Source organism: Pontivivens nitratireducens, from assembly GCF_011290545.1.
GTDB classification, from domain to species: Bacteria; Pseudomonadota; Alphaproteobacteria; order Rhodobacterales; family Rhodobacteraceae; genus Pontivivens; species Pontivivens nitratireducens.
Map to the genome: position 1 here is coordinate 511,507 of NZ_CP049811.1, position 57,478 is coordinate 568,984.

Annotated in this window: 53 protein-coding genes and 4 pseudogenes (2 of these 57 running past the window's edge); 23 read left to right on the plus strand and 34 right to left on the minus strand. The window is 61.2% G+C overall.

Annotated elements, in window-relative coordinates; translation table 11 throughout:
* Positions 1–576 carry the 5' portion of a LysR family transcriptional regulator gene (locus tag G8E03_RS02465; RefSeq protein ID WP_205793193.1) on the minus strand. Its footprint begins 417 nt before the window's first position, so only the first 576 of its 993 coding nucleotides appear in the window; its start codon is at positions 574–576; the stop codon falls past the left edge of the window.
* A gap of 184 nt (positions 577–760) precedes the next feature.
* On the opposite strand from G8E03_RS02465, the gene G8E03_RS02470 reads away from it, so the two are divergent.
* The 3 genes from G8E03_RS02470 (at position 761) to G8E03_RS02480 (ending at position 4,034) form a co-directional block, all read left to right on the plus strand.
* On the plus strand, positions 761–1,075 hold the full coding sequence (locus G8E03_RS02470) for a hypothetical protein (RefSeq protein WP_166188314.1): 315 nt from the start codon (positions 761–763) through the stop codon (positions 1,073–1,075).
* Positions 1,076–1,371: 296 nt separating this feature from the next.
* A complete protein-coding gene (locus G8E03_RS02475) occupies positions 1,372–1,833 on the plus strand; it encodes a (2Fe-2S)-binding protein (protein ID WP_166188316.1) in 462 nt (153 codons plus the stop codon).
* An 11-nt stretch (positions 1,834–1,844) separates the two neighbouring features.
* Positions 1,845–4,034 (plus strand): xanthine dehydrogenase family protein molybdopterin-binding subunit, encoded by a 2,190-nt coding sequence (locus tag G8E03_RS02480; protein WP_166188319.1) that lies wholly within the window; start codon positions 1,845–1,847, stop codon positions 4,032–4,034.
* Positions 4,035–4,129: 95 nt separating this feature from the next.
* On the opposite strand, the gene G8E03_RS02485 is transcribed toward G8E03_RS02480, so the two are convergent.
* The 5 genes from G8E03_RS02485 to G8E03_RS02505 are packed head-to-tail and all read right to left on the minus strand — an operon-like array spanning position 4,130 to position 8,214.
* On the minus strand, positions 4,130–5,443 hold the full coding sequence (locus G8E03_RS02485) for a cytochrome c (RefSeq protein WP_166188321.1): 1,314 nt from the start codon (positions 5,441–5,443) through the stop codon (positions 4,130–4,132).
* A 55-nt stretch (positions 5,444–5,498) separates the two neighbouring features.
* Positions 5,499–6,269, minus strand: a complete 771-nt coding sequence (gene soxA, locus G8E03_RS02490) for a sulfur oxidation c-type cytochrome SoxA (protein ID WP_166188323.1) — start codon at positions 6,267–6,269, stop codon at positions 5,499–5,501.
* A 1-nt stretch (position 6,270) separates the two neighbouring features.
* Positions 6,271–6,684: a sulfur oxidation c-type cytochrome SoxX gene (gene soxX / locus G8E03_RS02495; RefSeq protein WP_166188325.1), complete on the minus strand. Its 414-nt coding sequence runs from the start codon at positions 6,682–6,684 to the stop codon at positions 6,271–6,273.
* Between the two features lie 19 nt (positions 6,685–6,703).
* Positions 6,704–7,978, minus strand: coding sequence for an NAD(P)/FAD-dependent oxidoreductase (locus G8E03_RS02500; protein ID WP_166188328.1), 1,275 nt, complete (start codon positions 7,976–7,978; stop codon positions 6,704–6,706).
* The gene (locus G8E03_RS02505) at positions 7,978–8,214 is read right to left on the minus strand and encodes a c-type cytochrome (protein ID WP_166188330.1); all 237 of its coding nucleotides are present in this window, start codon (positions 8,212–8,214) and stop codon (positions 7,978–7,980) included. Before G8E03_RS02505 ends, G8E03_RS02500 begins: the two co-directional genes overlap by 1 nt.
* A 229-nt stretch (positions 8,215–8,443) precedes the next feature.
* Between G8E03_RS02505 and G8E03_RS02510 the strand changes: the two genes are divergently transcribed.
* From G8E03_RS02510 to G8E03_RS17640, 5 genes and pseudogenes are all read left to right on the plus strand, one after another.
* On the plus strand, positions 8,444–9,265 hold the full coding sequence (locus tag G8E03_RS02510) for a thiosulfate oxidation carrier protein SoxY (RefSeq protein ID WP_166188332.1): 822 nt from the start codon (positions 8,444–8,446) through the stop codon (positions 9,263–9,265).
* Positions 9,258–9,842, plus strand: a complete 585-nt coding sequence (locus tag G8E03_RS02515) for a pentapeptide repeat-containing protein (RefSeq protein ID WP_205793195.1) — start codon at positions 9,258–9,260, stop codon at positions 9,840–9,842. Before G8E03_RS02510 ends, G8E03_RS02515 begins: the two co-directional genes overlap by 8 nt.
* Before the next feature lies 1 nt (position 9,843).
* Positions 9,844–11,991 carry a NosR/NirI family protein gene (locus tag G8E03_RS02520; protein WP_166188336.1) on the plus strand — a complete coding sequence of 716 codons (2,148 nt, stop codon included), beginning with the start codon at positions 9,844–9,846 and terminating at the stop codon, positions 11,989–11,991.
* 23 nt (positions 11,992–12,014) lie between these two features.
* Entirely contained in the window at positions 12,015–12,947 is a 933-nt protein-coding gene (locus tag G8E03_RS02525; protein ID WP_205793197.1) for an FAD:protein FMN transferase, read from the plus strand.
* A 128-nt stretch (positions 12,948–13,075) separates the two neighbouring features.
* Positions 13,076–13,194: pseudogene (locus tag G8E03_RS17640) on the plus strand (transposase); the annotation flags it as partial.
* Between the two features lie 57 nt (positions 13,195–13,251).
* On the opposite strand, the pseudogene G8E03_RS17665 reads toward G8E03_RS17640, so the two are convergent.
* Positions 13,252–13,822, minus strand: a pseudogene (locus G8E03_RS17665) (IS6 family transposase).
* A 193-nt stretch (positions 13,823–14,015) separates the two neighbouring features.
* Here G8E03_RS17665 and G8E03_RS02540 point away from each other — a divergent pair.
* From G8E03_RS02540 to G8E03_RS02575, 8 genes are all read left to right on the plus strand, one after another.
* Positions 14,016–15,182, plus strand: coding sequence for an AI-2E family transporter (locus G8E03_RS02540; RefSeq protein ID WP_166188341.1), 1,167 nt, complete (start codon positions 14,016–14,018; stop codon positions 15,180–15,182).
* Between the two features lie 137 nt (positions 15,183–15,319).
* The gene (locus G8E03_RS02545; RefSeq protein WP_166188343.1) at positions 15,320–15,997 is read left to right on the plus strand and encodes an RHS repeat protein; all 678 of its coding nucleotides are present in this window, start codon (positions 15,320–15,322) and stop codon (positions 15,995–15,997) included.
* Positions 15,998–16,179: 182 nt separating this feature from the next.
* A complete protein-coding gene (locus G8E03_RS17405; protein ID WP_240910394.1) occupies positions 16,180–16,458 on the plus strand; it encodes a type II secretion system protein GspG in 279 nt (92 codons plus the stop codon).
* Between the two features lie 52 nt (positions 16,459–16,510).
* Positions 16,511–16,894: a hypothetical protein gene (locus G8E03_RS02555; protein WP_166188347.1), complete on the plus strand. Its 384-nt coding sequence runs from the start codon at positions 16,511–16,513 to the stop codon at positions 16,892–16,894.
* Positions 16,895–17,058: 164 nt separating this feature from the next.
* On the plus strand, positions 17,059–18,165 hold the full coding sequence (locus G8E03_RS02560; protein ID WP_166188349.1) for a CobW family GTP-binding protein: 1,107 nt from the start codon (positions 17,059–17,061) through the stop codon (positions 18,163–18,165).
* Positions 18,162–19,373, plus strand: a complete 1,212-nt coding sequence (locus G8E03_RS02565) for a GTP-binding protein (protein WP_166188352.1) — start codon at positions 18,162–18,164, stop codon at positions 19,371–19,373. Before G8E03_RS02560 ends, G8E03_RS02565 begins: the two co-directional genes overlap by 4 nt.
* A complete protein-coding gene (locus G8E03_RS02570; RefSeq protein WP_166188354.1) occupies positions 19,370–19,636 on the plus strand; it encodes a DUF6525 family protein in 267 nt (88 codons plus the stop codon). The genes G8E03_RS02565 and G8E03_RS02570 overlap by 4 nt, the downstream gene beginning before the upstream one ends.
* Positions 19,637–19,657: 21 nt before the next feature.
* Positions 19,658–20,866, plus strand: a complete 1,209-nt coding sequence (locus G8E03_RS02575) for a metallochaperone AztD (RefSeq protein ID WP_240910395.1) — start codon at positions 19,658–19,660, stop codon at positions 20,864–20,866.
* Between the two features lie 83 nt (positions 20,867–20,949).
* Here G8E03_RS02575 and G8E03_RS02580 read toward each other — a convergent pair whose 3' ends face one another.
* Both G8E03_RS02580 and G8E03_RS02585 read right to left on the minus strand, forming a co-directional pair.
* Positions 20,950–24,033 carry an efflux RND transporter permease subunit gene (locus tag G8E03_RS02580; protein ID WP_166188357.1) on the minus strand — a complete coding sequence of 1,028 codons (3,084 nt, stop codon included), beginning with the start codon at positions 24,031–24,033 and terminating at the stop codon, positions 20,950–20,952.
* Positions 24,030–25,154: an efflux RND transporter periplasmic adaptor subunit gene (locus tag G8E03_RS02585; protein WP_166188359.1), complete on the minus strand. Its 1,125-nt coding sequence runs from the start codon at positions 25,152–25,154 to the stop codon at positions 24,030–24,032. Before G8E03_RS02585 ends, G8E03_RS02580 begins: the two co-directional genes overlap by 4 nt.
* Between G8E03_RS02585 and G8E03_RS02590 the strand changes: the two genes are divergently transcribed.
* The 4 genes from G8E03_RS02590 to G8E03_RS02605 all read left to right on the plus strand — a co-directional run bounded on the left by G8E03_RS02590 (position 25,149) and on the right by G8E03_RS02605 (position 29,604).
* Positions 25,149–25,562, plus strand: coding sequence for a hypothetical protein (locus tag G8E03_RS02590; RefSeq protein WP_166188361.1), 414 nt, complete (start codon positions 25,149–25,151; stop codon positions 25,560–25,562). The genes G8E03_RS02585 and G8E03_RS02590 overlap by 6 nt on opposite strands.
* Positions 25,563–25,579: 17 nt before the next feature.
* Positions 25,580–27,205 carry an alpha-glucosidase gene (locus G8E03_RS02595; protein WP_166188364.1) on the plus strand — a complete coding sequence of 542 codons (1,626 nt, stop codon included), beginning with the start codon at positions 25,580–25,582 and terminating at the stop codon, positions 27,203–27,205.
* Positions 27,202–28,893, plus strand: coding sequence for an alpha-amylase family glycosyl hydrolase (locus G8E03_RS02600; RefSeq protein ID WP_166188366.1), 1,692 nt, complete (start codon positions 27,202–27,204; stop codon positions 28,891–28,893). Before G8E03_RS02595 ends, G8E03_RS02600 begins: the two co-directional genes overlap by 4 nt.
* 375 nt (positions 28,894–29,268) lie before the next feature.
* Complete coding sequence (locus G8E03_RS02605; RefSeq protein WP_240910396.1) at positions 29,269–29,604, plus strand: ABATE domain-containing protein; 336 nt, start codon at positions 29,269–29,271, stop codon at positions 29,602–29,604.
* Between the two features lie 57 nt (positions 29,605–29,661).
* On the opposite strand, the pseudogene G8E03_RS02610 reads toward G8E03_RS02605, so the two are convergent.
* Positions 29,662–30,279, minus strand: a pseudogene (locus G8E03_RS02610) (IS6 family transposase); the annotation flags it as partial.
* A 62-nt stretch (positions 30,280–30,341) separates the two neighbouring features.
* Here G8E03_RS02610 and G8E03_RS02615 point away from each other — a divergent pair.
* Positions 30,342–30,691 (plus strand): annotated as a pseudogene (locus tag G8E03_RS02615) (acyl-CoA dehydrogenase family protein); the annotation flags it as partial.
* 136 nt (positions 30,692–30,827) lie between these two features.
* Here G8E03_RS02615 and G8E03_RS02620 read toward each other — a convergent pair.
* The 10 genes from G8E03_RS02620 to G8E03_RS02665 form a co-directional block, all read right to left on the minus strand.
* The gene (locus G8E03_RS02620) at positions 30,828–32,024 is read right to left on the minus strand and encodes a phenylacetate--CoA ligase family protein (protein ID WP_240910399.1); all 1,197 of its coding nucleotides are present in this window, start codon (positions 32,022–32,024) and stop codon (positions 30,828–30,830) included.
* 27 nt (positions 32,025–32,051) lie between these two features.
* Positions 32,052–32,861 carry an enoyl-CoA hydratase/isomerase family protein gene (locus tag G8E03_RS02625; protein WP_166188371.1) on the minus strand — a complete coding sequence of 270 codons (810 nt, stop codon included), beginning with the start codon at positions 32,859–32,861 and terminating at the stop codon, positions 32,052–32,054.
* Positions 32,862–32,892: 31 nt separating this feature from the next.
* Complete coding sequence (locus G8E03_RS02630) at positions 32,893–34,044, minus strand: acyl-CoA dehydrogenase family protein (protein ID WP_166188373.1); 1,152 nt, start codon at positions 34,042–34,044, stop codon at positions 32,893–32,895.
* Positions 34,044–35,150 (minus strand): acyl-CoA dehydrogenase family protein, encoded by a 1,107-nt coding sequence (locus tag G8E03_RS02635; protein WP_240910400.1) that lies wholly within the window; start codon positions 35,148–35,150, stop codon positions 34,044–34,046. Before G8E03_RS02635 ends, G8E03_RS02630 begins: the two co-directional genes overlap by 1 nt.
* A 1-nt stretch (position 35,151) precedes the next feature.
* Positions 35,152–35,601, minus strand: coding sequence for a MaoC family dehydratase (locus G8E03_RS02640; RefSeq protein ID WP_166188378.1), 450 nt, complete (start codon positions 35,599–35,601; stop codon positions 35,152–35,154).
* A complete protein-coding gene (locus G8E03_RS02645; protein WP_166188380.1) occupies positions 35,598–36,317 on the minus strand; it encodes a transglutaminase-like domain-containing protein in 720 nt (239 codons plus the stop codon). Before G8E03_RS02645 ends, G8E03_RS02640 begins: the two co-directional genes overlap by 4 nt.
* A 62-nt stretch (positions 36,318–36,379) precedes the next feature.
* Positions 36,380–37,516, minus strand: coding sequence for a CaiB/BaiF CoA transferase family protein (locus G8E03_RS02650; protein ID WP_166188383.1), 1,137 nt, complete (start codon positions 37,514–37,516; stop codon positions 36,380–36,382).
* A 9-nt stretch (positions 37,517–37,525) separates the two neighbouring features.
* Positions 37,526–38,383: a MaoC/PaaZ C-terminal domain-containing protein gene (locus tag G8E03_RS02655; RefSeq protein WP_185804109.1), complete on the minus strand. Its 858-nt coding sequence runs from the start codon at positions 38,381–38,383 to the stop codon at positions 37,526–37,528.
* A 23-nt stretch (positions 38,384–38,406) separates the two neighbouring features.
* Entirely contained in the window at positions 38,407–39,558 is a 1,152-nt protein-coding gene (locus G8E03_RS02660; protein ID WP_166188385.1) for a thiolase, read from the minus strand.
* A gap of 2 nt (positions 39,559–39,560) precedes the next feature.
* Complete coding sequence (locus G8E03_RS02665; RefSeq protein ID WP_240910401.1) at positions 39,561–39,938, minus strand: Zn-ribbon domain-containing OB-fold protein; 378 nt, start codon at positions 39,936–39,938, stop codon at positions 39,561–39,563.
* Positions 39,939–40,042: 104 nt separating this feature from the next.
* Here G8E03_RS02665 and G8E03_RS02670 point away from each other — a divergent pair, with 104 nt between their 5' ends.
* Both G8E03_RS02670 and G8E03_RS02675 read left to right on the plus strand, forming a co-directional pair.
* On the plus strand, positions 40,043–41,206 hold the full coding sequence (locus G8E03_RS02670; RefSeq protein ID WP_166188389.1) for a CaiB/BaiF CoA transferase family protein: 1,164 nt from the start codon (positions 40,043–40,045) through the stop codon (positions 41,204–41,206).
* Complete coding sequence (locus G8E03_RS02675; protein ID WP_166188391.1) at positions 41,207–42,373, plus strand: CaiB/BaiF CoA transferase family protein; 1,167 nt, start codon at positions 41,207–41,209, stop codon at positions 42,371–42,373.
* 24 nt (positions 42,374–42,397) lie between these two features.
* On the opposite strand, the gene G8E03_RS02680 is transcribed toward G8E03_RS02675, so the two are convergent.
* The 14 genes from G8E03_RS02680 to G8E03_RS02745 form a co-directional block, all read right to left on the minus strand.
* On the minus strand, positions 42,398–43,555 hold the full coding sequence (locus tag G8E03_RS02680; protein WP_166188393.1) for an acyl-CoA dehydrogenase family protein: 1,158 nt from the start codon (positions 43,553–43,555) through the stop codon (positions 42,398–42,400).
* Positions 43,556–43,741: 186 nt separating this feature from the next.
* On the minus strand, positions 43,742–44,668 hold the full coding sequence (locus G8E03_RS02685) for an electron transfer flavoprotein subunit alpha/FixB family protein (RefSeq protein WP_166188395.1): 927 nt from the start codon (positions 44,666–44,668) through the stop codon (positions 43,742–43,744).
* Complete coding sequence (locus G8E03_RS02690) at positions 44,668–45,426, minus strand: electron transfer flavoprotein subunit beta/FixA family protein (protein ID WP_166188398.1); 759 nt, start codon at positions 45,424–45,426, stop codon at positions 44,668–44,670. The genes G8E03_RS02685 and G8E03_RS02690 overlap by 1 nt, the downstream gene beginning before the upstream one ends.
* Before the next feature lie 55 nt (positions 45,427–45,481).
* Positions 45,482–46,264 (minus strand): enoyl-CoA hydratase/isomerase family protein, encoded by a 783-nt coding sequence (locus tag G8E03_RS02695; protein ID WP_166188400.1) that lies wholly within the window; start codon positions 46,262–46,264, stop codon positions 45,482–45,484.
* Positions 46,265–46,275: 11 nt separating this feature from the next.
* Entirely contained in the window at positions 46,276–47,052 is a 777-nt protein-coding gene (locus G8E03_RS02700) for an enoyl-CoA hydratase/isomerase family protein (protein ID WP_166188402.1), read from the minus strand.
* A gap of 88 nt (positions 47,053–47,140) precedes the next feature.
* Positions 47,141–48,391 (minus strand): ABC transporter substrate-binding protein, encoded by a 1,251-nt coding sequence (locus G8E03_RS02705; protein ID WP_166188405.1) that lies wholly within the window; start codon positions 48,389–48,391, stop codon positions 47,141–47,143.
* A 269-nt stretch (positions 48,392–48,660) separates the two neighbouring features.
* Positions 48,661–49,473, minus strand: a complete 813-nt coding sequence (locus tag G8E03_RS02710) for an ABC transporter ATP-binding protein (protein WP_166188407.1) — start codon at positions 49,471–49,473, stop codon at positions 48,661–48,663.
* Positions 49,474–49,485: 12 nt separating this feature from the next.
* The gene (locus tag G8E03_RS02715) at positions 49,486–50,559 is read right to left on the minus strand and encodes a branched-chain amino acid ABC transporter permease (RefSeq protein ID WP_166188410.1); all 1,074 of its coding nucleotides are present in this window, start codon (positions 50,557–50,559) and stop codon (positions 49,486–49,488) included.
* A gap of 3 nt (positions 50,560–50,562) precedes the next feature.
* Positions 50,563–51,450, minus strand: a complete 888-nt coding sequence (locus G8E03_RS02720) for a branched-chain amino acid ABC transporter permease (protein ID WP_166188412.1) — start codon at positions 51,448–51,450, stop codon at positions 50,563–50,565.
* Positions 51,451–53,352: an AMP-dependent synthetase/ligase gene (locus G8E03_RS02725; RefSeq protein ID WP_240910402.1), complete on the minus strand. Its 1,902-nt coding sequence runs from the start codon at positions 53,350–53,352 to the stop codon at positions 51,451–51,453.
* A 10-nt stretch (positions 53,353–53,362) separates the two neighbouring features.
* Positions 53,363–54,169, minus strand: coding sequence for an ABC transporter ATP-binding protein (locus G8E03_RS02730; protein WP_166188416.1), 807 nt, complete (start codon positions 54,167–54,169; stop codon positions 53,363–53,365).
* A 37-nt stretch (positions 54,170–54,206) separates the two neighbouring features.
* Positions 54,207–55,061 (minus strand): SDR family oxidoreductase, encoded by an 855-nt coding sequence (locus G8E03_RS02735; RefSeq protein WP_166188418.1) that lies wholly within the window; start codon positions 55,059–55,061, stop codon positions 54,207–54,209.
* 130 nt (positions 55,062–55,191) lie between these two features.
* A complete protein-coding gene (locus tag G8E03_RS02740; RefSeq protein ID WP_166188420.1) occupies positions 55,192–56,346 on the minus strand; it encodes an acyl-CoA dehydrogenase family protein in 1,155 nt (384 codons plus the stop codon).
* Positions 56,347–56,354: 8 nt separating this feature from the next.
* Positions 56,355–57,478 carry the 3' portion of a CaiB/BaiF CoA transferase family protein gene (locus G8E03_RS02745; RefSeq protein ID WP_166188423.1) on the minus strand. Its footprint extends 91 nt past the window's final position, so 1,124 of the gene's 1,215 nt are visible here — the last part of the coding sequence; its start codon lies beyond the right edge, outside the window — the gene reads right to left on this strand; the stop codon is at positions 56,355–56,357.

Below are 57,478 nucleotides of genomic sequence, written 5' to 3' on the forward strand. Positions count from 1 at the left end.
TGCGGGCAAGGCGCCGGTGGCCAGAATACTCTCGATGATCTTGTCGGGAATGTCCGCAGGCAGGGTCCAGGCGATGGGATCTGTCCACAGATGCTCGATATGAAACGATGATCGGAACGGCTCAATGCTGCCAAGGCTCACGATACCGCAGTTGAGCTTGTGCGTGTTGATCATCTCGACAACGTCGCTTGACGTGGTGCCCCACACCATTTCGAAGCGCGCGATCTGTTCGATCTCGGAGGCACACCGCGCGGCGACTTCGGTAAACCGCCCGCGCAAGGACGGAGTGGTTCCGAAGCTCAACGTGAGATTCCTTTCGGCGAACAGGATCTTGTGCTGCTGTTCCGCCTTGTCGACGGAATTCAGGATCTGTGAAGCGTTCCTGAACCAGTATTCTCCGGCTGCGGTCAACTTCACATTGGACGACCGGCCGCGGACAATCAGCTGCGTTCCAAGGGTCTCCTCGAACTTGGCCAGTTGTTGTGACAGCGTCGGCTGGGACAGGCCAACCATGCGCGTGGCCTGGCTTATGGAGCCTGCCATGATGATCGCGTGGAGGATCTCAAGCTGTTTCAACGTGACTTTCAAGTATGGTCTCCGGCGTTCAGGCAATTGGCGCATTTCCGGCAAGGCTACGCCGCGGACCGGCGATGTAACAGGGGGCGGGTGAAAATCGTGCTCCGGCGACAGGCGGTGTCTGGTCTGCTAACCTCCTGTCAGCAAGCCCCGCGGCGGGGGCAGAAATTGAAGGAGACGGGTCATGAAATGGTATCAGGGAACAGGTCGCAGTCTGGCGGTCGCGATGGTCGGCATGGTCTGGGCCGGGGCTGCACCGGCTGACATCGTGACGGCGAATTGCACCGGGATGCTGGATCTCGACATCTACACGTTCGACACCACGCTGGACAGACAGGACATCGCAGGCATCGGCCTGGCGGATTTCACGATGGACGAGGATGCAATCCGGCTCGAAGGGGATTTCGGCAGCTATCGTTTCGATCTCAACGCTGGGACGCTGTATCACAACGACAGTGATACCGGGCTCTACTGCACCTACAAGACCCGCGAAGAATGAGGGGCCGCGGCGGCGGCAAGGGTGCAGTTCGAACCACAATACCGCCCCGCGCTTAAATTGGTTTTTCCAATAGTGCGTATTGGTCGCCTCCGACACAAAGGCCATTGAGACACTCCGGTGGTTGTCTAGAGTCCTATTGGGGTTTGATCGGAAAAGTCCGAACAATGGGAGTCTTGGTTCTTGCCGAACGCGCGGCGAGAGCAAGTGAAGATCAGACTGCGCCAGACTTGGCACAACGCAGACGAACCGCACGTGGTGCGCAGACCCGGACAACGGGTAAAGAGGAGGAGTAACGGATGGCGATCACACTCAATATCAATGGCGAAGATCACGAACTGGATGCAGACCCGCAGATGCCCCTGCTTTGGGCGATCCGCGAAAAGGCCGGGCTGACTGGGACCAAATTCGGCTGCGGTATCGCCCGGTGCGGGGCTTGCACGGTGATCATTGATGGCGCTGCCGTCCGGTCTTGCAACACGCCTGTCGCCGCTGCGGCTGGCAAATCCATCCGGACGATCGAAGGGGTGTCGGAGAACAACGACCACCCTGTGCAGATCGCCTGGCAAGATCTGACCGTGCCGCAATGCGGGTACTGCCAGTCTGGCCAGATCATGTCTGCCGTAGCGCTTCTCGAAAAGAGCGCAGAGCCTACGGATCGCGAAATCGACCAGGCCATGGCCGGCAACATCTGCCGCTGCGGCACCTATCCGCGAATTCGCGCGGCGATTCACAAAGCGGCTGAACTGAGCAAGACCTGAAGGAGGAAGTCATGAAGGACCATAATTTCACAAGACGGAATTTCCTCCAGGTTGCGATGACCGCGGCCGGGGGGCTGGCTATCGGGGTGCACATGCCGGGAGCGGCATTCGCCGAGTCCCACGCAGGGGCAGGCGCCGAGATCAATGCCTGGCTCACGATCGACCCTGACAACATTGTCAGCATCGTGACGCCACAGACCGAAATGGGACAGGGCGCCTTTACCGCTGTTCCAATGATGGTGGCGGAAGAGCTTGATATCCCGTGGGAGAATGTGCGCCGCGTCTATGCCGATGCGAACCGCCACGTCAACAACGACAACCTCTATGTCACGACCTCGACCGGCGGCTCGCGCACCGTGGCCAGCCGGCACCCCTACATGATGCAGGCCGGCGCCTCGGCCCGCGAACGCCTTCGCAAGGCAGCAGCGGATCGTTGGGGTGTGGCGATCGAGGAGGTCGTCGCCAAGCAGGGCATGCTGAGTGCAGGCGATCAGAGCGGGACCTACGGAGACTTCGCGGCAGACGCGGCTCAGGTCACGCTCGAGGAAGAGCCCGCGATCAAGGAGTACGGCGACTGGTGGCTGCTGGGGACCGACATCAAGCGTCTCGACGTCGATCTCAAGACCAACGGCACGGCGACCTATCCGATGGATGTCATTCTGGATGGAATGGTCCACGCCGCCGTGGCCTCTTGTCCGGTGCCCGAAGGAAAGCTCTTGAGCTACGATTTCGAGGCGATCAAGGACATGCCGGGCGTGATCGCGGCCGTCGAGATGAAGCAGACCAAGGACGTTCCTGCCTTCACCGACATGCGCAGCGGCGTCGCCGTTGTTGCCGAAAGCTGGTACCAGGCCAAGAACGCCCTCGCGGCCATGCCGGTCGAATGGGACCTTGGCCGGGGTGCCTCGATCAGCTTTGAGAGTCAAACCGCCGAAGCGATGAGCCTGATTTCCAAGCCCGGTATGCTTGTCCTCGACGAGGACGGCAACATCGGCAAGGGCCAGGAGACCGGCGTCAATCAGGACGCCGTGCCCGGCATGATCGAAGCCGCCGCCGAAGACAAACTGGTGGTTGGTGAGGTCTATTCCAGGCCGTTCGAGGCGCACGCCACGATGATGCCGCCCTGTGCCGTCGCGGATGTAAAGGACGACCGGGTCGATATCTGGACGTTCACCCAGGACATCGGCCGGTCGCTCAACGAAGTGGCGGACGAGATTGGCCGGGATACCGAAAACGTGCATCTGCACCAGACCTTTCTGGGCGGTGGTTTCGGCGGCGGGTACAACATGTTCGTCCACCGTCAGGCCGCGGCGATCTCGGCCGAGATCGGCAGACCGGTCAAGCTCATCTGGAGCCGCGAGGAAGATGTCGCGCAGGACAGCCAGCGCCCGCCGGTCTGGGGCACCTACAAGGCCGTTCTCGGTGACGACGGGCTGCCCACCGCGCTGGTGACGCATTTCGTCGGGGAAGAGAAGATGCCCGCGTTCTCGCAGCGCGGCGTCGCGAACATGCACTACCAAGTGCCGAACCGCCGACACGAATACTCTGCCGTTCAGAGCCATATTCCGATCGGCTATCACCGGGCGCCGGGGGCGAACTCCAACGGGTTCATCGTCGAACAGATGGCTGACGAACTTGCCCATGCCGGAGGCTGGGATCCGCTGGAATGGCGGCTCAAGATGACCGAGGGCAACGAACCTTGGCAACGTGTGCTGACCGCAATGAAGGAAAAGTCGGGCTGGACGACAGACCTTGGCAACGGTCGAGGCATGGGCTGTGCCGTGGTCGACAGCCACGGCACCTATGCCGGCTGTGTCGCCACGGTAGAGGTCAGCCGACGCGGAGAGATCTACATCGACAAGCTGCAATATTTCATCAACAGCGGCTATGTCATCAATCCGCTCAACGCCAGGGAGCAGGCCGAAAGCTCTGCGATCTGGGAACTGACCCATGCCTTCTTTGGCGGTCTCGACATCCGCGAGGGTCGCGTGGTGAACACCAACTTCGACTCCTACACGATGATGAGTATGCCCGACACGCCGCCGGAGATCGAGATTCACCTCGAAAACTCCAACGACCAGTGGTGGGGTGGCCTGGGTGAGCCGGCCGGGCCGCCGACACCGCCTGCGGTCGCCAACGCGATCTTCCATGCGACAGGCACGCGGGTCAGGACCACGCCTTTTGCCAAGGTGTCTCTCTGATACCAAGGCGGACACCATCAGTCTGAAACGAGAAACAGGGGCCCAAGGGCCCCTGTTTTGCTTTTCTCCCGCTTTTTCTCCCGATGGGCGACAGGTCAGTGACCCGCGTCCCCGGTGGAGGCGCTGGCGATGTGCCCCTCGATATCCTCCCATGCGGGCAGATCCGTGAACTGCCAGCGGGCAAAGGCAACGACGGCGGCAAGTTTCTCGTCCGACAGGGCGATCGCCTCCATCTTGCGCTCTCTCGACCCGATGCTGGGCTGGATGCCGTTCCGGATGGCATTGATCAAGTTCGTCGGCGCTGGCGCGTTCAGCGCGTAGGTCAGGCCCAGTGAGATCGGTTGGGTCTCGGAAATCCGCTGCTTGTGGCAGCGGACGCAACTGTCCTCGAAGACCTGCGCGCCTTGCCGGATCTGATCGGAGACCTCGGCCCCGTCCAGCGTGACGTCAAAGGTTTCGGGCAGGTCCAGCGCCGCGATCTCGCTTTGCCGGGCGTCCCGCTCTTCGACATCGACCGGGGGGGTGATGCGGTTCAGCCATGCAGCGATGGCAAAGACATCGTCTTCCTCTGCGTCATAAAGGTTGTCGATCACCGGCGTCATCGGGCCGCCCGCAATGCCGTGGTGTTGGCTCCACCCGTCGAACAGATAATCCAGATAATCGTCCATCTCCCAGCCCAGCGGCGATATCGAGGCTGCGCCAAGCGGTGGAATCAGCCAGCCTTCGGCCTCGCCCCCGGCCAGAAACTCCGACGTCTTCACCGCGCCGAAGGCGTTGCGCGGGCTGTGGCAGGCAGAGCAATGGCCCAGCGTTTCGCCCAGATAGGCACCGCGGTTCTCTTCGTCGTTGAACTCCGGGTCGGGGGTGAATTCCTCGGGATGGTGGAACAGGAACTTCCACCCCGCTAGGATCGGACGGAAGGAAAACGGAAAACCCAGTTCGTTCGGGATGTCCTCTGCGACCACCGGGTCTTGCGTCATCAGATACTGGTAGAGCGCTTCCATGTCGTCTTCGGTCATCGCGGCGAAATGGTCGTAGGGAAAGGCCGGGTAGAGGTGGTTGCCCTCCCGGTCCACGCCTTCGCGCATCGCCCTGTCAAAGGCGGCAAAGGACCACATGCCGATGCCGGTCTCGGGGTCGGGGGTGATGTTGGTGGAATAGATCGTGCCGAACGGCGTCGGCAGGGCGATCCCGCCGGACATCGCCCCCGCATCGCGCGGTGTGTGACAAGTGGCGCAATCGCCAATCAGAGCGAGATTTTCACCCGCCGCGATCTGATCGTCCGGGAAGGCCACGCGATCCACCTCTGGCACCGCTTCGATTTCGCCGGGGAAAACGTCCAGCAGATACACCCCTGCCGCGACCGCTGCGATTGCGACGACAGCGGTTCCGGCCAGCCACTTCTTCATTGATATGCCTCATGTTTTGTTGAGATGCTTTGTTCCTTCGCCTGAGCAGATGCGGTCACCGCCGCACCCCCGGCGCCTCGATCAACAGCCCTTCGCCACGTAGCGCGAGGTAGGTTTCCAGCGCAAGGTATTCGTCCGACCCGGCCGCGAAGGGTTCAGCCCGGATGGACTCCATGCACCAGGTGAACATCCGGTGACGCGAACCCACTTCGTCCCATATGAGGCGAAAGATCGGAAAGGCGTTGATATGGCCCTGACTGATGGTGTCGCCGCGCAGTTTCTCGCCCGAGTGGTCCACGTGGCAATTCTGGCAGGACAGGTTCAACTGGCCGTGCCGGGTGGTGTAGATCTCCTCGCCCCGGTCGGCCCAGCCCTGCACCTGAGCGCTGGCATCGATCGACATCGCCAGCCCCCGCGACTGGTAACCGACGAGGGCGGTGAGGGCGAGCAGTTCTTGCGATTCGTAAGCCAATGCCTCGCCGCCGAGCCGCGTCTCGATCTCGCGGTTCAACATGCCTTCGAGGTTGATGACCCCTGCGCCATCCGGATCGGCGGTGGGATAGCGGGCGGCGACCCCGGCCATGCTGTCCTTCGGGTCGCCATGACAGGACCGGCAGGATCGTGCCTCACCGCTTGCGCCTGGCCAGGCGCGGTTCCAGATCTCCATGCCTTCGGCGACCAGAAAGAACGCCGGGTTCAGGAAATCGTCATCTTGCAATTCCTGCGTCGCGGGTTCCATGAAGGCGTAGCCCGAAATGGGTTGCTCCGACGTCTGTGCGACAACCGGAGCGGCGAGCAGAAACAGAATGGCCGCAAGGTGCTTCATGTCACTCGATCAATGTTGCAAGGAAGGCCACGACGTCCTCGACCTCCTGGGCTGAATAAATCGTCGTCCCCGACCATTCCCGCCCGACGCGGTACAGCCCCTCGGTCGAGAAATACGGCGGCATGATCGTATCGGGCGACAGGCGGCGGGCATCCATCACCCGTAGTCGCAACTCATCCGCGTCATAGATCGCCGCGACACCGTCCAGCGGCGGCCCCAGCTCGCCCTGGTCCCTGTCGGGCAGGGCCGCGATGCTGTGGCAGATCAGGCAACTTGCCCGGGACGGATCGCGGATCAGGGCGCGGCCCCTGTCGGCATCGCCGGGCGTGACAGTCAGGGCGGGGTGTGACGGGGTGGCCTGTGCAAGAGCCTGTCCGGACACACAGATCGCCAGCGCCAGCAGGAGGATCGACAAAGAGTGCTTCACGTGTGTCCTACCCGAAAATCCGGTGTGTCAGGGAGGTATACCAGCTTCTGGCGAAGTCGGCCTCGGACTGCCTGAAACCGTCGTTTGCGCCGACCGGACTGGTGCCGCCGGCGTCTTTCACCGATGCCAGGCGACCTTCGCCATTGACCCGGTACACCCCGGCGATCGAGATGCCGTAATCGGGTGCCACGAAGCTGTAGCACGTGTTCAGCAGCACGCCGCGTTCGGCGGCCGTGCCGCGCAGCAACGACGCCACCACATGGGCGCAGTTGGCGCCCTGAACGGCGGCAGAGAACCCGCTTTTCGGCATGTCACCCACAACGGCGGAGTCGCCCAGGACATGCACGCCGGGTGCATGCGGGGATTCGAATGTCGCCTCGTCGATCGGGCACCAGTCGCCGTTGCCGCCCAGCCCCGATCTCAGCAGGACCTCCGCCGCCCGCTGTGGCGGGATAAAGTTGACCACATCGCCTTTGAAGGTCTCGAAGGCGGTCTCTATGGTCATCGCGGCCGGATCGACATTGAGCACACCGCCGTTCTCGGCAAAGGGCACATGGGTGATCATGCCGGGATAAAGCCGCTCCCAGCCCTCGACAAAGAGCGGCTGCTTGGAAAAGGAATCCTTGCCGTCCAGAATGATGATCTTGGCGGTCGGGTTCGATTTGCCGAGGAAATGGGCGACCAGGCTGGCCCGTTCATAGGGCCCCGGCGGGCAGCGATAGGGATTGTTCGGCACCGACATCAGAAAGGTGCCGCCCTCGGGCATGGCGGCCAGTTGATCGCGCAGCAATTCCGTCTGGGCGCCGGCCTTCCACGCATGCGGCATGACCTCGGTGGCCGCGGCGTCATAGCCCGGCACCTCGTCCAGTTTCAGGTCTATGCCGGGGGACACAATCGCCCGGTCGTAAGCCAGCTCTTGCCCGTCGTCGAGCACGATCATGTTGCGTGCCGCGTCGATCCGGGTTGCGACACCGCGCCTGACCGAGACCCCGGCCGAGATCAGCGCCTCGTAGCCGAAAGTGATCTGCGACATGGGGATCTCGCCCGCGATGACGAGGTTGGAAAACGGGCAGGTGGAAAAGGTCTCGGTCGCGACCACAAGGGTCACGTCGATATCGGGCGCGATGTCGCGCAACGTACGGGCGGCTGAGGCGCCGCCAAACCCGCCACCGACGATGACGACGTGGCTTTTGCCTTGGCCCAGTGAGGGTGCCGCGAGCAAAGACGCCGAAATAAACGAGGAGGACGCGACAATCGCCTGCCGCCGGGTGTAGCCGACCATCACTTTTCCTCCTTGCGGGACAGGAACCGCGCCAGGTCTTCGATTTCCCGCGCGGTCAGCCCGGCGACAAAATTGTGCATGATGGTGACGGTGCTGCCAGCCTGCCTGAACCCGGTCAGTGTATCGGTCAGCTCCTCGAAGCTCCGGTCACCGATCTTCGGAATCGCGGTCGCGCTATCGTTATGGCAAACCGCACAGGATTCCGCCGTGATCTCGGCAGACGTATCCTGTGCCAAACCGGCCCCGCCTGAACAAATTAAGGCGAGTATTATCAGTGGCCTAAACATTGTCCCTCAGACATCCTCCGGCTGTTTCGCTGCAAGGTCGCATAGAACAGGATTGGATTTTTTGACTTTACGTATTCGGAAACGCAATATCTTGGCACTACCCATTTCGGTGTGCATCCCGCAATGTGCAGACAGCATGACACAGGCGAAGACCGCCGTCACCCGGGAGGCGAAAAGTATGGCTGGCAGATATCCACGTTTCGATGCCCGGATCTCGCGCCGGAGCCTGTGTCTGGGAACCACGTCGCTGCTGGCTCTCGGAGTGCCGGGCCTGTCGCGCGCATCCGAGGCCGACGTGCTCGAGGCCATCGCCGAGGATTTCGGCGATGTCGCCTTCGCAGAGGGGGAGATTCTCGTCGACATGCCGGATTTCTCGGACTCCGGCAAATCGGTTCCGATGACGGTGACGGTCCCATGCTCGATGGAGGGTCTGGATTATCCCGAGGTCGTCGCCGTCTACGCCGCCCGCAACCCGCGTCCGCGGATCGTTGCGGTGTATTTCACGCCGGCCTGCGGCGAGGCGACGTTTTCAACCCGTGTGCGTCTCGATTCCTATCAGGATGTCACCTTTGTGGTGAAAATGGCCACCGGTGAGGTGTTTCAATACGTGCGTCAGGTGGATGTCACCTACGGCGCGTGTGAGCAGCCCGTTGCAAGTGACCAGTTTCCGGATGGCTGGGCGCCGCAAATCCGCCTCGCGGTGCCCGGTACCGTCGAAGCGGGCGCGCAGGTCGAGATCCGCACGATCATCTCGCACCCGATGGAGACCGGTTTTCGCTACAACTCCAGGGGCCTCACGATCCCGGTACGGATTGCCGAATGGTTTCGCTGTTTCGCGAATGAGACGCTGGCCTTTTCCGCCAGGCTGGAGCCGGCGATCTCGGCCAACCCCTATATGGCGTTCCCCCTCAAGGTCGATGAAACGACGCACTTGCGGTTCGAATGGGTCGATACGAATGGCGATATTTATACGGACAGCGCCGACATCACCGTTGCCTAGGCGGGCGGGCGCGGGGCTGGCATGGGCGGCGGTCATGCTGGTCTCGGCGACGCCTGCACTGGGCTGGGAACCGGCAGACCTTCGCAGGTTGAAGAACACGATTTCATGCTCCGATTGCGACCTCACGGGCGCCAATCTTGTCCGCACCGACCTGCGTGCCTCGTCTCTGACCGGGGCCGATCTGACCGGCGCGACGCTGTCCTACAGCAGTTTCATCGGAGCGGACCTGAGCGGGGCGGATCTTGGCAGGGCCGACCTGAGCGGGGCGAACCTGTTCTACGCCGATCTGTCCGGCGCAGATCTTTCCGGCGCGGATCTGACCGGCGCCAATCTTGCAGGCGCCCGACTGTCCGGGGCGGTGCTGACCGGCACCGACCTGAGCGGGGCGAACCTGTTCCGGGCAGATCTGACCGATGCCCGGATGCAGGGCGCGGACCTCGGCAGTGCCTCGCTTGCCAGTGCCGATCTCACCGGGGCCGATCTCACCGGGGCGGATGTCGACAGGGCGCTTCTGGTGGAGGCCACGCTTTGCGGAACCACCCTGCCTGACGGGACGGTGGCCGATGAGGAATGTTAGGATGGACGAGGGGAGAACCGGCATGGCGGCAGCACGCAGAGCCTTCGGACCAGGGCTGCGCCGGGCCGCACTGGCTGTCCTTGCCGCGCTGGTCTTGTTTTCCGCCGCCATCGCGCAACCCTATGAGGACAATCCCCCGCCGCTGATCGACCGGTTGACGCCGGAGGTTCTTGCCGCCGTCTTTCCGGAGGTGGACCGGGTCGAGATGGTCGCGGATGACGGGCCCGTCGCGGCGGCGGCGTACCGCAACGGAGACCCCGTCGGCTATGTCTTTTCCACTCTGGACGTGGTCCGCGCGCCGGGCTATTCGAGCACGCCCTTCGACGTCGTGGCGGGCGTGGACCTTGACGGGCGCATCACAGGAGCGGTGGTGCTGTTCCATCGTGAACCCTATCTGATCAACGACACATGGCGCACCGCGCAGCTGGTGAAATTCCTGTCCGCGATGGCAGGGGGCGAGGCGAGGCTCGGCGCGGAGACCGCGCTGCCGCCGGGCTTTGTGGCCGGGGCCACGATCTCGGCCCGGGCGATGCGCAATGCGGTGCAGGAAAGCGCGCGAATGGTGCTGCGGTTTCGGACCGAGGAGATCGTGGTGACCGAACCCACGATCGACATGATCAACTTCAAGCCGATGAGCGTGGAGGAACTGGTGGCCGACGGTGCCCTGGCACGGGCACGGATCACCAATGCCGATCTTGCCGCGGCGCTGGCGCGTGCCGGTCTTGGTGATCTCTTGCCGGAAGTCCCGACCAAGGGCAGTGCGGACGGCCTCTATGCCGATCTGGTGGTGGGCTATGCCAACCCTCCGAAGGTGGGGCGCAACGGCGTGGGGCTGGAACCCTACGATCAGCTGATCAACGGCACGGCGCCGGGGACGATGGCGATCTACGCAGGCTCGCTCGGCGGTGTCTACGACCACCGGGGCACCCGGTACAACAACCTGTCCAACCGCTTTGCGCTGGACAGGTTGAGCGTGTCGCAGGCCGGGCAGCATTATGAGTTCACCAAATCCGACATGATCCCGGCGCGCGGCCGGATTGCGGACCTGCTGACGCTGCCGGAGGGCAGCGGCTTCGACCCGATGCAGCCCTGGCGCGCCGAACTTCACGGCACGGCATTGCGGCCGGACGGCAGACGCGAAAGCTTCGTACTGGCCGAGATGGATTACACCCTGCCGCCGCATTACATCCTGCACCCCGAGCCTGCCGCCGCCCCGGCATGGGCGGAACCCTGGATCGAGGAAAGGTTCGAGATCGCGGTGCTCTGCGTGGCTCTCGGGGTGCTCACGGCGATTCTGGCGTTTCAGGGCGCGATCAGCCGCAGACGTTGGCTGCACCGCTATCTGCGCCTCGGTTTTCTGACATTCACCCTTGTCTGGGTCGGCTGGATCGCCAGCGCGCAACTGTCCATTGTCCACGTGATCAACTATCTCAAGGCACCGTCCGAGGATCTCGATTTCGGCTTCTACCTGGCCGAGCCGCTGATCGTGATCCTGTCGGTCTATACTGCGATCTCGCTGGTCCTGTTGGGACGTGGCGTGTTCTGCGGCTGGCTGTGCCCCTTCGGCGCCTTGCAGGAGCTTCTGGCCCATCTGGCGCGCAAGCTGCGCCTGCCGCAGTGGAACCCGAAAGAGCGGCTTCAGCGGCACCTTTGGATGGGCAAGTATCTCTCGCTGTCGGCCATTCTGACGCTGGTGGTCGTAGCCCCCGAGGCAGCGATCGTGGCCGAGGAAGTCGAGCCGTTCAAGACCGCGATCACCGCGATGTTCGTGCGCGGCCTGCCTTATGTGATCTACGCATTGATCCTGCTGGGAATCGGGCTGTTTACAGAACGCGCCTTCTGCCGCTTCCTCTGTCCGCTGGGCGGGGCGCTGGCGATCCTGGACCGGCTGCACCTCGTCGACCTGCTCAAGCGGCGCCCGGAATGCGGCAGCCCGTGCCATCTGTGTGAAAGGTCCTGCCCGGTCAAGGCCATCGAACGATCCGGCAAGATCATCATGGCCGAGTGTTTCCAGTGTCTCGACTGCCAGGTCGAATATTACGACGATCGCAGGTGCCCGCCCCTCGCGAAGGCCCGCAAGCTGCAACTGCGCCAGCTGAAACAGCCGGCCCGCAACCCGGCCAATGTGCCGGCAGAGACGCCGGCATGAGCGGGCACCCGACACGGCGCAGGATGCTTCGCATTCTCGGCGCGGGCCTTGCCCTGCCGCTTGGTGCGCTGGGGTTGCGGACCCTGCGCGGTGCGCCCGAACCGGTGCAGTGGCATGGCGAGGTGCTGGGGGCCGTGTCGGGCATGACGTTGTGGCATCCGAACCCATCCGTGGCGCGGCGTGCGATCGGGCAGATGCTGATCGAGATCGAGCGCCTGGAATGCGTCTTCAGCCTGTATCGGACAGACAGTGAAATCGCGCGGCTCAACCGGAACGGGGTGCTTGTGTCGCCGTCGCGCGATTTGGTCGATGTGCTCGACCAAAGCCGCCGCATTGCCGACGCCAGCAGGGGCGCGTTCGATCCGACGATCCAGCCGCTATGGCGGTTTCACGCCTCGGGCGCGGCGGGGCGGCTCGATCGGGTGCGCGCGCTGGTCGATCACACCGCGCTGACCGCCGGGCCGAGCCGCATCGCATTCGCGCGCCGCGGGATGGCGCTGTCGCTCAACGGCATCGCGCAGGGATATATCACCGACAGGATCACCGAGATCCTCGGCAATGAAGGCTTCGAGAGGGCGGTCATCGAGCTGGGCGAGACGCGGGCTCTTGGCGCGTCTGCGGGGGGGCACCCCTTCCAGGTCGGGCTGATCGATCCCGGCGACCCCTCCGGCATCGCCCGCACCGTGGGTCTTTCGGACGCGGCGTTGTCGGTATCAGGAGGCTATGGTCTGAGGTTCGATGGATCGGGGCGCCATCACATCTTCGACCCCGCCACCGGTCGGAGCGCCAACAGCCTGTCGCAAGTCGCGGTGATCGCGCCGAAGGCGGTCTGGGCGGATGCGCTGTCGACAGCCATATACGTCGGCGGAGAGGCGCGGGCGGGTGACCTTCTGGGCAGCTATCCGGGCGCGCGCGCCATCCTCACGCGGACGGATGGCAGCCTGCGCGAGGTCTAGAGCAGGTTGCTGAAATAGTCGGATCTCGACGCGGTTAGATGAACATGATTCACCCTTGCCACGACAACGGCAGGGGTAACGATACGCGAACGGATGAGACAAGCGGTTCGCGGTTCAGCTAAGTTGATCTGGAGCAGCACATCCCTGCGCGGCACCCGCTGCGGAAGATCAGACAGGTGGTGAATGAGCGCTGGCCAAGTTCGAAGCGCTGTACACAGGTTTCGGCCGCCCCTCGATTGCACCTGAACCGGAGCTGTTGCACTAATTGATCAAGGTTGATCGATCGCCTGGGTGGATGCTTGGATTATGCGGCTTCGAAGAGTTTTCTGATGAACTGGATTTCGCCCAAAACACCCGGCTGTTTGTGGTGGCTGTGACCGCGTTTGATGGTTCGCATTGTCTCGCTCCCGCCGAGGGTCGCTTTGGCCGAGAGCAAAGATGGAAAACTTTGACGGTAGCTGAGCAGCCGCTTCATGGCTGCATGATCACTCTCTATCAGATTGTTGCGCCACTTTCTGTCGATGTGTCGAATGCTATCAAAATGCGGATCATACTGATGATTGATTTCGCGGATGACGCGACGACAAGCCTGCGCCTTGTCAGTCACGATTGTGATGGGTCGGGGTAAGCGGACGCGCGCAAATGCTTCTCTGTTCGCTTGGTGAGTTCCGGGCCAACTTCTGAACCCAGCGATACACGGTTGATCGGCCGACCAGTATGCCGCGCTCTGCCAGCAGTTCCACCACGTCCTGATACGAAAGCGGGAATCGGAGATATCACCGCACAGCACAAAGGATGATATCACGCGGAAAACGGTGGCGTTTGACGTGGCGAAGTCCTGAAAAACCCAGCCCGGGCGTCAGGCGTGGCGGGATGGTGAGGAACGCAGCGGCGTTTCATTCGTTTACCCGAAGCGATGCAGCAAATTCAGCTGCAAACCCCGGCAGCGGAAAAGGCAAAGGGCGGTGAGCGTGACGGCATTCGGTTCTTCGCGCCTTCAATCCGATTCCGGCTTCACCTTAGCCAGCGGCACCACCACGGGATGCGGAACCAACTGGGAGACGTTTCATGGAAGATAGACATTCACCCCTCCACACGGATCCTGCGTCGGCGGAACCCGTCCCGCGTGTCATGCTGGGGCTTCAGATCACGGCGGTCGCCATCCTGATCGGCTGGGCCCTGCACGCCACTGCGGCGGTCAGCGCGCTGCTGGTCGCGGCGTTCTTCGTGGCGGTGATGCTGGCGCCACTGGATGCCGCGGTGGCGGAGCGGACGGGCGGGCGGCGATGGCTCGGTCATATCGCGTCGCTGCTGGTGATGCTCGTGGTGCTGGTGGTGCTGGGCGCGGGGCTCTTCTTCGCGGTTCAGCGGATCGCGGCGGAGTTCCCCGCACTGGGCAGTGACCCGACCACACAAACCTCCGCCGACGCTGCCTCGGCAGGCATATCGCAGCCAAGCGGCACCCCGGCAGGTGAGCAAGGTGGTGCGCAGGACGGCGCGCAGGGCCTTCTCTCCGAATTTGAGCTGACGGTCGAGGATCTCGCCTCCAGCCTGATCGGCACCCTTGGCAATGTGGCCTTCACGGGGCTGCAATTCGCGGGTTCTGCGGTAGGCGGGGTCGTGCTGGTGGTGTTTCTCGGGCTTATGATGCTGGTGGACGCGCCGGGATGGCACCGGCGGATCGCGCGCGTGGCGGGCGAGGAACGCCGTGACAAGACGTTGCAGGCGATCACCGTGATGGGGCGCCTTGTCCGGCGCTTCGTGCTGGTGCGCGCCGCGATGGGGCTGGTGACGGCGGCGCTCTATATGATCTGGCTCTGGATCTTCGGTGTGGATCTGATCTTCGTATGGGGGATTCTGACCTTCCTGCTCAGCTTTGTGCCGAATCTCGGTTCGGTCGTCTCGGGCGTCCTGCCCACCGTTTACGTGTTCCTGACCAAGGATATCGGCACGGCAATCGCAGTGGCGGCTGGGCTGCTGGCGATCGAGCAGGTGATCGGCAATTTCGTCGATCCCCGCGTGCAGGGCCGCCAGATCTCGATCTCGCCGGTGGTGATCCTGACGGGGCTCCTCCTCTTCGCGTGGATCTGGGGCGTGCCGGGTACGCTTTTGTCAACGCCGGTGCTGATCGCGGCGCTTGTCATATGCGCCCGGATCGAACCGCTGCGCCCCGTGGCGCTGCTGCTGAGCGATCGCGACGATTACCGGGAACTGGACAAGATGTTGCAGGTTTAGCGCCCGGATGCTGGCCCGGTCCTGCGGATCGGGTCAGCTTCGGCTCTATGTTTCCCTGACGTGACGGGACCGGCAGCAGACCGATCACACCCTACGGAAACAGCCCCGGCATCCACGCCACCGATCTGGATGGTGGTGTGACGACAATGGAGTATGACGATCAAAGCCGTGTCACCGCGATCGAGGACGGTCTGGGCAACCGCGAAACGTGGGCTTACGCCGAGCAGGGACTCCTGACTTCCGCAGTCGATGCGACAGGCCTGATTACCTCCTACGAGTATGGCGCGATGGATCGGATCGTGCGCAGTGATATGCTGGCGAGCGGCGTCACGCTCTACGACTACGATGTTGCTGGACAGGTTTCGCGGATCGAGGATGCGCAGGGACGCGTCTCGACCTACGAATACGACGCCGTGGACCGGATGATCACATCGATCGATCCGGATCTGATCGGACGGAGTTTCGACTACGACGAGGCGGACAATGTCATCCAGGTCGTGGACGGTCGCGGCGAGGTCACCCGCTTCCGCTTCAGTCTATTCGAGCAGATGGTCGAGCGAACCGATCCGTTGGGCAATACGAGAACCCACGTCTACGATCTGCGCAGTAATCTCACTCGTATCAGACGAACTGATGGACGCTCTGAACTCGCAACCTACAATGGGCGCGGTCAGCACCTACGACGCAATCGGAAATCTCACGATGGCGCAGGATTCCGACAGCGCGTTGCGATACACATACGATCTGCTGTCGCGCCGGACCGGGATGACCGACCATCTGGACGCGGAGATCGGACATACTTGGGATCGGGCTGATCGGCTCGCGACACTGTCGCAGCCTTGGGGCGGCCAGATCGGCTTCACCTACGATGCGCAGGACCGCCGCCTCGCCGTCCCGCGCGCCAGCGGCGCGAATACGACACTGGCTACGATACCGGCGGGCGGCTGGGAAGCCTTGCGCATGTTGCGGATGGCATCGCGTTCCATAGGCGGTCGAGTTGCAGATCGATGCGATCAAAGAGGCGGCGCGGCTGTTCTATCTCGATACCGGACGTTATCCCAGCGAGCAGGAGGGTCTTGCCGCTTTGATGGCTTCGCCTGCCGACGCCTCGGCATGGCAGGGGCCTTACCTCGATAGTCAGAACCCTTTGCGCGATCCATGGGGCAGAGCCTATCTTTACGATGAAAACACTGGGACCGAGGGCCCGGTCATTCGCAGTCCGGGCCGCGACGGTGCTGTCGGCGGAACAGGCGAAGATACGGATCTGCCTTCCTGACCGATCAGGTCGCGCTGACGGCGGCGCGGGTTTGATGGAAGGGCTGCGTTTGGTGCAAAGTGCAATCGGCAATCCGGCGCTGCGCGTGGATATTTCCACGAGTATCGCCGCAATCCGCGACGGCGTGACGCTGAGCGCAACGCTCGGTCAGCACTCTCTCCTGCTGGAACCTTTGCGCCACGCGATCACGCTTGGAGAGCAGAGCAACCGTCTGGCGGATATGCGGGGGACCATCGCACGAACGCTGGAGATGCGAGGGAGGACCCTCGCTTTCGATCCGGTTATTCCGCCACTTCCGATCAGTGTGCCGTATGCTGTCGAAGTGGGGATCGTAGCGGCCGTTCAGATCGTGGATCACCTTCCGATATCCGGCGCCCCATGTCTGTGCAAATGGAACGGGCCGGTAGAGACGGACGTTTTCCATGGCCTGCGTTAGGCCTTGGCTTTCGCATCACGTCCTGCCGTGAGATGGAATTCGATGAACTGCCCCGTTTGGACCAGCCCGCGCCGGGGGCAGAGCATGCTGTGACTTGTCCTTTTCGCGTGGTGAATGTTACGTTATAACATATCTCGAATCACCTAGCCCTGGACCGCCCTGAAATGACCTCTGCCGCTCCACCGACCGACACACGCTTGCCCGTCACGGTGCTGACGGGGTTTCTCGGCGCGGGAAAAACCACGCTTCTGAATTCGGTTCTGCGCGCGAAAGCCGGACCCGGACTTGCCGTCATCGTGAATGAGTTTGGCGAGGCTGGCCTGGATCACGATCTGATCGAGGCAGTAGACGAAGAAATCATCCTGATGCAATCGGGATGTCTGTGCTGTTCGGTTCGTGGCGATCTGACGCGCACGATGGCGGACCTGATCAACCGCCGACAAGCAGGCGACATTGCTTTCGAGCGGGTGATAATCGAGACGACAGGCTTGGCCGATCCCGGCCCGATCCTGCAAACTCTGCTGGTCGATCCCTATCTTTCGCGCAATGTGCGTATGGATGGCGTGGTGACGGTCGCCGATGCCGCAACGGGGCCTGATACGCTCGACAGACAGTTCGAAGCCGTGTCGCAGATTGCGATGGCGGACCTGCTGGTGCTCAGCAAAACCGAACTCGTCTCGGCCGCGACGACAGAGGCCTTCGAGGCAAGGCTGCGTGTGCTCAATCCGACGGCACGCCTGCTGCGCGCCGATCACGGGGACCTTCCGGCCGGGGCCTTGTGGAACCTGAGCGGTCTGCGAAATACAGCGACACCGCAGCAGACGCTGAGCTGGCTTACTCCCCGCGACCCCGCTCCCGATCCGCTCGCGAATCTGTCCGGTCTCGCCCCGGCGCAATCCACCCCAGACGCGACATTGTCGCCGCATGACGCGCGAATAGGTTCGGCCTCCATCGTTCTGGACGATCCCATCCCCGGTGCCGCCTTTGACCTCTGGCTCGATACGCTGATCGTATTACGCGGACCAGACATCCTGCGCGTGAAAGGCATCGTGTTCATCGAAGGTATCGAGGCGCCCTTCGTCTTTCACGGTGTTCAGCATGTGTTCGATCCGCCCGTGCCGATGCGCGATTGGCCAGGCGGCGACCGACGCTCGCGCATCGTCGTGATCGCGCGCGACATGACGCGCCCCGAACTGGTGCGCAGTCTCGACATGCTGCGCGCGCGGATTCCTGAAACAACCGACACTCTTCGTTCCGAGGACCCTGCATGAAAAATGAAAAACTGCCCGTAACCGTGCTTTCCGGCTTTCTGGGCGCCGGCAAGACCACCCTGCTGAACCGCGTTTTGAACAACCGCGACGGACGACGGGTGGCGGTCATCGTGAACGACATGTCCGAAGTGAATATCGACGCCGATCTCGTGCGTGCCGACACCGACCTCAGCCGCACCGAAGAAACCTTGGTCGAAATGTCCAACGGCTGCATTTGCTGCACGCTGCGCGACGACCTGCTGGTCGAGGTTCGCCGCCTGGCCGAGGAAGACCGGTTCGACACGCTGCTGATTGAATCCACCGGCGTTTCAGAACCGCTGCCCGTCGCCGCCACTTTCGATTTCCGCGATGCCGAGGGGCAGAGCCTGTCGGACGTCGCGCGGCTCGACACGATGGTGACGGTGGTGGACGCGGTAAACCTGATGGGCAACTACTCCAGCCATGATTTCCTGCGCGACCGGGGCGATACATCTGGCGAGGGCGATGAGCGCACATTGGTGGACCTGCTGGTCGAACAGATTGAGTTTGCGGACGTCGTGATCCTCAACAAGATCGCGGATGCGACGCACGATCAGGTGGACGCCGCGCGCAAGATCATCCGCAGCCTGAATGCCGATGCCCGCATCATCGAGACGTCGCATTCGGACGTGCCTGCGTCCGCGATCCTAGATACGGGGCTGTTCGATTTTCAGAAGGCCCACGAACACCCGATGTGGGCCAAAGAGCTATACGGCTTTGCCGACCACGTGCCCGAAACCGAGGAATACGGCGTGGCCTCCTACGTCTATCGCGCGCGCCAACCCTTCGTACCCGAGGCTATTCACGCCGTGCTGACCGACGAAATGCCGGGCGTGATCCGCGCGAAAGGCCATTTCTGGATGGCGACGCGACCTGATTGGGTGGCCGAATTCTCGCTGGCCGGTGCGCTGTCTTCGGTCAAGCCGCTGGGCAACTGGTGGGCAACGGTCCCGCGTGAACGCTGGCCCGACAATGAGAGCGGCAAAGCCTATCTTGCCGCGCAATGGCAGGAGCCATGGGGCGACCGTCGGCAGGAAATCGTGTTCATCGGTGCCGGCATCGACTGGGCCAAGCTAAAGGCACGACTGGACGCGGCGCTGCTGCCCGAAGGCGCAGGAAACACGGTCGAGACGCTGCCAAATCTGCCCGATCCGTTCCCCGGCTGGCGGCGGGTTGAGGACGCGGCATGAAGCGGAATCTTGGCCAGACAACCCTGAAGCGTCGCCAAAGAACCGTCGATCCGATGACCACCTACGACGCGCTGCCGCCAGTGCTGCGCCGCTGGCTAGCCGAGGCCACGTTACCTTGGTCGCCCGCATCCTGCCGCCGTATCTGGTTTGCAACACTTGCAAGGGGTGACGGTGAGGTGGCGGCAATTGCCCGTCTTGACCGGGCGCAGCGAAAGACCCTCTCCCGCGATCGGCTCACGCAATCGGGTCCTGCGAATTCCTGATCAGCACCAAAGGAAAAGAACATGAACCGTCCCAGACTACCTACTGCCCTGCTTGGCGCACTCGCGGCAATGGCCACGCCTGCCTTTGCCGACGACGAGGCCGTTGCCTGGCGTCTGTTCGTGGCAGACCACACGTCACCGACCGTTTCGGCCATTGACCTCGACGACCCGGAAGAACGCTGGACGTTCGATCTGGCCGGACCGGCGAAGCTTTATTCGACGGCGGATCAGGCTCTGGTCATCGCCGTGCAATCGGACAACGAACAGGTCGATTTTCTGCAAAGCGGACTGGCCATTGCCAAGCATGGCGGCCATGCAGATATCGAGCTGTCCGAGCCGGGCCATCTCGGCATGATCGAGGGACCACGTCCATTTCATGTCGTCAATCATAGCGGTTCGGTTGCGATCACCTTCGACAGGGGCGGCTACGCATCCATTCTCGAAGAGAGGGCGGTTCTAGAGGGCGACCTTGCGGAACAAATGGTCCCGATGAACGTCGCACATCATGGTTTTGTGGCAGATATGGGCGACTATTTCGTCAGCTCCATCGCGACGGAGGAGCCGATGGAAGAAGGCAAGGCGCCGCCTCGCATCGGTATCGGAAGTTTTGCCGCCGACGGCACCCCAATGGGCGAGGCGCACATCTGCACTGACCTGCATGGGGAAGCGTTCTCGGGCAGTTTCCTGCTGGCCGGATGCAAGGAGGGGGTGATCGCACATGACACGACGGGTGGGCCGGATGCGTTCACGATGTTGCCCTACCCCGATAACTTCCCCGAGGACAGCACAGGTTTCCTGCTGGGCGCGAAGGCGATGCAGATCTTTCTGGGCGACTATGACGGAACCTCGGTCGTGATCGTCGATCCCGTGACGGAGCCATATTTCACTCGCGTCGAGTTGCCCTTTCGCGAGGTCGATTTCATCCTCGATCCTGCCGATCCGCGAATGGCCTACATCTTTACCGAGGACGGATCGCTTCACCGGCTGAACATGCTATCGGCCCAGATCGAGCAGAGCGCGCAGATCACCCAGCCTTATTCGATGGACGGCCACTGGCGCGATCCGCGGCCCCGGATGAGTCTGGCGCATGACCGGTTGATCCTGACCGATCCGCTGGAGGCAGCCCTGCGCGTCATCGACACGCAAGACCTCGCCGAGATCGAAACCATCGCAGTCGAAGGCATTCCGTACAACGTGATTGCGGTCGGCGGCAGCGGCCTCACACACTGAGGGCCAGTCTGGCGCGCGCCCCTTCGCAGGCGCGCGCCAAAACAGATATTCCCCTGCGATCCCTGTCGTGCAAGGCCCCGGCCCTACACGCGCGCCTCTGCCTCTGACTTCAGCCTGCGCGCGGCCCCGCCGGGCGCGGCGTCCCAGACCGCGATCCAGCGATAGAAGACCGGTGTCAGGAACAGGGTAAACACCGTGGCAAAACCCAGACCGCCCACGATCACCCAGCCCACGGCGATGCGCGCCTCCGCCCCCGCGCCCGAGGTCAGGATCAAGGGCAACCCCCCGAAGACCGTTGAGATCATCGTCATCATCACCGGGCGGATCCGCAGGCGCAGCGCGCTTCGGATGGCGGTGTCGATATCCTCACCCGCCTCACGCAGCTGATTTGCAAACTCGACGATCAGGATGCCGTTCTTCGCCATGACCCCGATCAGCATCACCAGGCCGATCTGACTGTAATAGTTCAGCGAACCGCCGGTCATGGAGATCGCCAGCAGCGCCGCGGCAAGGCCGAAGGGCACCGTCATCATGATAACAACCGCGCTGGCAAAACTCTCAAACTGTGCCGAGAGCACCAGAAGCACGACGATCAGCGCCACGCCGAAAACCATGTAGATGTCGCCTTGAGAATCGTCGAGCGTCGCGGCCTCTCCGGTGAAGGTAATGCCCATGCCGTCGGGCAGAACCTGGTCGGATATGGCAAGCACCCTAGCCATCGCGCTCGACAGGTCCACACCCTCCCCCAGATTTGCCTGCATCGCGACGGACAGCGCCCCGCCCAGACGTTGGATCTGCGCGTCGCTGACCACCATATCCAGCGAAGCGACCGCAGATAGCGGGATAAACGCGCCATTGTCGAGGCGGATGGACATGGACGCGATATCGGGCGGATCGTCGATCGGCGGCCCGCCGGGCAGGACGTTGACGTCCGTTTCCACATCATCGGCAAAGACGCTGACAGCAACATCCCCTTGCACCATGGCGCGGATCAGGGCGGTAACATCCGAACTGTTCAGCCCCATATCGCCGGCGGCGCTGTCATCGACGGTCACTTCCAACTGCGCATTGACACTGTTGTTGGACAGTTGCGGGTTCAGAAACGTAGCGTCCTGCGACATCGCCGCCGCAAGGGCATCTGCGGCTTCGGTCATATTGGCGAGGTTCGTGCCCGTCACCGCGAAGCTCAACCCGCCGCCCGCGCCCCGAATGTTGAGGCTGTTGGTAGACCGCGCGCTGACCTGCACCCCGGGGACCGAGGCGAGACGACCGCTGATCTGGGCGATCAGCTCCTGCTGGGTTACGTCGCGCGCCGACCAGTCCGGCAGGCGGACGACGATAAAGGCACTGGTTCCGCCGCCGACGCCGATGATGCTCTGCACCGTCTCGATCTGGCCGCTCTCCTGATACGGCGCCAGAATATCCTCCACCAACAGCACCTGCGTGTCGAGGTAATCGACCGTCGTGTCCGAGGCACCCCGCGCCTGCACCAGAAAGAAACCCCGGTCCTCTTCGGGCGTGACAGTCGAGGGCAGCGTCATCGCGGCCCCCATGGCGATGATGGCAAAACCGATGGCGACCGACACGACCAGCAGGGGCGTGCGAATGGCGAAATCCATCACGCGGTCAAAGGCGCGGGACATGGGCCCGGGTTCCGTTTGCCCCGCCTCGACCTGCGTCTTTCCGGGGTCCAGCAGGGCTGACAGAACCGGCGCGAGGGTCAGCGCCGTGATCGACGACAGCGTCACCGCGAAGGCGAGCACGAAGCCGAATTCCGAAAAGACACCCCCCGCCTGACCGGGCAGGAACGAAATCGGTATGAACACCGCAGCCAGCGTTGCCGTTGTGGAAATGACGGCAAAGAAAACCTCGTTGGTGCCCGATGCAGCGGCGGCAAAGGCCCCCATGCCCGACTTGCGCTTGCGCACGATGTTCTCAACCACGACGATGGCGTCATCCACCACCATGCCCGTCGCCAGAACCAGCGCGAGCAGGCTGATCGTGTTGACGGAAAACCCGGTCAGCCAGATCGCGGCCAGCGTACCGATCAGCGCCACCGGGATCGTGACCGCCGGGATCAACGTCGCCCGGGGGGAGCGCAGGAACAGAAAGATCACGGCGACCACGATGCCGGTGGCCATGAGGATGGATTTGACGACTTCGTTGATCGACCCTTCGATAAAGATACCGTCGTTCGAGGTGACCAGCAGTTGCACGCCTTCGGGCAATTGTTCGCGCAATTCATCCACCGCGACAGCCACCTCGCGGGAGATTTCCAGCGTATTGCCAACCGATTGCCGGGTGATATCCAGACTGATGGCGGTTTCCCCATTCACGCGGGTGAGAACGTTCGCATCCTCGGGGATCAGCTGGACAAAGGCGACATCCGCGACGCGGGTCGTGTCGTTGATCGGCAGCTGGTTTATGGTCTCCACCGCGACGGCCTCGTTGCCCACCCGCAGTGACAGCGTCTGGGATTCACTCGTAAGCTCGCCAAGGGCCGTGTCATCACGCAACTGCGCCAGCGCGGCGGAAACGTCAAAGATGGTCAGACCGCGGCTCATCAGCGAGGGCATGTTCACCGCCACCCTGAATTCATCGGCACGGTCGCCGCGCACCGTCACCTCCGCAATGCCGTCGATCAGCGAGAGGCGTTCATATACCGTGTTTTCAGCCAGATAGGTCAGCGTGTCGAGGCTGGCATCCCCCAGCAGGGCAAGGCGAATGATCGCATCGGCGTTGCTGTCACTCTTGCTGACGCTGGGATCGTCGATATCATCCGGCAGGGACCGCAGCGTGCCCGACACGATCTCCCGCGTCTCGTTTGCGGCGACGTTGACATCCGTGCCGTCGGACAGGTCGATGGTGATCCGGCTGGACCCCGCGCTGGAGGTGGACTCGATATAGGCCATCCCCTCAAGCGCGCTCAGCGCATCTTCGAGCACTTGGGTGACTTCGGTGTCCACCGTACTTGCCACCGCGCCGTCATAGTTGGTCCTGACGGAGAGGACGGGCCGGTCCACATCGGGCATTTCGCGGATGTCCACACTGCCGAGCGCCGCCAGCCCGGCGATGATGATCAGCAGGTTCAGCACGATCCCGAAAATCGGCCGCGCAACGAAGATATCGGCGAACCCGGCCTTGTGCGCTCGTTTTTCCAGACTCATGCGTCCGATCCCCTGCGTGCGTTGGCATCAGTGACCTGCGCGCCCTCACGCAGCTTCGATGCCCCCTCGGCCACGATCTGCGCGCCCAGGGGGGCATCTGACTCAACCCAGACCTGATCCCCCTCGCGGTAGCGGATGGTAACGGCCACGCGGCGGACGCGGCCTTCCTCGACGATCCAGACCCCAGCGCCGGTGCGATCCCAGGTGATTGCCGTTGCAGGCACGACGGGCAAGGCATCGGTGTCTTCGGTCATGCGGATGGCAAAGGTCATGCCGGCCAGCAACAATCCGTCGGGGTTGTCGATCTCCGCCTCCACGGTGGCGCTGCGCGTCACGCTGTCGAGGCGGCTGTCAAAGGCGGTGATCTCACCCTCGAAAATCCGGCCCGCATAAGTCGGTGTGGAGACGAAAACCCGCTTGCCTTCGCTCAACAGACCGATGGAGCGTTCGGGCACCTCGAATGTGGCGAGCAGGCTGGTGCTGTCATCAATCGTGACGATGGCATCCCCGCTCGACACACGATCCCCGACGCTGACATCGCTCAGCCCCAATTGGCCCGAAATCGGGGCGGTTATCGTTCGGTCATCCAGCGCGACCTCGGCCAGTCCGACATTGGCTTCGGCCAGACGCAAGGCAATGCGCGCGTCGGCAAATGCCACGTCCGTCACGATCGAGCTGCCATTGCTGCGCAGCCCCTCATAGCGGGTGACGGTGGCCTGCGCCTGATCCCGGTTGGCCTGTGCGATCTCCAGCGCCAGCCGTTGCGTGCGATCATCCAGACGCAACAGGACATCACCCTTTTCCACCATCTGGTTGGCATGCAACGCAGTCTCGACCACCTCGCCCGCATCCGTCGCGGTAACTTCGGTGCGGTGAAGTGAGACAGCACTGCCGACGGTTCGCAGAACGAGGGTGTAGGCCCGCGCCTCCAGCGGGGTCAGAACCACCGTCGTCGCGCGCCCCTGCCCCTGCCGCCCGGTTCGTGCGGGCTGTGGGGCACTGGCCGTTTCGGTCGTGCTTGCCCCCCAGAATTGGCTGACCTGCTCGGGAACACCGAAAGCGATGCCATAGGCGCCTGCAATGATGACGAGGGATAAGATGGCGAAGAATGATTTTTGCACTGGCTTCTCGGCTCCTCAGGGGCGCTGTCCATCCGGACAGGTTATCGTAATCTTTGCTCAGTCAAACACCATCGCGCCGAGAGTGGGGACGCCAGGCCAGCTTTCATCAGCTTAGGGCTCATCAACTCAGGGATTGATGGTCTGGCCCCCAAAGGTGTTCACGCTTTTTCTTATACGATCATCCAATCCCATTCCGTCGCGCCGATTTGGATTATTCTCACCAAAGGACAATTTCCTTGCCAAACCCGGCTGACGCGGATCAACGCCCTGCCCGCAGTTCGGCTGATACTGGATATTCTGAACAGCGCCAGCACGCTGTTCTTTCTGCGTATTCCGCCATCCTCGGGTGGAATGCCATCACTTCGGGCCATGCGGATCGGAACTTCCCGATCCTGCGCGTTGTTCTAGCTGAGATGGAGGTATTCATGACCGATCATGGCAACAGGAAACCCGACTGGTGGAAAGGCGCTGTCATCTACCAGATTTACCCCCGCAGCTATCTGGATACGACCGGCAGCGGGACTGGCGACCTGCGCGGCATCACGCGCAAACTGGACTACATCGCCGATCTGGGCGTGGACGCGATCTGGATATCGCCGTTCGTCGCGTCCCCGATGCTCGATTTCGGCTATGATGTATCGGATTATCTGGCGGTCGATCCGCTGTTCGGAACACTCGACGATTTCCGGCAATTGCTGGACGCCGCGCATCAGCGCGGGCTGAAGGTGCTGATGGATCAGGTGCTGTCGCACACCTCCGATCAACACGCCTGGTTCCTCGAAAGCCGTCAGGACCGCGACAATCCCAAGGCCGACTGGTATGTCTGGGCCGACCCGACGCAGACAGGCGGCCCGCCGAACAACTGGCTGTCGGTCTTTGGCGGTCCGTCGTGGCAGTGGGAACCGCGTCGCGGGCAATACTACCTGCACAACTTCCTGCGCCAGCAACCCGACCTCAACTATCATTGCGAGCAGGTGCAGCAGGCCGTGCTGGACACCTGCCGGTTCTGGCTGGATCTGGGGGTGGACGGGTTCCGGCTGGACGTGTGTGCCTTCTACTTTCACGACCGCGAACTGCGCGACAACCCCCCCAATCCGGTCCAGCCGGAGGGCGCGCATTTCATGTTCAACCCCTATTCCATGCAAGCGCACAAATACGATATCGGGCGGCCCGAAAATCTGGAATTTCTCGAACGGTTGCGCGCCCTTTGCGACACATACGATGACAGAATCCTTCTGGGCGAACTCAATCAGGAGGACGGCGAGGAACTGCACAAAAGCTACACCGCCGGGCATCGCCTTCACATCGCCTATGGCTACTGGCTTCTCGGCTCTGAGGAGGTCAGCGCAGCGCTGTTTCGCGATACGGCCCGCGAACTGGGATATGGCGACGGTGACGGCTGGCCGTGCTGGGCGCTGGACAATCACGACTTCACCCGCAGCCTGACCCGTCTGGGGTTGGAGCGTAACCCCGAGGCAGGGCCGATCCTGACAGCGGCGATGACGTTGCTGCGCGGGGCCTCGTGCCTCTATCAGGGGGCGGAATTGTCCCTGCCCGAGGCACAGCTGCCCTATGACCGCATTCGCGATCCCTACGGGCGCGAATTCTTCCCGGCATACAAGGGCCGCGACGGCGCGCGCACCCCGATGCCATGGAACAGGGACACCCCCCATGCAGGCTTTTCCGAGGCCGAGCCATGGCTGCCGGTGGTCGAACCGCATCAGATATCTGCCGTTGATGTGCAGCAGGTGACCCTCGGCTCACCGCTCAACCGGGTGCGCACGTTCCTGAAATGGCGGCGCGAACAGCCCGAGCTGCTGCAAGGCAGCATGAGCTTTCTCGACCTGCCCGAACCATTGCTGGGCATCCGGCGCAGCGGCGAGGGCCGGTCGATCATCTGCATCCTCAACCTGTCGAACGACGAGGTCGTGCACGAATGTACCGAGGATTTCTGCGGAACGCCGATCACCGGGCATGGCTTCACGGCCATTCACCGCAACGGCATGCTGGAAATCCCGGCCTTCGGCGCGTGGTTCGGGGCGACGGAATGACCGGCGGGCGCGATATCCTTCTGGCGGACGCAATCCTGCGTGGCGGGCAACCGACCTTCGATGCGCGCGACTGGTGGCGCGGTGCTGTCTTCTATCAGATCTATCTGCGCAGCTTTCGCGACAGCAACGGCGACGGGATCGGCGACCTGCGAGGGGTGATCGAGAAGCTCGACTATATACAAGGGCTGGGCGTGGATGGTATCTGGCTGGCCCCGTTCTATCTGTCCCCGCAAAAGGATTTTGGCTACGATGTCAGCGACTTGCGCGCGATCGACCCCCGGTTCGGCACAATCGAGGATTTGCTGGAACTGATCGAGGAGGCGCATGATCGCGGGTTGCGCGTGCTGGCCGATTTCATCCCCTGCCACACGTCGGACGAACACAAATGGTTCCGCGACAGCCGGGCCTCGCAGGACAACGATCATGCCGACTGGTACGTCTGGGCGGATGCCTCTGCCGACGGAACGCCGCCGAACAACTGGCTGTCCTCGTTTGGCGGGCCGGCGTGGACGTGGGAACCCCGGCGGAGCCAGTATTATTACCACCCGTTCCTGACCTGCCAGCCCGCGCTGAACCTGCGCAACGAGGATACGTTGCAGGCCGTGATCGACGCGATGGCCTATTGGCGCGATCTGGGGATCGACGGGTTCCGGCTGGATGCGGTGCAATGCCTGTGCTGGGACGAGGCGCTGCGCTCCAACCCCGCGCGCGTCACGCAGACGGACGATGTGGCCTTGGGCGGCGGCCCGAACAATCCCTTCGCCCGGCAGGAACATCTGTTCGACCGCGATCTTCCGTTCGGCATGTCGATCATCGAGCGGTTTCGCAAGGAGCTGACCGACGGCCACCCGGAATTCGCCCTGATAGGGGAGCTGGCGGACGTGGACACCTCGCGTCTGGCCGTGAAATACACCGGCGGCCAGAACCGCCTGCACGCCGTCTACGATTTCGATCTGATCCAAAAGGGCAAGTCGATCCGGCGATGGGTCGAGACCCTGCGCGTTCGCTCCAGATTCATCAACTCCGGCTGGCTGTTGAACGTGATGACCAATCACGATTCGGAGCGCGCGGTCTCGAACCTCACCAAATTTGCCGAGGATGCCGGCCAGCGCGACGCCGGTGCCAAGCTTTTGCTCTTTCTTCAGGCCACGCTGAGGGGCGGCGCCATCGTGTTTCAGGGGGAGGAACTGGGCCTGCCGCAACCGAAGCTGGACTTCGAGGACCTTCAGGATCCGTGGGGCATCAACCTCTATCCCGATTTCGCGGGGCGTGATGGCGTGCGCACCCCTTTCCCGTGGCGGCACGACCTCAAGAGGGGCGGCTTTACCGATGGAAAGTCCTCGTGGCTGCCGATCCCGAGGGAGCATCTGCTCCTGGCCGTGGACAAGCAGGAGCATGACGAAAACAGCGTCCTGTCGTTCTTTCGCGCGCTGATGGCCTGGCGCAAGGAGCACGCGTTCCTGCGCTGGGGGGGCGAGGTCGTTTGCGACGCCGACACCGTGCCGATCATCGCAATAGAGCGGCACGGCGACAACCGGGCGATCACCTTCCTGGCGAATTTCAGCCTCGAAGAGCGTTTCTACCCCTGCCCCGGCAAGCTGATCGCGTTTCCCCACTCCACCGCCCGGCAGGATGCAAAGGGCATTCACCTGCCCGGACTAAGCTTTGCCGCAACCTCGACGGACTGAACCGGGCGAGCGCGGACCCAAACCGCAGCGCCCCCAATCTCACATTCACCCCGCATCCGCTGAAAACGACAAAGAATTTAGAAAGTTGACAGCTGTTAACTCGAACATGGAACATCATCTACGCGCCTCTGATGCGGTTGGCGGCTGGTGAAAGAAACGGAACCCGTCATGAGTCAATGTCTCGACTTCTCACTTCACCCGCAGCCGGCCAGAAGGGCCGGTGCAATGAAGGAATGGCCACCCTTGTCGTTGCGCTGTGGTGACCTGCCACGAGATTTTTCCTCCACCATTGATTAGAGTCTGATCCAACTTGAGGACGGACTATGAAGCGAACGAGATTTACGGGCGACCAGATCATCGGCACCCTTTCGGAGCATGAAGCGGGTGCGAAGTGCGGCAAGCACGGCATGTCGGAGGGCACTTTCCGGCAAATCGCCCGTCCCTCCGGATATCGAAGTTGTGAATGATTTTGCAGCCCTGCCGCCTCCCGTAGTGCAATTGGGCAGGACGGGAAACGCATTGAAAGAAAACGATGACCTCGACGCTTCAGCCGTATTCGGCATGATTGCACGGGATGCAATTGATCTCTTCACGGGCGACGACTTCGCTAAAGTCAAGTTATGTGCAGGGGAAGACTGCTCTATTTATTTCGTGGATCATTCGCGCCCAAAGAAGAGAACATTCATCGAGCGGAACTTGAGAGCTGTCTAAATGGGATTATTGCACTAATTGATCAAGGTTGATTGATCGCTTGGGTGGATGCCTGGATTATGCGGCTTCGAAGAGTTTTCTGATGAACTGGATTTCGCCCAAAACACCCGGCTGTTTGTGGTGGATGTGACCGCGTTTGATGGTTCGCATTGTCTCGCTCCCGCCGAGGGTCGCTTTGGCCGAGAGCAAGGATGGAAAACTTTGACGGTAGCTGAGCAGCCGCTTCATGGCTGCATGATCACTCTATATCAGATTGTTGCGCCACTTTCTGTCGATGTGTCGAATGCTATCAAAATGCGGATCATACTGATGATTGATTTCGCGGATGACGCGACGATAAGCCTGCGCCTTGTCAATCACGATTATGATGGGTCGGGGTAAACGGACGCGCGCAAATGCCTTGTTCAGAAAGGCTTTGGCGGCTTTTGCATCCCGCCGCGCGGTGAGGAGGAAGTCGACCATTTGACCGTTCGCATCGACAGCGCGCCACAGATATCGCCATTTCCCGCCGACACGGATGTAGATCTCGTCAACGTGCCAATCGACGCTGGTCGGCCGCAAATACTTCTCTATTCGCTTGGTGAGTTCCGGGCCAAACTTCTGAACCCAGCGATACACGATTGATCGGTCGACCAGTATGCCGCGCTCTGCCAGCAGTTCCACCACGTCCTGATACGGGGCGGCCTCAAAAGCCAAAGAGTGGAAAGCTCGCATGTTTTAATGCAACAGTCCCGGAATACCTGCCCCGCATCGCCAGCGGGGAGCTGCGGTTGCAATCCATGGCGGTGACCGAGCCGACCACCGGCACGGACACCACCAAGCTCAAGACGACGGCGGGCAAAAAGGGTGATCGCTATGTAATCAACGGCCAGAAGGTCTGGATTAGCCGTATCCAGCATTCGGACCTGATGATCCTGCTGGCGCGCACCACTCAGTTGAATGAGGTCAAGAAGAAGTCCCAGGGCCTGTCGATCTTTATGGTCGATTTGAAAGAGGCCATCGGCAATGACATGGAGGTCCGCCCGGCGCAAACATGCCCGGGCATGAGACAATTGAAGTGTTCTTCGACAACCTCGAAATCCCCGCCCCAGCAGGTTGATAGAGCTGTCGATCCGAGCCGTTCATCAGCCACAATCTTGAATCGCGGTGAGCGAGATCGGCGGGCAGCTGCAAGCCGTCCCAGCCGCCCCTCCGTGAAAGCGTCGCGGGAAATATTGCTGACGTCACACGTCCTTGTTGTTGACGAGCAGTTCCGCATTCTCGGGCAGCTCGGTCACCACGCTCACGCCGTCCACGCGGATCCTCGCATGCAGCTTGAATGCCTCGGCAGCGGCAGCTTCCGCAGTAGAAACGTCGGCGCCATCCTCCAACACCAGGACGAGGCGGATCATGTCCCGATCGTTTTCACGCGTCACCACGGCCTGCGCGGCCCTGGCTCCCGGGGTGGCGATGACGACCTCCTCGACCACCCGTGGATAGACGAATATCTCACGCACCTTGACGGCCGCACCGACCCGCCCCTGCAAGGCAGAGATGCGGCTGACGCTGCCATCCTCGTTGCTTTCCAGTGCAAAGGCGCTGTCGCCTGTGCCAAACCGGATCATCGGCCATGCGGCGTCGCGCGCGGTAACCACAACCTCACCCGGTTCACCGTGAGCGACCATCGCACCGCTGACCGGATCGCAGATCTGAACCACGCGGTCGGGGTGGACCACATAGCCCTCGCCGCCATCCTCACAGGCGACAAGGCCCAGATCGGCGGTGGCATAGGCGGCCCAGGTGGACACGCCATAATCGGCTTCGATGCGGCGCCGCTTGGACATCCAGTCGCCCATTTCGCCGCCGAGGAAGGCAGTCTTCACCTTCCATGCGTCGCGACCATAGGTTTCAATCACCTTGTCAGCCAGTGTCAGGAAGAAGGCCGTCGAGGCGCAGATCGCAGTAACGCCAGTTTCAACGATGATCTGGGCCTGCAGTTCGGTATTGCCCACACCTCCCGGAATGACCGTGGCACCAGCGGCCTGTGCCGCCTCGTCAAACAGCAGCCCGGCTGGCACAAGATGGTACATCCAGGTGTTCAGGATGATGTCCCCCGCGCCCACACCGGCCGATTTGAACAGCATTTCCAGACCGTGTCCGGCGCTGCCCGAAAGGGCCGGCTCGAAGATCGGGCCGGGCGACACATAGATGCGCCCGATATCCTTCAGATCAGAGGCGAGGAACCCGCCGAAGGGTGGATTGTCCCGCTGGATCTTCAGCAGCTCTTCCTTCTTCATCACCGGCAGGCGAGTCAGATCTTCCAGCGACCTTACGGCGGCCGGATCGAATCCGGCCGCCGTAAAGCGTGATTTCAGACCCGGAGCTTTTTCAGCCCCGGCGGCATAGGCTTGAGCTATGTCTTTGTAGATATCATCAGCCATGTCTATGCCTCCCAGTCCATTCGGGTTTTAAAGCGGGCAGTCCTTGCGGAAGTTCGGCGCGCGCTTCTCGCGGTGCGACAGCACGCCTTCCTTGACGTCTTCGCCCATGAAGCCGAGCATTTCCAGCGCGGTCGAAGCATCGAAGATCGGGCCTGCCTGGCGCAGCCAGTTGTTCAGCGAATACTTGGTCCAGCGGATCGCGCTTTGCGAGCCATTCGCCAATTCGACTGCTGTATCCAGGGCGATCTGCTGCAGCTCGTCATCCTCGACACACATGGAGACCAGACCGATACGCTCTGCTTCCTCACCGGATACCGGCTTGCAGGTCATCAGGTAGTATTTCGCCTTCGCCATCGAGGTCAGCAGCGGCCAGATGATCGCCGCGACGTCACCAGCAGCCACGCCCAGGCGCGGGTGGCCATCGACGATTTTCGCGCGCTTTCCAGCGATCGAAATGTCCGCGAGCAGCGCCACGACGAGGCCCGCACCCGCAGCCGGTCCATTGATGGCCGAAATGATCGGCTTGTTGCAGTTGATGATGTTGTAGACGAGATCCTTGGCCTCTTTCCACGTCTTCATGATCTCATGCGAATTGCCCATCATGTTTTCGATCAGGCTGAAATCGCCGCCGGCCGAAAACGCTTTGCCCGCGCCGGTCACGATCACGGAGTTGATGTCGGGGTCGCGGTCGACGTCGAGCCACATATCCGTCATCTGTGTGTGGGTTTCGGCATCGACGGAGTTGAAGGACTCGGGCCGGTCGAAGGTGATGCGCAGGACGCGATCCGCCGGGTAGTCAAACTTCAACTTGTTGTATTTTGCATAACGGTCAGACATATTTTTTCCTCTGCTAGATCTTGTTATGGGTTCAGCCCGGCAGTCCGAGGACGGCCTTGGACAGGATGTTGCGTTGAATCTCGTTCGAGCCACCGTAGATCGTCGTTGGCCGTGCCTTGTAAAAGCTCGACAGAACGTCCACGCCGACATTGCCGACCTGAAGCGGTCCAATCGTTCCGCCATCGGGGCCGGCAGCCTCGATCATCAATTCGGTGATCCGCTGAAAACACTCGGTCACCCAGATTTTCAGCATCGAGACATCCGCGCCCAGCGTTTCGCCACGCTTTAGCTGATCCGCGAAACGGGAATAAAGCGCAGCGTGATCCTCAACGTCGAGCGCGGCCTGCGCAAAGCGGTCCCGGAAAACCGGATCGTCGAAGGCGCCGCGCCCACGGGCGAAGCTTTCAAGCTGACCAAGCGCGTTCTGGGCCAGGCTCGGGGAACCGATGAAAATGCGCTCGAAACTCAAGAGCGCCTTGGCCATCGTCCAGCCCTTGTTCAGCTCACCGACAAGGTTTTTCTGCGGCGTGCGGGCATTGTCGAAGAAGACCTCGCAAAACTCAGTTTCACCCGACAGCGTCGTGATCGTACGCACGTCAACGCCGGGCTGATCCATCGGCGCAAGCAGGAAACTGATGCCCTGCTGCTTTCTGGGCGTGTCAGGATCGGTACGCACCAGCATGAAGATATGCGTCGCGTCATGCGCCATCGTCGTCCAGATCTTCTGGCCGTTGATGACGAAATCATCGCCGTCAGCCTCAGCGCGGGTGCGCAGGTTGGCCAGATCCGAACCGGCACCCGGCTCCGAATAGCCCTGACACCAGATGTCCTCGCAGCTCAGGATACGCGGAAGCCAATAGTCCTTCTGTTCCTGAGTGCCGAACTTGATGATCAGCGGGCCGACCATCTGCACACCCATGTCGCGCCCGCGGTTCACGCCCCAACGTTGCTGTTCTTCGTAGAAGATCAGCAGCTTGGCCGCGCTCAGCCCCATACCGCCATATTCGGCGGGCCATGCCGGTGCGACCCAGCCCTTGGCGTGAAGCTTGCGATGCCAATGTTCGATTTCGGCAAATTTCGGTCGGTGCGGCAGATGGCGCAGCTCTTCGGGATATTCCGCCTCGAAGAACTGGCGCACTTCCTTGCGGAACTCTGCATCGCTCATGGCGTTCCAGTCGGTCATTATGCTGCCCCCTCTTCTTCTCTCGCGTCGAACCAGACCCGACGGTGATAGGCGTCGTCGCCCAGCCAGGCCGAGAGCACCAGCGCCCGGTTCAGGTAAAGTCCAATATCGAACTCGTCGGTATAGCCGACCGCCCCGTGCAACTGGATGGCGTCGCGGGTGATCTTCTTGGCGGCGGAGACCGCACGCGCCTTGGCGCGGCTGGCCAGTCGGGCCCGTGTCTTCGGATCGGTTTCGTGGTCCATCTGAGCCAGGACTTCGCGCACGCCCGCCTGTGCAACCTCACGCATGACATGAAGGTCAACGGCGCGGTGCTGAATGACCTGGAACGAACCGATGGGCTTGTCGAATTGCTCCCGCGTCTTGATGTAGTCCAGCGTGATTTCAAAGGCGCGATCGCTCAGGCCGACCAGTTCCGCCGCGGCGAGCGCCGTGGCATCGTTGACCGCTTCGTTGAGCGCGTCCTGAACCGCTGGACCCTCGGCCAGTTGTTCCGCCGGGGTTTCCGAGAATGAAAGCTCACCCATGACACTGCCATCGGCCTGCGTTTTCTTCTCAATGGAAAGCATGTTCGCCTTGACATCCGCGAGCACGAGAACCGGCCCGGAATCTCCTTCGGCCAGAACCAGAAATCCATCGGCACCGTCCGCGCCGACCACCCAGGCCTTACCGCCGGTCAGCTTGCCATCCGCATAACGGCAGCTTGCCTCGGCCGGGCCACCGTTCGGCCCACGCTCCTGCCAGGCCACCGCCAGGACGGTTTCACCGCCAACAATCTGCCCGACCTTCTCATGATCGGGGCACAGGCGGCGCAGAAGTCCGAGGCTCAGCCCAACTGTCACCACCACCGGTTCGGGGGCAATCACACGGCCGACTTCCTCGGCGATGACGCCGCCGGCGGCCAGGCCCATGCCCAGGCCGCCGTTTTCCTCGGGTACGGTCACGCCGAAAACGCCCGCCTCCGCCAGTTCACGGATCATGGCTGCGTCCCAGCCGCCACCGGCATCGCGCAATTTTCTGGATCGTCCACTGCCGCCGGCGCGCTCAAACAGGATGCGCGCGCTTTCACGCAGCAGGCGAAGGTCTTCTTGGTCACTGGAAAGCATATCAGTCTGTGTCATTTTGTTTTCGCCGGATCATGACGGGAGTATCGGTCGTGAAGACGATTTCGCCGTCGGGGTTTTTCGCGCTGAGCGTATAGTGCAGAACACCTCGGTCGGGCTTGCTCTTGGACGGAGTGATGGAATTCACGGTCAATTCGACGTCGAGGGGTTCATTTGGCCGAACGGGTCGCAACCAGCGCAGCGTGTCGAAGCCGATGCCCCCGATATTGGCAACATCGACCATCATTTCGGTCATGACAGGCTTGAAAACCTCAAGCATGGTCTGAAAGCCCGACGCGATCAGACCGCCGTGAACGGTGGCGGCATAATCCTCATCGGTATGAAGCCGTTGCGGGTCCCACTCCTGCGCGAATGACTTTATCGCCTCCGCGCTCATCGGATCGCTGCGGAAGTGAAAGACCTGGCCGGGGTGGAAATCATCGAGATATTTCAAGATGCTCCCTCCTTGGAGAAACCAGCATCGTATCCGCTCGAATCCTTGGCAATGCGCACGCGGTTGAACTCCTCCAGTTTTGGATAGGTTTCCCTGAAGGCCACCAGGAACTCCTCCATCGGGGCGTCAACATACAGCCCCCGGTCGTTCACATATTCCATGTGGCGATGGTCCTGTTCGTCGAATTCGTGGAACAGGGCATCGTTATATCCATCAAAGACCAGCGGCTTGACGCCGAACCGGTCGCACAGCTCCATGTTGAAGGCAGGCGTGACCTTGTAGGGCTTACCGTCCAGCCACAGTTGAACGTAGCCGTGATAGATAAACAGGTCGGTGCCCATAAGCTCCTGCAGCTTGGGCGTATTCAGGTGATTTCGCACATCCGCGAAGCCCAGCGCGGCGGGAATGCCGACGGCGCGCAGACAGGCCGCGAGGAGGATCGCCTTGGGCACACAGAACGCGGCTTCCGCCTTGGCAATTCGACTGGCGCGGTAGGAATCCTCATCCAGTGCGAAGCAATAGGGATCATAGCGAATGTTATCGCGGACCGCCTCAAACAGGCGAATCGCCTTGTCCCGGCTGGACGCATCCTCGGGAAGGCCACGCAATGCGGAAGACACGAAAGCCTGCACCTCGGGGCTGTCGCTTTCCACGAATCGGGCCGGCATGTCATAGCGTTCGCCATCTGCCGTTGGGTCATCTTTCGAATCCGCCATTGGGTCCTCCCTTTTCTAACAAGTGTTAGATTACTGATTGAATACCTGCACGTCAACGAATTTCATTCCGCGCCACCCGAATCCAGCCCATAGCGGGCATTGTCTTCCCCCAGCGCGGCGGCCCGTTCGGAAGCACCCGCAGGCGTCCGAAATGCCGGCGCGATCGGCAGCGGAAGGGCGGGGACCTCCCGACCGGAAATGTTCAGCTTCCGCCCGAATATGCCACGGGCGTTGAAATGCGGATCGGCGGCAGCTTCGGCGGGAGTTTTCACCACCGAACAACAACAATCCGCCGCCGCCAGCAACGGTGCCCAATACGTCGATGGCTGACTGGCCAGACGGCGGGCAACCTCCGCAGAACAGGCGGCGGGATCGCTCCAGTCGTCACGAAGCTCCTCAGGTTGTTCGATCACATCGCAGAAGGCCTGCCAGAATTTTTCCTCCAGCGCGCCCACCGCGATCTGCCGACCGTCCGAAGCGGAATAGAGCCGGTAGCGGGCAAGACCGCCGGTCAGACGGCTGGCGCCACTGCCGATATCCTGCCCGGCGATAACGCCCTGCGCATGTGCCCAATAGGCGAAGGCGAAGGCGCCCTCGGACATCGCAATGTCGAGGTGAGTCCCCTCGTTGGTCTGTTGCCGCGCCATCAGGGCTAGGAGGATGTTGACCACCGCAGGATAGGTGCCCCCGCCAATGTCCGCGACCAGCCCGAACGGTGTCGTTGGCTGGTCCTGAGGCCCCCGGCTCAACGACAGAATCCCCGCATCGCCGACATAGTTCATATCATGGCCCGCAACGCTGGCCTTCGGTCCGGTCTGGCCGTAGCCGGTGATCGAACAATAGACGATTTGCGGATTGATCGCGCGCACCGCCTCATATCCCAGCCCCAGCCGCTCCATCACTCCGGGGCGAAACTGCTCCACCAGAACATCGGCCTTTTCAAGCAAGGGGCGCAGCGCATCGACAGCGCCCTTTGATTTGAGGTCGATGGCAACGGAGCGTTTGCCCTTGTTCAAAACGGCAAAGCCGATGCTCTCACCCTCGATCCTGGGGGCTGTGGCGCGAGCGTCCTCGCCTGTTCCGGGACGCTCGAACTTGATTACCTCCGCCCCGGCCTCGGCGAGCATGAGAGTCGCCATCGGCCCGGGAAGAAGCGTGCTGAAATCCAGCACCATGATATCCTTGAGAGGTTGAATCATACCTTCGCCCTAAGCAAAGCGCGCCGCCCCGTTGTTCAGGACCACCACGTCGCGGTCGGGAACCGAAGCACGGAACCGGGCCTCGCCGCCTTCCTCCCAGATTTCGAACCGCACGGTTTCCCCCGGATAGACCGGAGCGGAGAACCGCACGTCCAGCCCGACAAGCCGGGCGGCATCATAATCGAGAGACGTCTTGAGGATCGCCCGCGCCGCCAGACCATAGGTCGCCAGACCATGCAGGATCGGCCGGTCGAACCCGACGGACCGGGCGACATCCGGGTCCGCATGAAGCGGGTTATAATCACCGCTGAGGCGATAGATCAGCGCCTGACGCGGCAGCGTCTCGATATCGCAAACATGGTCGGGGGCCCGATCAGGCAGCACAGCGGGGGCCGGGCCCGCCTTGTTTTCACCGCCGAACCCGCCATCGCCCCGGCAAAAGGCCGACATCGCGACGCGCGCCAGCTTTTCACCGCTGTCCGCGTCGATGATCTCGCGGCTTTGATAGATGACGGCGCCCTTGCCCTCACCCTTGTCCGAGATGAAGTCGATCTTGCTGCGGCCGATGATGTTGGCGTTCACGGGCAGCGGCTTGTAGATATCCAGCCACTGTTCGCCGTGCAGAACTTTCTGCCAGTTCACCCCGGTCTTTGGATTGCGCAGCCAGAACCCCGGATATCCCAGCGTGACCGCCATCGAGGGAACCGCCTTCAGGCCGTCCTCGTAAACAAAGGCCAGTTCCTTCTTGTCGGTCGGATCCTCACCGAATCCCAGGCCCAGCGCGTACAGGATAGTATCCCGCTGAGTCAGCGTCTGCTGGATTTCCTCGAAATCCCAGTCTGAAAGTGCTTCGAAATCCAATGGCATAATCTTTCCTCCCTTGATCCTCGTCAGAGCGTGGCTTGCGATCCCAGAATGGCCGTGACCTGGCTGGACAATACACCGCCGTTGCCGTGTGCCAGTGCCAGATCGACATTGTTCAACTGAATACCGGGCGCGTCGCCGCGGATCTGACGGGTCGCCTCGATTATGGTGAAGATACCGTACATGCCGGGGTGCACGCAGGACAAACCCCCGCCATTCGTATTCACCGGCAAAACGCCGCCGGGCGCGATACGTCCACCTTCGACAAAGGCCCCGCCCTCGCCCTTGGCACAAAAACCGAGGTCTTCGAGGAACAGAATGGTGTTTATGGTGAAGGCGTCATACAGCTCGACCGCCTGGATATCCTCCGGCGACACGCCCGCCGCCGCAAAGGCGCGCTTGCCCGATTCGCGGGCGGCGGTCACGGTGAAATCCTTCATCTGCGAAATCTGTCTGTGAGAGCTTTCGGCAGCACTGCCCAGCACATAGACCGGCGGCTTGGGGAAATCCCGCGCGCGATCGGCCCGGACCATCACGACCGCACCGCCACCATCGGTCACCAGACAGCAATCCCGCACCGTCAGCGGATCCCCGACCATGCGCGCGCCCAACACGTCCTCGCGGGTCAACGGGCCGCGCTGGAACGCTTCGGGGTTGTGCTGCGCCCAGGCCCGGGCAGAAACCGCCACATCCGCCAGCTGTTCGCGCGTGGTGCCGTATTCATGCATGTGCCGTGCCGCAGCCATCGCATATGCGGAAATCGGATAGCGCGGATTATACGGCGCCTCATAGGCCGGCGGGCGCGAGGCCGTCACCAGCTTGCCCGAGGCCGTGCGTTGGTTGGAGCCATAGACGATCAGCGCGACATCGCACAGACCGGCCTCCAGCGCCATGGTCGCGGATGTCAGATAGTTCACGAAGGACGAGCCGCCGGTCATGGTGCCATCCATGAAGCGTGGCTGGATGCCCAGATATTCGGCCGCCATCAGCGCCGGCATGCTGTCTTCCATCATGGTGCAGAACAGCCCGTCCACGTCAGACAGCTTCAGCCCGGCATCGCCAAGCGCCGCAAGCGCCGATTGCGCCATGACGTCATAGGCCGTCAGACCATGCGCCTCACCAAAACCGGCATGGCCGGTGCCCACGATCGCGGATTTTCCCCGAAGTTCACTGGTCATGCTTATCCCTCCACCGGTTTGAACAGCACGGCCGGGGCCCCCTCGGCCTCGCCCACGAAAGCGGTTACCGGCATGTCGATGACGACATCTGCGGGCGCGATGCCTTCCACCCGACTCATCATGCGCACACCCTCGTCGAGCTCGATAACGCAGACGTTGTAGTCGCCGCCTCGTTCGGGCTTTTGCCGCACGACAGTGGTGGTATGAACCCGGCCGGTGCCGCTGGCACGTTCCCACGAGATTGCGGCCCCATGACAGTGCGGGCACAGAACCCTGGGAAAGAAGTGAAACGCCCCGCAATCATCGCATTTGGGTAGCAGGATTTCATTGTTGGCCAGTGCGCGCTGAAAAATCTGGTCTGGTGCGGTGGCGTTCGGCACTTGCGGTCTCCTTCGCGTCTTCGGATTTCCGGGTAAGCGTGTTGATATAATTTCTAACATTTGTTAGATTTCGTCAAGTCCTTAGCATCACCTGCGAGAAACACATGTCAGACACAAATTCATCGCCTCTTTCCGGCAAACTGGTTATCGCGCTCGAACAGGCGGTGGCCGCCCCATTCTGCTCGTCACGGCTGGCCGATGCCGGGGCTCGGGTGATCAAGGTGGAACGCAAGGGCGCAGGCGATTTTGCGCGCGCCTACGACTCTGCCGCCAATGGCGAAAGTGCCTATTTCACGTGGTTGAACCGGGGCAAGGAATCCATCGCGCTGGATATCAAGTCCGAGGAAGACCAGGCGATTTTGTTGGAAATGCTGGAAACCGCCGATGTGTTTATCCAGAATCTGCTGCCCGGTGCGTTGAAGAAACTGGGCCTCGATTCGGCCACTCTGCGGCAGAAGTTCCCCCGCCTCGTGACCTGCGACATCACCGGCTACGGTGAGGATGGCCCCATGCAAAACGCCAAGGCCTATGACCTGTTGGTGCAATGCGAGAGCGGGCTGGCCTCGGTCACCGGCACGCCGGACGGGCCGGGCCGGGTTGGCGTTTCAGTCTGCGATATCGCCACCGGCATGACGGCCCACGCCGGCATCTGCGAGGCCCTGATCGCGCGCGATCAAACCGGCAAGGGACGCGGTGTTTCGGTGGCGATGTTCGACGTGATGGCCGATTGGATGGCCGTCCCGCTGCTGTATCACGACTACCTTGGAAAACCGACGCCGCGCGTCGGGCTGAACCACACGGTCATCTGCCCTTATGGCGCCTACAAATGCCGCGATGGGCAGCTTGTCGTCATCGCGGTGCAACATTCGGGGGAATGGGTAAGGTTCTGCGAACTCATTCTGGGCGACTCGAATCTGGCCACGGATCCGCGCTTTCACGACAATACCTCACGTCTGCACCACAAGCAGGAATTGGAAATCCTCATCAACGCGGTGTTTTCCTCCCATGATCGTGCCGAGATGCTGAAGCGGCTCGATGCTGCGGGCATTGCGTTCGGGGCGGTGAACGATGTCGCATCTCTGTCCAGCCATCCGCAGCTTGACCGATCCAGCGTCGCCACGCCTTCTGGTGAGATCAACGTCCCCACGCCCCCGATTCGGCGCAGCGGGGTCGAAACCTCACTCGGGCCCTGCCCGGCACTCGATGCCGACGGTGAAGCCATCCGCGCAGAGTTCGCGCCGCGCACACAAGAAGGGCCACGTACGTAAATGACTGTCGAGAAAAAGCCCGCGATCCTTGATGGGGTCAGGATCATTGACCTGACCTCGGTGGTTTTTGGTCCCTTGGCCACCCAGATGCTGGGCGATCTCGGTGCCGATGTGATCAAGGTCGAAGGCCCCGAGGGCGATCTGCTGCGCAACGTCCAGCCATCGCAGAACAAGCAGATGGGCGCGGCCTTCCTGGGCAGCAACCGTAACAAGCGCAGTGTCGTGATCGACCTAAAGTCGCAGGACGGTCGCGATCAGTTGCGCAAGCTGCTGGCCGATGCGGATGTGATGATTTCGAGCATCCGGCCCGCCGCGCTCGCCAGATTGTCCCTCGATCCGGAAACTTTGCGGCGGGAAAATCCAAGCCTGATTACGGTCGCCGCGACCGGCTATGGCCAGGACGGACCCTATGCCGCCAAACCCGCATTCGACGACATCGTCCAGTCAGTTTCGGGCCTGGCCAGTCTGGCGACATTGCGCGATCCCAACGACGCACCCGCCTATGCGCCGACCATCCTCGCGGACAAGCTCGGTGGCGTAACCGCCGCCTATGCGGTCATGGCGGCCCTGTTTCATCGGGAACGTACGGGTGAGGCCCAGCATGTCGAGGTTCCGATGTTTGAAACGCTGACATCGTTTCTGCTGGCCGAACATCTGGATGGCGCCACCTTCGAAGAAACCCCGCAGGATTTCGGCTATGACCGCATGCTGGTGCCACACCGGCGCCCGGTTCGAACCGCGGATGGCTATATCACGATTTTGCCCTACACCAATCTGCAATGGGCCCGCTTCTTCAAGGCGGTCGGGCGCGATGACATGGTTGACCACATATGGGTCACCGACATGGCCGCGCGCAGCCGCAATATCGGGGCGGTCTACGATATGGTCGCGCAGGTGGCGCTGACACGAACAACCGAAGAATGGCTCACCCTGACGGAGGAAGCCGACATTCCTGCCATGCCGGTGCGCAATCTGGCGGATCTGCCCGGCGACCCGCATCTGGCCGCGACCGGTTTTTTCCAGCGGATCGAACATCCCTCCGAGGGGCCGATCTGGACGACCCGGCCGCCTGTCCGATTTTCCGCGACCCCGGCCCGCCACGATCATCGCCCTGCCCCCCGCCTGGGGGAGCATACCGAGGAAATCCTCGGCAAGGACGATGACTAGGGTCGATGATTAGGGACGTTCCCCTCAGACATCCATCGAACGGGCGATAAGTTCCTTCATGATTTCGTTGGTGCCGCCATAGATCATCTGGACCCGGCTGTCCGCGTACAAGCGGGCAATCGGGAATTCCATCATGAAGCCGTAGCCGCCATGCAATTGCAGACACTCGTGCATGACCTCGTTCTGGGTCTGGCTGCCCCACCATTTCGCCATCGACGCCGTGGCTGCATCCAGCTCACCCACCTCCAGCCGCGCGATGCCATCATTGACGAAGCTGCGCAGCAACTCGGCCTTGGTCTTGCATTCCGCCAGCTTGAAGCGAGTGTTCTGGAAATCCATGATCCGGTTGCCAAAGGCCTTGCGGTCCTGGACGTATTTCACCGTCTCGTTGATGGCGAAGTCGATGAAGCCGAGCGCGGTGATACCGATCATCAGCCGTTCCCACGGCAACTGTTTCATCAGCTGATAGAACCCCTGGCCTTCCTCCGGGCCAAGCAGGTTCGCGGTCGGGACGCGCACGTCCTCGAAAAACAACTCGGCCGTGTCCGAACCTTTCATGCCCAGCTTTTTCAGGTTCCGTCCGCGACGGAAACCCTCGGCATCCTCGGTTTCCAGAACGATGAGCGAAACGCCCTTCGCACCCGCGCTCCGATCGGTCTTGGCCACCACAACGATGAGATCGGCGGTATGGCCGTTGGTGATGAAGATCTTCGAGCCGTTGATCTTGTAATGGTTGCCGTCCTTTTCCGCGTGGGTCTGGACGTTCTGAAGGTCCGAACCCGTTCCCGGCTCGGTCATGGCGATTGCCGCCACGCTGTCGCCGCTGATCAGACGCGGCAACCACTTTTTCTTTTGTTCTTCACTGCCATAGGCATTGATGTAGTGGATGACGATGGTCTGGATTCCATAGCCCCATCCGGTGTCACCCGTAAGGCCCTGCTCGTAAACAGTAATCGAATCGAACCCGATGCCGCCGCCGAACCCGCCATATGCCTCGTCGATTGAACCGCCCATGACGCCTTGTTTGCCGACCGTCCGCCAGAATTCGCGATCGACGATGCCTTGCTCGGCCCATTTGTCGACATTCGGTGCCATTTCGGCATCGAAGAGCTTACGGGTACTTTCCGCAAACATCTTGTGTTCATCGGTGGCCCAGGCGGGGGAATTCTTGATCAGGGACATGTTGCCATCCTACGGAGCGTTGCACGCATTTCAGGAAATCTAACAAGTGTTCTGTTTCCTGACAACGGCCCACAACCCCGTGTGACGGTGCGTCATGTTCTGCCCTGACTGCGCCCCAAACGCAAAAGGCCCGCCGATATGGCGGGCCTTTAAACTGATGCTCGGTGGTTGTTCGGCCCCCGTATCCTAGAGTTTCTCAGTCAACTCCGGCAGAGCCTGGAACAGATCCGCGACCAGACCGTAATCCGCGACCTGGAAGATCGGGGCCTCTTCGTCCTTGTTGATCGCGACGATGATCTTCGAATCCTTCATGCCCGCCAGATGCTGGATCGCGCCTGAGATACCAGCCGCGATGTAGAGGTTCGGCGCGACGACCTTACCGGTCTGTCCGACCTGCCAGTCATTCGGAGCATAGCCACTGTCAACCGCCGCGCGCGATGCGCCAACGGCGGCACCCAGCTTGTCGGCCAGCTTCTCGATCAGGGCGAAGTCTTCTTCGGAGCCGACACCACGACCGCCGGACACGACAATTCCAGCCGATGTCAGATCAGGGCGATCACTCTCGGCGACCTTGTCCTCCACCCAGGAGGACAGACCCGGATCGGCGGTGACGCCAACGGTCTCAACCGGGGCGGACCCACCTTCGCCTGCGGCATCGAAGGTAGATGTCCGGAAGGTGATGACCTTCTTGGCATCCTTGGACTTCACGGTCTGAACCGCGTTACCGGCATAGATCGGGCGCTCGAACGTATCGGCATCGACCACGCCCGAAGCGTCGGAAATCACCATCACATCCAGCAGGGCCGCCACACGAGGCATGACGTTTTTCGCATCTGTCGTGGCGGGGGCAACGATGTGCTCGTAATCATCCGCCAGGCTGACGATCAGCGCTGCCGTGGCTTCCGCCAGGCGGTGGCCCAGAGAGGCATCTTCGGCCACCAGAACCTTGGCCACACCGTCAATCTTCGCCGCGGCATCACCCGCAGCAGCAGCAGATGCGCCGGCGACCAGAACCGTCACATCACCCAGCTTCTCGCACGCCGCTACAGCCTTGGCCGTGGCATCCATCGCCAGATTGCCGTCAGTTACTTCCGCAAGGAGTAGAACAGCCATTACACAGCCCCCGCTTCTTTGAGTTTCGCGATCAGCTCATCAACGGAACCGACAGTAATGCCAGCCACACGCTCCGCCGGCTCCGCCGTCTTCACGATTTCCAGCCGGTTGGCGACATCGACGCCGTAATCGGAAGCTGACTTTTCTTCCAACGGCTTCTTCTTCGCCTTCATTATGTTGGGCAGGGACGCATAGCGCGGCTCGTTCAGGCGCAAATCGACCGTGATGACGGTGGGCATGGAAACCTCGATGGTCTGCAATCCGCCGTCCACTTCGCGCGTGACCTTCGCCTTGTCGCCCGCGATCTCAACCTCCGATGCGAATGTCGCCTGCGACCACCCCATCAGCGCGGCCAGCATCTGGCCCGTCGCATTCATGTCGTTGTCGATGGCCTGCTTGCCGCAGAGCACGAGCCCGGGCTGTTCCTCATCCACAATCGCCTTGAGGATCTTGGCAACGGCCAGCGGCTCGATATCGTTGTGTACGTCGTCGGAGGCCACAACCAGAATGGCGCGATCCGCCCCCATGGCCAGGGCCGTGCGCAGGGTTTCCTGCGACTGCTTGACACCGATGGACACGACGACGACCTCATCGGCCTGACCGGCTTCCTTCAAGCGGATCGCCTGCTCGACCGATATTTCGTCGAACGGGTTCATCGACATCTTTACGTTCGCAAGATCAACACCCGTGCCGTCCGCTTTGACGCGAACTTTCACGTTGTAATCGATAACGCGTTTGACAGGTACAAGCACCTTCATGGGCGTTACTCTCCTTAAGTTATTGATGTTTTTCGACCATAGTGGCGGTCATTGCTTAGCGATCTTTGAACTCGGGCTTTCTCTTGCCTGAAAACGCCTTCATCGCTTCGGGGAAATCATGGGCGCACAACAGGACGCTTTGCGCATCGCGCTCGATGTCCAGTGCCTCCAGATAGCTGCTCTCGGCGGTGCTGCGCATCACCCGCTTTGCGGTCTGTACGCCGAACATCGGATGCTGGGCGATCTCGTTTGCGATCTCAAGCGCGCGCTCCTCGACCCGGTCGGCCGGAACGCATTCTTCCACGACGCGCAGATCCTTGGCGGTGCGCCCGTCGATCTCACGCCCTGTAAGGACCAGCATCCGGGCCACCCCGGCTCCGGCACGTTGCTGAAGCAGCCAGCTCGAACCGGTATCGGGGCATCCGCCGACGCGGGCAAAGACTTCACACAGTCGCGCATCCTCGGCGGCGACGACAATATCCGCCGACAGGGCAAGGCTCAGACCGGCACCAAAGGCGACGCCGCAGACGGCGGAAATCAGTGGCTTGCGAAAGAAATACGCCGCCCGCCCGCCGTCGTGAACCCTATCGACCATCTCGGAGGTCGCTCTGGCACCCTTGGCGATTTCATCCTGGAACCCGACCAGATCGCCGCCGCTGCTGAAATGGTCACCGCCGGTCATGACCACGACACGGATCGCATCGTCGCGGTCAGCTTCCTTCAGAAGCGCCACCAAGTCATCGACGAACTCGACACTGTAAGGATTGCGTTTCCCCGGCTGTACAAACCGCAGGACGCCGATCGGGCCGTTCCGTTCCAGGCGAATGTGTTCGGTCATTGCAGGTTCCCTCAGGTTCCGGTCCAGACGGGCGCTCGCTTCTCGGCAAAAGCCTTCGGACCTTCGATCGCGTCATTGCTGGCATACACAACCTCGTGCAGGCGCTTGCCTTCTTCGAGGCCAGCGGCGCAGCCCAGATCCATGGTTGCGCGCACGCCGCCTTTTGCCGCGATCACCGAGAGCGGGGCCGCGCTGGCGATCCGCTTGGCGATCTCCATCGCGCGGGCGCGAACGGCCGCAGGCGTGTCTTCGAGGTAGTTCGTGAATCCGTAATTGTGCAGACGTTCGATCGGCATCAGGTCGCCGGTCAGAACGATTTCCATAAGGATGGGCTGCGGCAGCATCGACAGCGCCGGGGATGCCCAAGGCGACCCACGACCGATCTTGACTTCGGTAATGCCGACCTTCGTACCCTTCAGCCCGACGCGCAGATCGCAGTTCAGCGTCAGCATCATGCCACCGGCCATCAGCGATCCGGTCATCGCGGCAATGATGGGCTTTTTGCAGGCGCGCATCGTCTCATGGAACGGGTCGCGCATCTTGGTCAGGATATCAACCCCCTCATCCCGCGCGATTTGTGTAGCTTCCTTCAAATCCATTCCGGCTGAAAAGACACCGCAATCGGATGAGGTCAGAATCGCGACGCGGATACTATCGTCCGCCTCGATCCTCTCCCAGGCATCGGTCAGCCCGTTCGTCGCGGCCACGGACAGAGCATTCTTGCGCTCGGGCCGATTGATACAGACGGTCGCGATGCCGTCTTCAACTGTCACTTCGATAGGGCTCATGATATCTGCTTCGTTTCTTTGGAATATACTAGGTGTAATTCTCGTATGGGGTTTCCCCGCGACATGAGCGCCGCGGGGAAGTTCATGCTTATTCGACGCTGAACGATTCGGAGCTTTCCTTGATGACTTCCCAAACGATGTCGAGGTAGTCCGCGCTCCAGTCAGTCAGCGGGACCCAGTTCTCACCATCCCACTGCTCGATGCGGGTCTTGCCTCCGCCACCGTGATCCTCGGGGGTCACAGTGACCGGGGCCATCACCCCATCGCCATCGAAGCCGGAAAGCGATTCATAGGCAGTCTTCATGCTCTCGGGCGTCAGCGGCCAGCCATCTTCGGCAACCGCAATACGTGCAGCTTCGAAAGCAGTCGAAAACATCGCCATACCGGTGTTGTAGTACACGTCGCGAACCAGGCTTTCAGGACCGCTGCCATTGCCGTCGGCATAGTAGGTATCCAGCATCAGTCGCACGATTGGCACTTCCTGGCCACCGGCCACGTTGGTCCCGCGCAGAATGCCCGTTGCCTCTTCGGCACCGATATTCGAGATATCAACTTCGTTGAACCAGTTAACCGCGATATAGCGGTCGATCGGGAACCGGTTCCGGCGCATTTCCTTGGAAGCAACCACGTGGCCACCGGCCAGAAGCCAGCTGATCACGTAGTCGGGCTGGTCGCGGCGGATGCTGCTCCATGCGCTGGACTGGTCCGAACCCGGCAGCGGTACGGGATAGAGCTCCAGCTCAAACCCTTCACGCTCGGAGAGAGTTCTGAGAATCTCGATCGGCTCCTGACCGAACGGATAATCCAGATAGATGAACCCGATCTTCGCGTCGCTCAGATCGCCGTCCAGCTGATCCTTGATGAAGGCAACGTCGTTCGCCGCCTGCTGCCAGTAGGTCGGGCCGACGGGGAAAACCCACTCGAACACTTCACCGTCGACAGCGTCACCACGGCCCACGAAGGACTGCATCAGGATGTTTTCGTCGTTCATCGCCCGGGGCAGGACCGCATTCGTGACCGGCGTGGACATGAAGTTGAAGATGAAAACACCGTCGCGCTTGAGCTGCTCATAGCACTCCACGCCGCGCTGCGGCTCATTGCCGTGGTCGCGCACGATGATTTCAATCGGGTGTCCCTCGATGCCACCATTATCGTTGGTGTACATCGCCAGATCCTGGGCAGCCTGGGCCACCTGGGGTGTGACGAACGTGTACGACTTGCTGAGGTCGAAGCAGAGGCCGAACTTGATCGTCTCCTCGGACTGTGCGGAGGCCACCGTGGCGGTTGCCGCCATTGCGGTGGTCAGGGCCACCGCCGTAATATGTTTTTTGAGTGTCATCTGGTCTTTCTCCCGTTGGTTAAGTTCAGGGTAGCTTTTTGATTTGCGGGCGCGCCGCCACCCCCGGTGACGCTGACCCATTGGTTAACGGACTGTCATGGCACATATTCGCTGGAGCCGAGTCTGTCCGCGTTCCACAGTGCGATGCACGTCTCGCCTGCGCCACCGTGATTTTGCGCCGTCAGAACAATCGGCATCCCTTCAGGTTCTGACCAGCGCCACGGCAATGACTTCTTCCTTTCGTCACTGAACGATATCTGACTGGAACCTCAGCTCAGCCAACGCTTGCGCCGGCTGTAATGCTTGACGTTGTGGAAATCCGTGCCCTCACCAGCGCCAAGATAGAATTCCTGGATGTCGGAGTTCGCCTTGAGAGCCTCGGCCGTGCCGTTCATCACGACGCGACCGTTTTCGATCAGATATCCCTCGGAAACGATTTCCAGTGCGGCCAGCGCGTTCTGCTCGACCAGAAGAACGGACATGCCGTCCTCCTTGTTGATCTTTTGCAGGATGCCGAAGATCTCGGCCACCAGGAACGGTGCAAGCCCGAGGCTCGGTTCATCCAGCATAAGCAGCTTCGGCTGGGTCACCAATGCGCGACCGATGGCCAACATTTGCTGCTCACCGCCCGAAAGGTAACCCGACAGCGAATTGCGTCGCTCGGCCAGCCGCGGGAAATAGTTGTAGATCTTCTCCTTTTCCACATTCAGTGCAGAGCGGGACATCCCGCTCGGCGCTGCTGCAGTCAGGTTTTCCTCGGGTGTCAGATGTTCAAACACACGTCGTCCTTCGATGACGTGACAGATGCCCTGAGCGACGCGATTTTGAGCGAGCATATCGGTAATATCAGTTCCTTCGAACTTGATCTCACCGCGGCTGACACGTCCACGCTCAGCTTTCAGCAAACCGCTGATCGCCTTGAGCGTCGTGCTTTTTCCCGCTCCGTTCGATCCCAGAAGCGCGATCATCTCGCCCTTTGGAACCTGCACAGAAACACCTTTGATCGCCAGCATCACGTTGTCGTACAGCACCTCGACGCTGTTCATCGACAGGATGGGCTGGGCTTCGACCTTGTCTTGCATCGGCATTCCCCTTTACTTTCTGAGCTGATCGAAGGGCCAGACCATCAGGTAATCCCTGATATTACCGTAGAGCTTACCCAGCCCCAGCGGTTCAATCAGAAGGATTATGACGATCAGCGCTCCATAGACCGCGTTCGGGATATGGGCGAGCGTTTCAACGTTGATCTGCATTCCCAACGACTGGCTTCCACCGGAGACGATCCCGTTGACTATGCCCGGTACGAGCAGGATCAAGGCAACACCCAGATACGACCCGATAATGCTGCCAAGTCCGCCAACGATCACCATCGCCAGCACCTGGATCGACACGGCCACCGAGAATTGCTCCGGTGCGGCCAAGAAGAAAAACGTCGCAACCAGCAGTGCACCACTTACACCCGCGATGAAGGACGACGTCGCGAAGGCCAGAATCTTGTAGTAGAAACTGTTGACGCCCAGAATTGCCGCGGCGAAATCCTTTTCCCGCACCGCAACCAGCGCACGTCCCAAACCGGTACGTTTGAGATTCAGCATGAAGATCGTCACCAACACACACCAACCGAACGCGACATAGTAATAGCCGGTGTCAGAGGTGATATCCTGTCCCAGCAGGGCCAGGGTCGGGGATTGAAGCGACGCATGCGAGCCGCCCGTGATCGCTGGCGAGTGGGTCAGCACCCAATCCATCACGAACTGCATGGCGAGGGTCGTGAGCGCGAGATAGAGCCCCTTCACCCGCAATGCGGCAAACGCGAACAGGCTGCCGATCACCGAGGATGCCAGACCCCCGATGATGAGGGCGAATTCCCAGGGAATTCCAAACCGCGCCGCGTGGATCGAAGCATACGCACCCACAGCCATGACAGCTGCGTAGCCCAGGTGAAGCTGACCAGCCCAACCCGTCACCAGGTTCAGACCCAGCGCGGCAGCCGTCCAGATCAGCCATGGCAGCATGTAGCTGTTGAGGTAGAGCGACGGAACAATGAATGGTGCCGCAAGACCGAACAGCAGGACGAACACAGCCAGATTCCGGTCAGCAGGTACCTTGAAGATACGGCTGTCGGAGACATAGTTCGCGTGGTGGACACCGGAAAGTCGGTAGAACATCCCTTATACCCTTTCGATGTCGTGACGACCAAACAGGCCGTGCGGACGGATCATGACCGTAAGAATGAGTACGGCCGCGACGATAAGCTCCCGGCTTCCGCCTCCGACAAGCGGATCGAGGAAGTCAGCACCCACGTTCTCGATGATGCCGAGAAGAATTCCGGCGACCACTGCGCCCAGAATACTGTCGAGACCACCCAGAACAGCAACCGTCAGACCTTTGAGAAGCAACAGTGACAGTGCCTGATCGACACCCTGGATTTCACCCCAGATAACCCCTGCCGCCATGGCAACGACCGACGCCAGCGCCCAGGACAACCCGACGCCGCGTTCGACCGAAATACCGACAGACCATGAGGCCATGTAGTCATCCGCGATCGCGCGCAACTTGATGCCTGTCCGTGTGCGGAAAAACAGCATGAAGGCGACAAAGAGGCCAATCGCCACCGCAGCACCGACAACATGGATGCGGCTGATGAAGATATCGCCCAGGAACAGCGGGTCGTAGCTAACCCCAAGTTCCATCGACCGCGACGTTCCACCCCAGATGGCCAGCGTTGTGCCGCGCAGGAAGATGTCCAATCCCAGTGTCATCATCAGGATCATGACAACCGGACGACCGGCGAGACGGCGCAGAGCAACACGCTCAATACCAAATCCCAGACCGAACATGATGACCGCGCCGATCGGAATGGCCAGCCAGAGCGGCAGACCCAGATCGCGTGCCAGCGCCAGGACCACATAGGCACCGACCATCGTCAGCCCGGCCTGTGCCAGATTGGGCACTGAGGAGGCCTTGTAAATCAGCACGAGGCCGATAGCGAAGAGCGAATATAGCAGTCCCGTCAGGGCACCGTTAATCGCTAGTTCAGACAAAAAGATCCAGTCCATTCATACCTCCCTGATGGGAAGGCTTCTTTCGACCTTCCCTACTTCCCCGGTCTCGTAAGTCACCTGAGCGCTTACATGGACCTCTTTTGAACCGTCATAGAGCGCCGCGATAACATCGGCGTAGCGCTCTTCGACAACCTTGCGGCGCAATTTCCGGGTCCGCGTGATTTCACCATCGTCCGGGTCGAATTCTTTCGGCAGACTGACAAAGCGTTGCAGGCGCAACGGCTCCGTCACAGCCTTGTTCACGCGCTGGAACGCTTCGTGCAGAAGCGTCGCGACCTCATCGCGCTGCGACAGATCGGAATAGGACACGTAGGGCACCCCGTTCACCTCCGCCCAATGGCCTACCGCTTCGAAATCGACGCAGACCATTGCCGTCAGCTCATCCAGACCCGCGCCGAGGACGGCTGCGTCCTTGATATACGGGCTGAACTTCAACCGGTTCTCGATATAGTTCGGAACGTAACGTTCACCGCCGCCCGTATACATAACCTCCGAGACACGGCCCAGAACCACGAGTTGACCGTTATCCTCCAGATAGCCGGCATCGCCGGTCCGCAGCCAACCGTCTTCGAGGGCTTCGGCGCTTGCTTCCGGCTTGTTGTAATAGCCGGCGAACACGCTGTCGGAACGCAGAAGAATCTCACCGGTATCGTCGATCTTGACCTCGACCCCGGGTGCTGGCGTGCCAACGGTATGCAGACGCACCTCATTCGGGGCCTGCATCGCGCTGATCGCACTGATTTCCGTCTGTCCGTAGAACTGACGCAGCTTGATGCCCAGAGCGCGATAGAAGACGAAAGTGTCCTCACCGATCGCCTCACCACCGGTGAAGGCATTCTTCAGACGGCTCATGCCGAACTGATCCTTGATCGGTCCGAAAACGAGCGCTTCGCCCAACATCCGGCCCAATGGCTCAAACAAACCGCTGCTCTTGCCGTTCAGCTTGTCTGTTTCGGCGGCGACCGCACGGTCCATGAAGAAGTGGTACAGCCACTTTTTCAACCGTGTTGAATCCTCCATTCCGACCTGAATCGTCGTTAGCATCTGATCCCAGCTTCTGGGAGCCGCCAGATAGAATGTCGGTGCGATTTCGCGCATATCCCGAACGACGGTTTCCTGCCGCTCCGGCACGTTCACGGTAAACCGGTACAACAGCGCCGCCGCGACCGTAATCGCATAGTCCCCGACCCAGGCCATCGGCAGATAGGCGAGGATCTCCTCACCCTCACCATATGCACCGGCATCATGGCCATTCCTCGCAGCCGCGAGAACGTTCTTCTGGCTCAGCACGATACCCTTCGGCTTGCCCGTCGTTCCCGACGAATGCAGGAAAATAGCCGGGTCGTCGGGTTGAGTTCTTTTCAGAAGCTCCTCACGACGGTTGGGGTTTTCGTTGAGATCGTGCTTGCCGATCTCGACCAGGTGATCCCATGACATGAGACCATCGTCTTCATAGGATTCGAGCCCGCGCGTTTCATCATATATGATGTGCTGGATGCCGCTGGCACCCGCGCCGCGTATCTCAAGGATCTTGTCGACCTGCTCCTGATCTTCGGCGATGGCCGCAACGATTTCGACCTCACCAAGAAAATGCTGAAGCTCTTCAAGCGTTGCGCCTGGATAGGCCGGCATTGCGTAAGCACCCAGCAGCGCGATGGACAGCATCCCGCCATAGAGCCGCGCCCGGTTGTCGCCCAGAATGAGCACGGCCTTGCCCCGCGTCACGCCAATTTTCTCGAGCCCGGCCGCACAGGCCAGGACCTCCTCGACGTATTCGGACCAGGTGCTTTCTTTCCAGATTCCGCGCTCTTTTTCGCGAACCGCGATACTCGACCCGTGGCTGGACGCGTTGCGCGCCAGCAATGCGCCGATCGTGTCGCTGGCGGTATTTTGCATCATCGACCCCTCAGTCATGCGCCCCTCCAACATATGCCTCGATGACCCTGGGGTCCTTTACAACTTCTCTCGGAATGCCGCTGGCGATCATCTCGCCGTAGTTCAGCGCCAGCATGCGATCGCAGATGCCGATGATCACATCCATATGGTGCTCGATCAGCAGGACACTGACGCCCCGCTCGGCCCGTGCATCCAGAATGAAGCGGGACATGTATCCCTTTTCTTCCTGGTTCATGCCGGCCATCGGCTCATCCAGAATCAACATTTGCGGCTCGGCCACCAGCGCGCGGGCCAGCTCGACCCGCTTTTTCAAGCCGATGGGAAGCCCGTCGACCATCTCGTGGCGGATGCTTTCAAGCTGCAGGAACTCGATGACTTCCTCGACGACCTTGCGGTTTTCGATTTCCTCGCGCTGCGCGGCCCACCAGTAAAGCGCCGTGCGCAGAACGCCCGGGTTCATGTGGATGTGCCGGCCGAGCAGGATGTTATCCAGAACGCTCATCCCGTTGAACAGCGCCAGGTTTTGGAACGTTCGCGCGACGCCCAGCTTTGCAACCTTGTGCGGTGCGGTGCCCGTGATGTCGTTACCGGCCAGCCGGACAGTGCCGACATTTGGTGGGTAAAAGCCGGTGATCGCGTTGGTAAGCGTCGTCTTCCCGCTGCCGTTCGGCCCCACGAGGCCGAAGATTTCCTTCGGGTGAATGACGAAATCCACGCCTGTGACGGCGACGATACCGCCAAACCGCCGTTCGATTCCACTACATGCCAAGATCGCCCCATCGTCGGCGTGGCTTTTTGTTTCTCTTTTATCCGTCATCTGAATCCTGTTGCCCTCACTGGGTTCATAGCTTGCGTCAGGCGATCCGGAAGTAATCCGGCCGGCCTGTCGGCCAGGGATCACCCCACATCTGTTGCCCGCCGTCGATGTTCAGAACTTCACCTGTTACGAATTTACCCGAACTGGCCGCCATATATACGACACCCTCGGCGACATCCCATTCATCGCCAGCGTGGCGCATCGGGTTTGAGTCCTGAAAGGTTGCCGAGCCTTCCTCGGGATAGTTCCCGAAGCCGTTACTCTCACAGCAGCCCGGCGCCACGCAGTTCACGCGGATATCATGCGGCGCCCATTCCACCGCGACCGATTTGGACAGGTATATGACACCCGCCCGCGCCGCGCATGTATGGGCAATACCGGGCATCCCGCGCCACACGTCGGCCACGATGTTCACGATTGAACCCGGCTGCTTGCTTTCCACCCAATGGCGCGCGGTGGCCTGCATCATCCACCATGTGCCGTTGAGGTTGGTGTCGATGACGGCGTTCCAGCCCTTCGGTGAAAAATCCAGTGCGGCCTGCGGAAATTGCCCGCCTGCATTGTTGACCAATACGTCAATCGCACCGAATTCCTGATTTACGCCGCGAACGAAGTCCTCGACCTGTTCGGGATCACGAATTGTCATGGCGCGGGTAAAGACCTTGGCGCCCAGACTTTCGAGAAATTCCTTGGCGGAAGCGAGCTTTTCCTCGTTCCGTCCATTTATTGCAAGATTTGCACCCAGCCGGGCAAACAGGGCCGCAATCGCCAAACCCAATCCACCACCTGCGCCGGTTACAACAACGGTTTTGCCTGCGAACAAGTCGCTGGCATAAACGGTAGATCGCGCTGCCAGGTCCTCTCGCGAAGACCCAAACTGCGTCTCAGTCATGACGCTTCCTCCCTATCCCCCCCATTCGGGGTAATTTTCCCCCATTCGGAGGTTATTTTTCGATAATCTAACGCGCGTTAGAAAAATAATCAACACCAGAATTTTCGTTGCGTCATATCCGCGCCGAAACCTAGTAAGACTTTGGAAGTCCAAGAGCTTTCTCAGCTATGAATGACAAGAGCATTTGCGGCGTCACCGGTACAATTCGAAACAGCAGTGCCTCTCTGACCAAACGCTCTACGTGGTACTCCTTTGCGTAACCGAATCCCCCAAACGCGATCTGCGCAGCTTCCGTCGCCTCCACCGCGGCATCGGCTGCCAGAAGTTTGGCCGCGTTCGCCTCCACACCGCACGCCTCACCCGCATCGTAGAGGGCGGCGGCGTGCATCACCATCAAATTGGCCGCCTCCACCCGCGCCCAGGCCTGCGCCAGCGGATGCTGAACGCCCTGGTTCTGACCGATCGGGCGGTTGAAAACCACGCGCTCTTTCGCATACTGCGACGCGCGGGTCAAAGCGTTGCGTGCGATGCCGATACATTCCCCTGCCACGAGGATACGTTCCGGGTTCAGGCCGTGCAGAATTTGCCGAAAGCCCTGGCCCTCTTCGCCAATCAGATCACTGGCCGGGATCGGCAGACCGTCGATGAACATTTCATTGGAATCGACTGCCTTGCGGCCCATTTTCTCGATCTCGCGCACATCCACATACGTCCGATCCAGATCCGTATAGAACAGGCTCAACCCTTCGGTCGGGTTGGTCACGTCCTCGATCCGGGTCGTTCGCGCCAGAAGCAACATCTTGTGCGCCACCTGCGCGGTCGAGATCCAGACCTTCTGACCGTGCACGACATATTTGTCCCCCTGTCGAACCGCCAGGGTTTTCAGCTTTGTCGTATCCAGGCCCGTCGTCGGCTCTGTCACGGCGAAGCACGCCTTTTCATCACCGGCGATCAGGGGGCTCAACATGCGCGCGCGCTGCTCATCGGTTCCGAATTTCACCACCGGGTTGAGGCCGAATATATTCATGTGAATGGCCGAAGCCCCGCTCGCGCCGCCCCCGGACTCCGCGATCGCCTGCATCATGATGGTCGCTTCGGTAATGCCCAGACCGGCACCGCCCACCGCTTCGGGCATAGCAATCCCCAGCCACCCGCCGTCGGCCATGGCCTTGTGCAGATCATGGGGGAAACCGCCGTTGCGGTCCTTTTCCAGCCAGTAATCATCGTCGAATTGCGCACAAATCCGCAGGATCTGTTCGCGAATTTCCTTTTGCTCATCTGTCATTCGAAACGTCACGGCATGTCATCCTTCACGTTAAGGCCCACCAGCCCCGCCTCATGCAGAGCGGTTATGTGGGCGTCGTCAAAACCAAGATCACGCAGAATGCTGCGGCTGTCCGCGCCCGGTTCGCGTCCCAGCCAACGAAGCTCACCGGGGGTGGCGCTCAAATGCGGAATCGGCCCGATCACCTGCGTCTGCTCGCCCGGGACCGCCACGATATCACCGCGATGGCGTATTTGCTCGTTGGTCGTAATCTCCTCAACGCTCAGCACCTGTGAGGCGACAGCGTCATGCTTGGCGAATTCGGCTTTCACTTCGGCCAGGGTGTGCTGCGTCACGAAATCGTTGATGGCATCGAAGACGACCGTCATATGCTGCGACATCTCCGCCAGGGTCGCGAAACGCGGATCATTGGCCAGGTCATCCCCGCCAACCGCCCGCAGCAGACGTTGGGCTGTTTCCGCGCTGCCTGCGGAAACGGTCAGCCACACCCCGTCGGAGGTACGGAACATGCCCCCGGGCGCGAAGTCCATCGGCTGACGCAGCCCGTTCCGCCGGGGTGAATGCTTTGCCCCCGTCAGCGCGGGAACGGGATAATCCATCAACCGCAACAACGCCTCGAACACAGCCAGATCGACGACCTGACCGCGCGCAATCCCCTTCTCCTTGGCAAAAAGCGCGATCATGATGCCCAGCGCGCCCATAAGCCCTGTCGTGCTGTCAGCTGCGGGAAATCCGGGATGCATCGGCGGCCCGTCGGTGAAACCAGTCAGATGTGCCAGACCGCTCATCGCCTCTGCCGCGCGTCCGAATGCCGGTACGTCGCGCATCGGACCGTCCTGTCCGTAGCCGGATACGCGCAGGATCATCAGATCCGGGTTCCACTCATGCAGTACGTCCGGTCCGATTCCTGCACGCTCAAGAACTCCCGGGCGGAAGTTCTCGACAAGCACGTCTGATTCTTCAACCAACCTGCGCAGGACGGCCCGCCCCTCATCCGACTTCCAGTTCAGACTCAGGATTTTCTTGTTACGGCCCAGCGTCTTCCACCAGACGCCGACGCCGTCCTCCGCCTTGGGTCCAAGTTCGCGCATCATGTCTGTGCGGTTGGGCGACTCGATCTTGATGACATCGG

Excerpts from the sequence above, each read along its gene's own strand:
- G8E03_RS02560 (WP_166188349.1), top strand. The coding sequence starts at position 17,059 with ATGACCTCTGCCGCTCCACCGACCGACACACGCTTGCCCGTCACGGTG.
- G8E03_RS02575 (WP_240910395.1), top strand. The coding sequence starts at position 19,658 with ATGAACCGTCCCAGACTACCTACTGCCCTGCTTGGCGCACTCGCGGCA.
- G8E03_RS02580 (WP_166188357.1), bottom strand. The coding sequence starts at position 24,033 with ATGAGTCTGGAAAAACGAGCGCACAAGGCCGGGTTCGCCGATATCTTC.
- G8E03_RS02565 (WP_166188352.1), top strand. The coding sequence starts at position 18,162 with ATGAAAAATGAAAAACTGCCCGTAACCGTGCTTTCCGGCTTTCTGGGC.
- G8E03_RS02500 (WP_166188328.1), bottom strand. The coding sequence starts at position 7,978 with ATGGTCGGCTACACCCGGCGGCAGGCGATTGTCGCGTCCTCCTCGTTT.
- G8E03_RS02690 (WP_166188398.1), bottom strand. The coding sequence starts at position 45,426 with ATGAAGGTGCTTGTACCTGTCAAACGCGTTATCGATTACAACGTGAAA.
- G8E03_RS02680 (WP_166188393.1), bottom strand. The coding sequence starts at position 43,555 with ATGTCCCTGATCAAGAATTCCCCCGCCTGGGCCACCGATGAACACAAG.
- G8E03_RS02650 (WP_166188383.1), bottom strand. The coding sequence starts at position 37,516 with ATGATTCAACCTCTCAAGGATATCATGGTGCTGGATTTCAGCACGCTT.
- G8E03_RS02525 (WP_205793197.1), top strand. The coding sequence starts at position 12,015 with ATGCTTCGCATTCTCGGCGCGGGCCTTGCCCTGCCGCTTGGTGCGCTG.
- G8E03_RS02570 (WP_166188354.1), top strand. The coding sequence starts at position 19,370 with ATGAAGCGGAATCTTGGCCAGACAACCCTGAAGCGTCGCCAAAGAACC.
- G8E03_RS02510 (WP_166188332.1), top strand. The coding sequence starts at position 8,444 with ATGGCTGGCAGATATCCACGTTTCGATGCCCGGATCTCGCGCCGGAGC.
- G8E03_RS02740 (WP_166188420.1), bottom strand. The coding sequence starts at position 56,346 with ATGACAGATGAGCAAAAGGAAATTCGCGAACAGATCCTGCGGATTTGT.
- G8E03_RS02710 (WP_166188407.1), bottom strand. The coding sequence starts at position 49,473 with ATGCAAGACAAGGTCGAAGCCCAGCCCATCCTGTCGATGAACAGCGTC.
- G8E03_RS02620 (WP_240910399.1), bottom strand. The coding sequence starts at position 32,024 with ATGGCTGATGATATCTACAAAGACATAGCTCAAGCCTATGCCGCCGGG.
- G8E03_RS02475 (WP_166188316.1), top strand. The coding sequence starts at position 1,372 with ATGGCGATCACACTCAATATCAATGGCGAAGATCACGAACTGGATGCA.
- G8E03_RS02715 (WP_166188410.1), bottom strand. The coding sequence starts at position 50,559 with ATGTTCTACCGACTTTCCGGTGTCCACCACGCGAACTATGTCTCCGAC.
- G8E03_RS02625 (WP_166188371.1), bottom strand. The coding sequence starts at position 32,861 with ATGTCTGACCGTTATGCAAAATACAACAAGTTGAAGTTTGACTACCCG.
- G8E03_RS02630 (WP_166188373.1), bottom strand. The coding sequence starts at position 34,044 with ATGACCGACTGGAACGCCATGAGCGATGCAGAGTTCCGCAAGGAAGTG.
- G8E03_RS02720 (WP_166188412.1), bottom strand. The coding sequence starts at position 51,450 with ATGGACTGGATCTTTTTGTCTGAACTAGCGATTAACGGTGCCCTGACG.
- G8E03_RS02675 (WP_166188391.1), top strand. The coding sequence starts at position 41,207 with ATGACTGTCGAGAAAAAGCCCGCGATCCTTGATGGGGTCAGGATCATT.
- G8E03_RS02635 (WP_240910400.1), bottom strand. The coding sequence starts at position 35,150 with ATGCTTTCCAGTGACCAAGAAGACCTTCGCCTGCTGCGTGAAAGCGCG.
- G8E03_RS02705 (WP_166188405.1), bottom strand. The coding sequence starts at position 48,391 with ATGACACTCAAAAAACATATTACGGCGGTGGCCCTGACCACCGCAATG.
- G8E03_RS02735 (WP_166188418.1), bottom strand. The coding sequence starts at position 55,061 with ATGACTGAGACGCAGTTTGGGTCTTCGCGAGAGGACCTGGCAGCGCGA.
- G8E03_RS02485 (WP_166188321.1), bottom strand. The coding sequence starts at position 5,443 with ATGAAGAAGTGGCTGGCCGGAACCGCTGTCGTCGCAATCGCAGCGGTC.
- G8E03_RS02645 (WP_166188380.1), bottom strand. The coding sequence starts at position 36,317 with ATGGCGGATTCGAAAGATGACCCAACGGCAGATGGCGAACGCTATGAC.
- G8E03_RS02540 (WP_166188341.1), top strand. The coding sequence starts at position 14,016 with ATGGAAGATAGACATTCACCCCTCCACACGGATCCTGCGTCGGCGGAA.
- G8E03_RS02700 (WP_166188402.1), bottom strand. The coding sequence starts at position 47,052 with ATGAGCCCTATCGAAGTGACAGTTGAAGACGGCATCGCGACCGTCTGT.
- soxA (WP_166188323.1), bottom strand. The coding sequence starts at position 6,269 with ATGAAGCACCTTGCGGCCATTCTGTTTCTGCTCGCCGCTCCGGTTGTC.
- G8E03_RS02670 (WP_166188389.1), top strand. The coding sequence starts at position 40,043 with ATGTCAGACACAAATTCATCGCCTCTTTCCGGCAAACTGGTTATCGCG.
- G8E03_RS02685 (WP_166188395.1), bottom strand. The coding sequence starts at position 44,668 with ATGGCTGTTCTACTCCTTGCGGAAGTAACTGACGGCAATCTGGCGATG.
- G8E03_RS02470 (WP_166188314.1), top strand. The coding sequence starts at position 761 with ATGAAATGGTATCAGGGAACAGGTCGCAGTCTGGCGGTCGCGATGGTC.
- G8E03_RS02600 (WP_166188366.1), top strand. The coding sequence starts at position 27,202 with ATGACCGGCGGGCGCGATATCCTTCTGGCGGACGCAATCCTGCGTGGC.
- G8E03_RS02520 (WP_166188336.1), top strand. The coding sequence starts at position 9,844 with ATGGACGAGGGGAGAACCGGCATGGCGGCAGCACGCAGAGCCTTCGGA.
- G8E03_RS02605 (WP_240910396.1), top strand. The coding sequence starts at position 29,269 with ATGAAGCGGGTGCGAAGTGCGGCAAGCACGGCATGTCGGAGGGCACTT.
- G8E03_RS02695 (WP_166188400.1), bottom strand. The coding sequence starts at position 46,264 with ATGACCGAACACATTCGCCTGGAACGGAACGGCCCGATCGGCGTCCTG.
- G8E03_RS02595 (WP_166188364.1), top strand. The coding sequence starts at position 25,580 with ATGACCGATCATGGCAACAGGAAACCCGACTGGTGGAAAGGCGCTGTC.
- G8E03_RS02725 (WP_240910402.1), bottom strand. The coding sequence starts at position 53,352 with ATGCAAAATACCGCCAGCGACACGATCGGCGCATTGCTGGCGCGCAAC.
- G8E03_RS02660 (WP_166188385.1), bottom strand. The coding sequence starts at position 39,558 with ATGACCAGTGAACTTCGGGGAAAATCCGCGATCGTGGGCACCGGCCAT.
- G8E03_RS02730 (WP_166188416.1), bottom strand. The coding sequence starts at position 54,169 with ATGACGGATAAAAGAGAAACAAAAAGCCACGCCGACGATGGGGCGATC.
- G8E03_RS02655 (WP_185804109.1), bottom strand. The coding sequence starts at position 38,383 with ATGCCATTGGATTTCGAAGCACTTTCAGACTGGGATTTCGAGGAAATC.
- G8E03_RS02480 (WP_166188319.1), top strand. The coding sequence starts at position 1,845 with ATGAAGGACCATAATTTCACAAGACGGAATTTCCTCCAGGTTGCGATG.